This is a genomic window from Microcoleus sp. MOSTC5 (genome assembly GCF_036701825.1).
Classification (GTDB): domain Bacteria; phylum Cyanobacteriota; class Cyanobacteriia; order Cyanobacteriales; family Microcoleaceae; genus Microcoleus; species Microcoleus asticus.
This window is the reverse complement of sequence record NZ_JAUBRK010000026.1, coordinates 57,672-104,198: the sequence shown is the minus strand read 5'-3', so window position 1 is coordinate 104,198 and position 46,527 is coordinate 57,672. Positions and strand designations below refer to the sequence as shown.

The 46,527-nt window shown below is 45.5% G+C and carries 45 protein-coding genes, 1 tRNA gene and 2 riboswitches (1 of these 48 cut by a window edge); of the genes, 26 read left to right on the top strand and 20 right to left on the bottom strand.

Annotated features, from left to right (window positions below; all coding sequences use genetic code 11):
- Positions 1–204: 204 nt before the first annotated feature.
- The 3 genes from QUA54_RS16395 to QUA54_RS16385 form a co-directional block, all read right to left on the bottom strand.
- The gene (locus QUA54_RS16395; protein WP_333415455.1) at positions 205–537 is read right to left on the bottom strand and encodes a hypothetical protein; all 333 of its coding nucleotides are present in this window, start codon (positions 535–537) and stop codon (positions 205–207) included.
- A gap of 420 nt (positions 538–957) precedes the next feature.
- On the bottom strand, positions 958–2,436 hold the full coding sequence (locus QUA54_RS16390; RefSeq protein WP_333415454.1) for a hemolysin family protein: 1,479 nt from the start codon (positions 2,434–2,436) through the stop codon (positions 958–960).
- Between the two features lie 68 nt (positions 2,437–2,504).
- The gene (locus QUA54_RS16385; RefSeq protein ID WP_333194097.1) at positions 2,505–3,197 is read right to left on the bottom strand and encodes a hypothetical protein; all 693 of its coding nucleotides are present in this window, start codon (positions 3,195–3,197) and stop codon (positions 2,505–2,507) included.
- Between the two features lie 184 nt (positions 3,198–3,381).
- Between QUA54_RS16385 and QUA54_RS16380 the strand changes: the two genes are divergently transcribed.
- Positions 3,382–3,454 (top strand) — tRNA-Ile (locus tag QUA54_RS16380).
- A 262-nt stretch (positions 3,455–3,716) separates the two neighbouring features.
- Here the strand turns inward: QUA54_RS16380 and pyrR are convergent.
- From pyrR to QUA54_RS16360, 4 genes are all read right to left on the bottom strand, one after another.
- Positions 3,717–4,250, bottom strand: a complete 534-nt coding sequence (gene pyrR / locus QUA54_RS16375; RefSeq protein ID WP_172191320.1) for a bifunctional pyr operon transcriptional regulator/uracil phosphoribosyltransferase PyrR — start codon at positions 4,248–4,250, stop codon at positions 3,717–3,719.
- Between the two features lie 270 nt (positions 4,251–4,520).
- Positions 4,521–5,600 carry an adenosylcobinamide-phosphate synthase CbiB gene (cbiB, locus tag QUA54_RS16370; protein ID WP_333415457.1) on the bottom strand — a complete coding sequence of 360 codons (1,080 nt, stop codon included), beginning with the start codon at positions 5,598–5,600 and terminating at the stop codon, positions 4,521–4,523.
- 261 nt (positions 5,601–5,861) lie between these two features.
- On the bottom strand, positions 5,862–6,263 hold the full coding sequence (locus tag QUA54_RS16365; RefSeq protein WP_333415453.1) for a GFA family protein: 402 nt from the start codon (positions 6,261–6,263) through the stop codon (positions 5,862–5,864).
- A gap of 37 nt (positions 6,264–6,300) precedes the next feature.
- Positions 6,301–6,744 carry an Rrf2 family transcriptional regulator gene (locus QUA54_RS16360; RefSeq protein WP_006635345.1) on the bottom strand — a complete coding sequence of 148 codons (444 nt, stop codon included), beginning with the start codon at positions 6,742–6,744 and terminating at the stop codon, positions 6,301–6,303.
- A 265-nt stretch (positions 6,745–7,009) separates the two neighbouring features.
- Here QUA54_RS16360 and QUA54_RS16355 point away from each other — a divergent pair, with 265 nt between their 5' ends.
- From QUA54_RS16355 to QUA54_RS16345, 3 genes are all read left to right on the top strand, one after another.
- On the top strand, positions 7,010–7,399 hold the full coding sequence (locus QUA54_RS16355) for an AbrB family transcriptional regulator (RefSeq protein WP_172191324.1): 390 nt from the start codon (positions 7,010–7,012) through the stop codon (positions 7,397–7,399).
- Positions 7,400–7,520: 121 nt separating this feature from the next.
- Positions 7,521–7,736 carry a hypothetical protein gene (locus QUA54_RS16350; RefSeq protein WP_333415452.1) on the top strand — a complete coding sequence of 72 codons (216 nt, stop codon included), beginning with the start codon at positions 7,521–7,523 and terminating at the stop codon, positions 7,734–7,736.
- A 346-nt stretch (positions 7,737–8,082) separates the two neighbouring features.
- Positions 8,083–11,745, top strand: coding sequence for a PAS domain S-box protein (locus tag QUA54_RS16345; RefSeq protein WP_333415451.1), 3,663 nt, complete (start codon positions 8,083–8,085; stop codon positions 11,743–11,745).
- A gap of 281 nt (positions 11,746–12,026) precedes the next feature.
- Here the strand turns inward: QUA54_RS16345 and QUA54_RS16340 are convergent, their stop codons facing one another.
- Complete coding sequence (locus QUA54_RS16340) at positions 12,027–13,130, bottom strand: site-2 protease family protein (protein ID WP_333415450.1); 1,104 nt, start codon at positions 13,128–13,130, stop codon at positions 12,027–12,029.
- A gap of 517 nt (positions 13,131–13,647) precedes the next feature.
- Here QUA54_RS16340 and QUA54_RS16335 point away from each other — a divergent pair.
- Entirely contained in the window at positions 13,648–14,721 is a 1,074-nt protein-coding gene (locus tag QUA54_RS16335; protein WP_333415449.1) for a DUF3616 domain-containing protein, read from the top strand.
- Between the two features lie 79 nt (positions 14,722–14,800).
- Here the strand turns inward: QUA54_RS16335 and QUA54_RS16330 are convergent, their stop codons facing one another.
- The 3 genes from QUA54_RS16330 to QUA54_RS16320 all read right to left on the bottom strand — a co-directional run bounded on the left by QUA54_RS16330 (position 14,801) and on the right by QUA54_RS16320 (position 17,847).
- Entirely contained in the window at positions 14,801–15,445 is a 645-nt protein-coding gene (locus QUA54_RS16330; protein WP_333415448.1) for a hypothetical protein, read from the bottom strand.
- A 291-nt stretch (positions 15,446–15,736) separates the two neighbouring features.
- Complete coding sequence (locus QUA54_RS16325; RefSeq protein WP_333415447.1) at positions 15,737–17,374, bottom strand: AAA family ATPase; 1,638 nt, start codon at positions 17,372–17,374, stop codon at positions 15,737–15,739.
- Positions 17,375–17,562: 188 nt separating this feature from the next.
- On the bottom strand, positions 17,563–17,847 hold the full coding sequence (locus tag QUA54_RS16320; protein WP_333136317.1) for a DUF2470 domain-containing protein: 285 nt from the start codon (positions 17,845–17,847) through the stop codon (positions 17,563–17,565).
- Positions 17,848–17,990: 143 nt separating this feature from the next.
- Here QUA54_RS16320 and QUA54_RS16315 point away from each other — a divergent pair, with 143 nt between their 5' ends.
- Both QUA54_RS16315 and QUA54_RS16310 read left to right on the top strand, forming a co-directional pair.
- Complete coding sequence (locus tag QUA54_RS16315; protein WP_333415446.1) at positions 17,991–18,299, top strand: type II toxin-antitoxin system HigB family toxin; 309 nt, start codon at positions 17,991–17,993, stop codon at positions 18,297–18,299.
- A 134-nt stretch (positions 18,300–18,433) separates the two neighbouring features.
- The gene (locus QUA54_RS16310) at positions 18,434–18,853 is read left to right on the top strand and encodes a transcriptional regulator (protein WP_333415445.1); all 420 of its coding nucleotides are present in this window, start codon (positions 18,434–18,436) and stop codon (positions 18,851–18,853) included.
- An 82-nt stretch (positions 18,854–18,935) separates the two neighbouring features.
- On the opposite strand, the gene QUA54_RS16305 is transcribed toward QUA54_RS16310, so the two are convergent.
- The 4 genes from QUA54_RS16305 to QUA54_RS16290 form a co-directional block, all read right to left on the bottom strand.
- The gene (locus QUA54_RS16305) at positions 18,936–21,089 is read right to left on the bottom strand and encodes a flotillin family protein (protein WP_333415444.1); all 2,154 of its coding nucleotides are present in this window, start codon (positions 21,087–21,089) and stop codon (positions 18,936–18,938) included.
- Positions 21,090–21,318: 229 nt separating this feature from the next.
- Positions 21,319–23,670: a PhoX family phosphatase gene (locus QUA54_RS16300; protein WP_333415443.1), complete on the bottom strand. Its 2,352-nt coding sequence runs from the start codon at positions 23,668–23,670 to the stop codon at positions 21,319–21,321.
- 218 nt (positions 23,671–23,888) lie between these two features.
- On the bottom strand, positions 23,889–24,356 hold the full coding sequence (locus QUA54_RS16295) for a hypothetical protein (RefSeq protein ID WP_333415442.1): 468 nt from the start codon (positions 24,354–24,356) through the stop codon (positions 23,889–23,891).
- A gap of 59 nt (positions 24,357–24,415) precedes the next feature.
- On the bottom strand, positions 24,416–24,670 hold the full coding sequence (locus tag QUA54_RS16290; RefSeq protein WP_333415441.1) for a hypothetical protein: 255 nt from the start codon (positions 24,668–24,670) through the stop codon (positions 24,416–24,418).
- Between QUA54_RS16290 and folK the strand changes: the two genes are divergently transcribed.
- The 4 genes from folK to QUA54_RS16270 all read left to right on the top strand — a co-directional run bounded on the left by folK (position 24,633) and on the right by QUA54_RS16270 (position 28,205).
- Entirely contained in the window at positions 24,633–25,121 is a 489-nt protein-coding gene (gene folK / locus QUA54_RS16285) for a 2-amino-4-hydroxy-6-hydroxymethyldihydropteridine diphosphokinase (RefSeq protein WP_333415440.1), read from the top strand. The two genes, QUA54_RS16290 and folK, sit on opposite strands and share 38 nt — an antisense overlap.
- A 181-nt stretch (positions 25,122–25,302) precedes the next feature.
- Positions 25,303–25,851, top strand: coding sequence for an NUDIX hydrolase (locus QUA54_RS16280; RefSeq protein WP_172186119.1), 549 nt, complete (start codon positions 25,303–25,305; stop codon positions 25,849–25,851).
- A 141-nt stretch (positions 25,852–25,992) separates the two neighbouring features.
- Positions 25,993–27,444 (top strand): FAD-binding domain-containing protein, encoded by a 1,452-nt coding sequence (locus QUA54_RS16275; protein WP_333415439.1) that lies wholly within the window; start codon positions 25,993–25,995, stop codon positions 27,442–27,444.
- Between the two features lie 113 nt (positions 27,445–27,557).
- Entirely contained in the window at positions 27,558–28,205 is a 648-nt protein-coding gene (locus QUA54_RS16270; protein ID WP_333415438.1) for a Uma2 family endonuclease, read from the top strand.
- Positions 28,206–28,307: 102 nt separating this feature from the next.
- On the opposite strand, the gene QUA54_RS16265 is transcribed toward QUA54_RS16270, so the two are convergent.
- A complete protein-coding gene (locus QUA54_RS16265) occupies positions 28,308–28,757 on the bottom strand; it encodes a hypothetical protein (protein ID WP_333203697.1) in 450 nt (149 codons plus the stop codon).
- Between the two features lie 97 nt (positions 28,758–28,854).
- Here QUA54_RS16265 and QUA54_RS16260 point away from each other — a divergent pair, with 97 nt between their 5' ends.
- From QUA54_RS16260 to QUA54_RS16250, 3 genes are read left to right on the top strand one after another with little or no spacing between them, the layout of a single operon-like run.
- On the top strand, positions 28,855–29,181 hold the full coding sequence (locus tag QUA54_RS16260) for a hypothetical protein (RefSeq protein ID WP_333203698.1): 327 nt from the start codon (positions 28,855–28,857) through the stop codon (positions 29,179–29,181).
- A gap of 15 nt (positions 29,182–29,196) precedes the next feature.
- Positions 29,197–31,329: a pentapeptide repeat-containing protein gene (locus QUA54_RS16255; RefSeq protein ID WP_333415437.1), complete on the top strand. Its 2,133-nt coding sequence runs from the start codon at positions 29,197–29,199 to the stop codon at positions 31,327–31,329.
- A 57-nt stretch (positions 31,330–31,386) separates the two neighbouring features.
- A complete protein-coding gene (locus tag QUA54_RS16250) occupies positions 31,387–31,719 on the top strand; it encodes a DUF2834 domain-containing protein (RefSeq protein WP_333415436.1) in 333 nt (110 codons plus the stop codon).
- A gap of 282 nt (positions 31,720–32,001) precedes the next feature.
- On the opposite strand, the gene QUA54_RS16245 is transcribed toward QUA54_RS16250, so the two are convergent.
- Both QUA54_RS16245 and QUA54_RS16240 read right to left on the bottom strand, forming a co-directional pair.
- Positions 32,002–33,576, bottom strand: a complete 1,575-nt coding sequence (locus QUA54_RS16245; protein WP_333415435.1) for an FAD-dependent oxidoreductase — start codon at positions 33,574–33,576, stop codon at positions 32,002–32,004.
- A 248-nt stretch (positions 33,577–33,824) separates the two neighbouring features.
- Positions 33,825–34,502 carry a Uma2 family endonuclease gene (locus QUA54_RS16240; RefSeq protein WP_333415434.1) on the bottom strand — a complete coding sequence of 226 codons (678 nt, stop codon included), beginning with the start codon at positions 34,500–34,502 and terminating at the stop codon, positions 33,825–33,827.
- A 174-nt stretch (positions 34,503–34,676) separates the two neighbouring features.
- Positions 34,677–34,823, top strand: a riboswitch (cobalamin riboswitch).
- A gap of 61 nt (positions 34,824–34,884) precedes the next feature.
- Between QUA54_RS16240 and QUA54_RS16235 the strand changes: the two genes are divergently transcribed.
- The 11 genes from QUA54_RS16235 (at position 34,885) to QUA54_RS16185 (ending at position 42,726) form a co-directional block, all read left to right on the top strand.
- Positions 34,885–35,604, top strand: a complete 720-nt coding sequence (locus QUA54_RS16235; protein ID WP_333189938.1) for an energy-coupling factor ABC transporter permease — start codon at positions 34,885–34,887, stop codon at positions 35,602–35,604.
- 3 nt (positions 35,605–35,607) lie between these two features.
- The gene (locus tag QUA54_RS16230; protein ID WP_333415433.1) at positions 35,608–35,928 is read left to right on the top strand and encodes an energy-coupling factor ABC transporter substrate-binding protein; all 321 of its coding nucleotides are present in this window, start codon (positions 35,608–35,610) and stop codon (positions 35,926–35,928) included.
- Between the two features lie 8 nt (positions 35,929–35,936).
- Positions 35,937–36,737 carry a cobalt ECF transporter T component CbiQ gene (gene cbiQ / locus QUA54_RS16225; RefSeq protein ID WP_333415432.1) on the top strand — a complete coding sequence of 267 codons (801 nt, stop codon included), beginning with the start codon at positions 35,937–35,939 and terminating at the stop codon, positions 36,735–36,737.
- A 298-nt stretch (positions 36,738–37,035) separates the two neighbouring features.
- On the top strand, positions 37,036–38,448 hold the full coding sequence (locus QUA54_RS16220; RefSeq protein WP_333415431.1) for an ABC transporter substrate-binding protein: 1,413 nt from the start codon (positions 37,036–37,038) through the stop codon (positions 38,446–38,448).
- Positions 38,449–38,655: 207 nt separating this feature from the next.
- The gene (locus QUA54_RS16215) at positions 38,656–39,234 is read left to right on the top strand and encodes a Uma2 family endonuclease (RefSeq protein WP_333189904.1); all 579 of its coding nucleotides are present in this window, start codon (positions 38,656–38,658) and stop codon (positions 39,232–39,234) included.
- A gap of 38 nt (positions 39,235–39,272) precedes the next feature.
- Positions 39,273–39,417: riboswitch (cobalamin riboswitch) on the top strand.
- Between the two features lie 118 nt (positions 39,418–39,535).
- Complete coding sequence (locus tag QUA54_RS16210) at positions 39,536–39,976, top strand: hypothetical protein (protein WP_333415430.1); 441 nt, start codon at positions 39,536–39,538, stop codon at positions 39,974–39,976.
- A gap of 19 nt (positions 39,977–39,995) precedes the next feature.
- A complete protein-coding gene (locus QUA54_RS16205; RefSeq protein WP_333415429.1) occupies positions 39,996–40,862 on the top strand; it encodes a methyltransferase domain-containing protein in 867 nt (288 codons plus the stop codon).
- 115 nt (positions 40,863–40,977) lie between these two features.
- Positions 40,978–41,826 carry an ABC transporter ATP-binding protein gene (locus QUA54_RS16200; RefSeq protein WP_333415428.1) on the top strand — a complete coding sequence of 283 codons (849 nt, stop codon included), beginning with the start codon at positions 40,978–40,980 and terminating at the stop codon, positions 41,824–41,826.
- Between the two features lie 128 nt (positions 41,827–41,954).
- Positions 41,955–42,110: a hypothetical protein gene (locus QUA54_RS16195; protein WP_333415427.1), complete on the top strand. Its 156-nt coding sequence runs from the start codon at positions 41,955–41,957 to the stop codon at positions 42,108–42,110.
- Positions 42,111–42,185: 75 nt separating this feature from the next.
- Positions 42,186–42,404, top strand: coding sequence for a DUF433 domain-containing protein (locus tag QUA54_RS16190; protein ID WP_333415426.1), 219 nt, complete (start codon positions 42,186–42,188; stop codon positions 42,402–42,404).
- 1 nt (position 42,405) lies between these two features.
- Positions 42,406–42,726: a DUF5615 family PIN-like protein gene (locus tag QUA54_RS16185; RefSeq protein WP_333415425.1), complete on the top strand. Its 321-nt coding sequence runs from the start codon at positions 42,406–42,408 to the stop codon at positions 42,724–42,726.
- Between the two features lie 705 nt (positions 42,727–43,431).
- Here QUA54_RS16185 and QUA54_RS16180 read toward each other — a convergent pair.
- Both QUA54_RS16180 and QUA54_RS16175 read right to left on the bottom strand, forming a co-directional pair.
- Positions 43,432–44,235 (bottom strand): hypothetical protein, encoded by an 804-nt coding sequence (locus QUA54_RS16180; protein ID WP_333415424.1) that lies wholly within the window; start codon positions 44,233–44,235, stop codon positions 43,432–43,434.
- Positions 44,236–44,291: 56 nt separating this feature from the next.
- The gene (locus tag QUA54_RS16175) at positions 44,292–45,011 is read right to left on the bottom strand and encodes a hypothetical protein (RefSeq protein ID WP_333415423.1); all 720 of its coding nucleotides are present in this window, start codon (positions 45,009–45,011) and stop codon (positions 44,292–44,294) included.
- Positions 45,012–45,583: 572 nt separating this feature from the next.
- Between QUA54_RS16175 and QUA54_RS16170 the strand changes: the two genes are divergently transcribed.
- Positions 45,584–46,527, top strand: partial view of an NB-ARC domain-containing protein gene (locus QUA54_RS16170; RefSeq protein WP_333415422.1) — the 5' portion only. Its footprint extends 403 nt past the window's final position; the window shows 944 of its 1,347 coding nt (coding positions 1–944); its start codon is at positions 45,584–45,586; its stop codon lies beyond the right edge, outside the window.

The following is a 46,527-nucleotide window of genomic DNA, read 5'->3' as shown; positions in this document are numbered from 1 at the left end:
CTCAACGCAGCTCATTTGTCTGTCTTACATGATTGAGCGGCTTGGGTGCGTGAAGCACCGTTTAGTCTAAACTCCAACTCTTACTCTTGTCCCCAACGGAGAACGGGCATGACTTCTCGCCAAACGAGCGCCTAATCCCTGTTTCGTCTATAAATACTAGGTTCTTAGCCTCGAACTCTCTGATTTTTTCCCAAAACTCAACTCTTAATTTTTGCACTCTTTCTGTTCCGGCTTGGCTACTGTACCAGGTTTTTTTTTACGATTGAGTCCTAATTTTTGTAAATATCGACACAGGGCTGTCCGACTCACCCATTTTCCGGTCTGCTGTCCCCATAATTCACACAATTCGTCTAAAGTAGCATCGGGATGGCCGGCGACTAATGCTCTGACTTCTGTTTCTGCATCAGTCAAATGGCTGAATCGGGGTTTCCCCCTCTGTTTGGGAAGTAAGCTTCCCCAGGCTTGTTGTTGCTTAACCAGTTTTTGAACTAGACTTTTAGTAACGCCAAACCGGGTGGCTACTTTTCTTATGGACATTTTTTCTGCCAAGTGCGCTGCCACTATTTTTGAGCGGAGGTCGACGGAGTACAATTTCATTAGCTTTCACTATTAGATGCTTTTCACGTTAATTCTTAATTGTACCTCATAACATCGGAAAGTGCTGTATCACCCTATTCTCCGGATTTTCATCCCATAGAATTATGGTGGTCACAACTGAAAGCTTTTTTACGTCAGTTCTCACCAACAACTACCACTCCGGGTTGATGTTTTACTTGCTACGGCACGCTTATGTGGTCAATACCAAGCACTTCAAAAACTGGTTTACAAGCTGCTGCTACTGTACTTTATAAACCTGGAATACGCTGTAAGTTATTATCAAGATGAATCAAGTATGTTGACTCATTCATTCTCTACACTTTGTCCTTAATCTCGATACTCTGCCTTTAAATCAAAATCTCAACTAGAAAATTTCGCCACACCACTCAACCCGCTATTCTTGCGCCCTTTTCCCACAAATTCCCCATCCGCTGCTGCAATTCCATCTAAAGCTCGATCGCCCGCCGCCCCTGACAGCAAATGAATTTGAATTTGCTCCAACCGCGGCCCGGACACAGAAACAACCGTAAGCTCCACATTTCCGCACCGCCAAACTTCCCCAACAGCCGGCATTCTTTGCAACTGATAGCTCAGAAAACCTCCGATTGTCTGATATTCGTCAGTTACTGGCAAGTCCACATTCAATATTTGATTCACATCATCTACATTTAACTGCGCTTGCACCAAAAAAGTGCGATCGTCCAATACTTGCAAAGCAATTTCTTTACTGTCGGGCGACTCGTAGCTGCGACCGATAATTTCCGCAATCAAATCACTCAGCGTCACTAACCCGGAAATGCCGCCAAATTCATCGACAACGATCGCAATTTCTTCCGACGAACTCTGCATCAAAGGCAGCAGTTCTCCCAGCAGCATCATCTCCGGCACAAACCTCACCGCAGACATCCAAGTTACAATTGGCGTGTCGGGAGATAGCAAACCTTCAGCTAGGGGTTTCGCAAGTTGTTTGAAGCCAATAATGCCGATAATGTCGTCTAAAGAATCTCCCGTCACCGGATAGCGGGAATGGTTAGAAATCGCCATTTCGTCGAGCAAAGTTTGAAACGTTGCCGTCTTCGGAAGTGCGACAATGCTAGGCCTGGGCACCATTACTTCTTGTACCCAAACTTCGCCAAATTCAAACACGTTGTTGAGCAATTCTCGCTTTTCTGCTTGCAAGCCGCTTGATTCGCTGGAAGTAGCTATAATTAATTGCAGCTCTTCGGGAGTAACCGGTCGGTGCCTTAGGTCGTATTCGATCCCTGCAAACCGCAAGAGCGATCGAGTGGATTGATTGAGAAACGACACAAAGGGATTGAACAAACGGGCAATCAATAAACTCGGAGGCCCTAAAGTTCTCGCTAGCTGTTCGGAATACAGTAACGCTACAGATTTGGGAAAGAGTTCGCCGAGTACGATTTGCAGATAAGCTAACAGGAAAAAAGTTACTATTGATATGCCCAAAGAATGGGCGATCGCAGACTTGATGTAAATTGGCAGTGGCAAACAGCCGATCGCAGCTTGGACTAGCACGGCGATCGTATCTTCCCCAATCCAGCCGAGAGCTAAACTAGAAAGAGTGATTCCCAACTGCATTGTCGAGAGCAATCGCTCGATACTGTGCTGTAAAGATTGAACAGTTAGAGCTGCAACGTCGCCGGCATCCACTAACTGATTGATGCGCGATCGGCGTACCGTCACCATCGAAAACTCAGCCGCCACAAAAAAAGCATTAATCGCAATCAGCAACAGCACTGACAGCAACCGCGACAGCACCTCTGTCAAACTCATCGCGGGTAAATCAGATATCTCCTGCACTCTCGCCCCTAAAAGTGACACAATGCTCCCTAAAAAAACTTTCTCGATCGAACCTGAGAATCTGTCTGCAGGTTTGGTCTTCTTTTATTTTACTTCGCCACTGGAATGCCAGATATTTGCAACTGAAGTTTTTGACCTGGATAATCTGTCAGCGTCAGCGAAACTTCTTTAGCATTTTCCAGCAAAGCTGTGGGAATACTCACAGTACCGTAAAACACCTGCCCGTTGGGGGGCAGTTCCGACGGCAAATCCTCGGCAGTCGCGCTCAGGGCCCGGCCGCGATCGTCAGTGACGTTCAAGAAACTGTAGAGAAACCTCACAGCTTGGGAGCCTTCATTTTTCATGCTCACGTCTAGCAGCATGGAATTGCTGCGCTGACTGGCGGCGCTCACTTCCAACGTTATTCCCCCATCGCGACTGTTCAGAGGGAACTTGGCGCTGGCATTTGGCGCGGCAGGTTTTTTGGCCGTGGCTGGTTTAGAGCTTGCCTTGTCTGTTTTAGTATTTGCTTGAGCCGTTGTTTTTTCTGGATCGCGACCTTCTACCCGCGCTTTGACGGTTGTGAGAATGTCTTTTTCTTTCAAAATGCTCACTTGGTCTTTGCTAGCCTGAGTTCCCTGCTTGCCGCTGCCAGCATTGTTGCTGGGGCGAATATCGGGTTGAGTCGTTCCTTTCAAGGCTTCGCGACCTATAGTAAATCCCCAAACAGAACTCGTCACGCCTGCTCCAAACATCAGAGCTAGCAGAATTAGAGTCAGCACTACCGTCGAATTCACTGCCATTGCCTATAAGTTTATGCCGAGTCGTAGAAACTGCTTTGTCGGGTCGATCGGCTTCAGCACAGCGGCTAACAGGCGATCGGGACTCAGCAGATCTAAAGATTTTGATTTTTGTTCTCTAGTTCTAGCACGGACTGGGAAATTATGTTATAATTCATTTTGAGTTAGATCGAACAAATCGATTTAACGGCAGTTGGCCGAGCGGTTTAGGCAGCGAACTCATAATTCGCCCCAGGCAGGTTCAACTCCTGCACTGCCGATTTTTAAGAACATATGACGCTCCGCGCGCGAAAAACCCGGTTTCTTCCTAGAGGCTTGTTTACCCAAAAGCCCCTATTCTGGTAGAAACCGGGTTTTTTACGTTGTCAGCGGGCGGAAACGAAGTATTTTGCTCAGTGATGGACGCAAAAAGTGGTTTGACGCGCTACTTACAGCGCACGCTACTTAGTTTATTTAGCTGGACTTTGTTTAACAGTCATTTGTGCCCAATCTAAAATCTAAAATCTAAAATCTAAAATCGTATTATCCCTTAATTAACTCCACTCCGTCGCGCCCGTCGAGCTCTTGAACGTAAACCTTAACTTGTTCTTCCTTTGCAGTCGGCAACTTTTTACCTGTAAAATCCGGCTGAATCGGTACTTCTCGGTGGCCGCGATCGACTAATACCGCCAACCAAATTTTCTCCGGCCGGCCGTAATCGTTTACCGCATTCAAAGCCGCTCTAGTCGTTCTGCCTTTATATATAACGTCATCTACCAACACCACGGTTTTGCCCGTCAAATCGAAAGGAATTTCTGTTTTAGCCGGTGTCCGCATCGCAACTCGATCCAAGTCATCTCGGTAAAAGGTAATATCCAAAGCGCCCACGCATACTTTGACTTGTTCGAGGACTTCAATTTGATCGGCCAAAATTTGAGCTAAAGGCACTCCTCTACTATGAATCCCCAACAGCACTAACTCCGAGGGGTTCCCTGATTTTTCGACAATCTGGGAAGCGACGCGGGTGAGAGTGCGCCTCACTTCATCTGGCGATAAAATTTGGATAATTTTAGTCATTGCTTGCTGCGAGCTAATTGTTGGCTATTGGCATATCGAACAATTTGAGATTTGAGATTTGAGATTGTAGATAGACTTGACAGATGAATCTGGGGGTTTGAACTCAGGTCAAAACTTTTTTTTGCTCCAGTCGGTGGGTTATATCTCTCTTTTGCTGGGCTTACCCAGAACGGATGAAAAGCAGATGCTGCGATTGCAATGCTTGGAGCGCGAACAATGACATAAATACGTTATTTTATGCCTTTTGGACTGTTCGGGTGAGGTCATCAGTTAGCGGCTCAAACATAATAAGGTATAAAAAAGCAATGATAGTCCCAACCAAATCAGAAAGCAATACCGAGTTAATTGCAATGCTTGGCAAATTAGCTGGCCTGTAATCGGGTGAATCGGCTCGCCTAACAGCGGTTTGTGTTTGAGAACTCCACGATAGGAATTTGTACCTCCTAGTTGCACTCCCAAGATGGCGGCGTAGGCGCACTCGCTCCAACCGGAATTGGGACTGGCATCTTTAACAGCATCTCTCTGACAAATCTGCCAAATGTAAATCGGTTTGCCAGATATAAGCGCTAAAGTAATCACTGTTAGGCGGCAAGGAATCCACGTCAGCACGTCTTCTAGTTTGGCACTAAACCATCCTAAATCAGTGTATGGCGCTTCTTTGTAGCCGACGGTAGAATCTAATGTGCTAGCTGCTTTGTAAGCCATTGCCAAGGGGACTATAGCATTCACCCACATCGAGTTAGGATCGATCGGGCGATCGGTAAAACTTAATAATAGATGCGGCAGAGCGAACCCAAGTAACGCATAAAATAGCGGTGCTGTCACGCCATCGACTGCATTCTCTGTTACAGTTTCTAACAATGCTCGCAGAATTTCTGGCTCGGATAAGTTTTCGGTATCCCGGCCGACGTAAAGGCTCAACCTTTCTCGTGCCTTGACTAAATCTCCAACATTTAAAGGTGCTAGCACATCCTCTGCTGCGGCCCTCAAACTGCGACCTGCAAAACAGCTTGCCAGCAAAATGGTCTGTAGGGCTATACCTAAAAGAGGATGCACCCAACTAGCAGCTTGGACGATCGACCAACTGACAGTATAACTGCCTAGAATCAGCCCGATCGCTAGTATTGTACCAGCACATCGTAGCAGCAGTTTGTGCCGGTCGCCAGCGGGACGATCCTCTGCTTCAGGCATTTTGCCTGCGGGATTATTCCATATATTAAAGACAAATCGAGTATAGCGGTCGATCGCCCAACCCATCGCCTGCACGGGATGCGGCCAACCCCAAGGATCGCCGATCGAATAATCTAATACCGCAGCTAAAATCAAAACAGGAAATTCATCCGGCATCATTATATATTTTGTCAAACTTGATAGTCCGTCAATCGATTTTAGATTTTAGATTTTAGATTTTAGATTTTAGGATTGAAGAAAGAGACCCCACCGATCGATCCGGGGGCTTGCGATGGGGAGCGAGGAGCTTTTTTCTCGATCCACGGATGAATCCGGAGGCCCGAACCATCTTCGTTGATTGTCAGAGCAGGAGCGCTCGCAATGGTAGCGCAGGTTTTAACTACTCCTATCCTTGCGGACTTTAATTTTTTAGCTGCAATTTTAACTGCTGAGATTACTTTCGTCGCGGAGCAAGTGTACGTTCTCCTCCCAATTAACACCGTCAAAGGGTAGGATCTGAAAGTGTTTGATGGCATCTGAGTCAAGACAGCGGACGTTGACATCGAAATGATCGGGATGCGATCGGGGGCGATAGAACGAGTGAATACCGCAAATCCGACAGAAAATATGTTTAGCAGTTCCTGTATTAAACGTATAGGTGGTCAACACATCTTCGCCACTGAGCAATGTAAAACGTTCCGGCGGCACAATGAGGTGCAAAAATCCCTTCTTTTTACAGATAGAGCAGTTGCAATCAGATGCTTCGTGTTTGTCAACGGCGACACTGAAGCGGACAGCACCGCAGTGACAGCCGCCAAAGTAGGTAACAAGTGTTGTGTCCATGTGTGCTTGCTGCCGATCGAATAAATGAACTTACCATTTAAATGATAAAGCTAGTTTCTTCCCCAAGAGCCGCTTGCCAACTGCGGACATCATAGTATAAGTCTTCGAGGGAAATACTGTACAGCGCTTCGGCAAGTTTTTTGTGCAATCGGTTCCACAAACTGAATGTTACCCAGTCCTCTGCTTGCGTCGCATCGGGAAAATGTCGAGGTAAAGGTTCAATAGTTTCACCTACAGCCTCTAAGATTTGTCCTAAAGAGATTTGAGCGGGCTGGCGGGCTAATTGATATCCTCCTTGGGAACCCCGAACAGATTGGACTAAACCGGCTCGTCGCATTTCAATCAGCAATTTTTCTAGATACGGAGCCGGTAACTCCTGTCGCTTCGCTATCGATTTCACCGATGTCGGGCCGAAGCGAGGTTGCAAACTTAGATCCAGTAATGCTTTGACACTGTAGTGTCCGCGTGTGGTTAACTTCATGGGATTTTAAGAGGGGGGCAAATATTCAGCTAGCTGATAGGTGATAGCTTATGCTACCGAGTTTAGAGATTGCTCGCAGCGACTGCAGCTACTCCTCAAGAAAGACTGCAGGTTGTTAAAAATATTTAGATAATAGTGGTTAACAATTGAGCCGATCGGTGTAATATGGTTTTACGACCAGCTATAAAGCTAAAGTTTCTTGGTCAAACCAAAAACCAACCGAGAAAAAATCCGTACACCAGTTGAATATTTCAGGACTCAGTAAATGGCTAAAAAGAAAAATATCGAACCCCTTGAAGGCGAAGATCTGATCAAAAAGGTCAAAGACCTAGAGAACCTTACCAAGGAAGAGAAAGCTAGAGCCTGTGGCTACTACACCGTTACCAAGAACGGCGTAGAACGGGTAAACATGATGAAATTCCTGAATGCGCTGATTGATGCAGAAGGCATTCAGCTAGACGGGAAGCAAAACGGCAACGGACGCGGCGGACGCTCAGCCAGCTATCGGATTAGCGTTCAATCTAACGGCAACTTACTGATTGGAGCCGCCTACACCAAACAAATGGAACTCCAGCCGGGAGATGAATTTGAAATCTCTCTGGGACGCAAGCACATTCACCTGCGCCAAATCGATCGAGAAGAAGAAGTATCCTAGGCCTTTACGACTTGCTTTGACTTCTTGCTTGAACTGGTTGGTTTGACTTCAAGCATTGACTTCAAGCATTGACTTCCAGCAGAGAGTTGGCTCTGAAATCTTTCTGTGAGCCTAAAACAGTATGGCTTCTATAGATGGCAATGGCTCGACAAAAGCCACTGCCACTGCTTTATATTTTCCGGGAATACCTATTCTCGACCCTCGCTATATCCGTTTGGACAAGCGGGGGATTTTCCGCGTAGCTGTTGAAGAGAAGTTCGGCAACGGATTGTGTAGCGGAGGTAACGGATTTAAGGGATCGATGTTCAGCAGCAGATTTTATAACGCATTTAACTGATGGATGTTGAGTTTCGATGGTTGAGGTTCCAGCCAAAAAGCTGGTTCGGTTGAGCTGCGAAACCGAACAAAGCAAGAAAATAGCGGAAGTATTCTCAGCAAGAGTGCGTAATACCAGTAAAAAAAATAATGTAACTGTCGGCAAACTCCAAAGCACGAGCTTCATCATTTCTCCCCAATTATTTAATCTAAAATCTTAAATCTAAAATTTTATAAGTCTCGTGCTCGCTCCTGATTTGTGCGTGTGGGGGACTTGTTTTTACGGGAAACCAACAGCCTCGATCGCCCGTAAGGGAAATTAGGAGCTGGAACAGTTAAAGTGTTAGGGAGCAATTAGTCACCAGCCTATGCCGTTGCCCCGATTCGCGAGCAAAACTTCTCAAAACCACATAAAAATCCCCCTGCGTCGCGTTATAGTGGCCTCTTTTGTGCTGCAAATCGCCGCCGCAGTTGGGATTGTCGGCTATCTGTCCTTTCGCAACGGACAAATAGTAGTCGAAGAGTTCGCCCAGAAATTGAGCGCGGAGACGGGGAAGAGAGTTGAAGAAAAGTTAACTGCTGTTCTCGAAAATGCCCAGTCGGTAAATCAACTTAACGCTGAAGCGATCGACCGCGCTGAATTAAACTTACAGTTAGAAAGGCCCCAGCCTCGGGGAGAGAAGTTCCTCTGGCAGCAAATGCGATCGTTTAAAAGCATTCAGTGGATTTCCCTCGGTGCTGAAAAATCAGGAGAATATCTCGGCATTTGGCGCAACCCTCACGACAACAGCTTGCAAATTGTCGCAGCGTCGAAGTCTACCAACTTTCACAGAATTTACTACGCTACAGACGGCAGAGGCACTCGCACTGCTAAATTAAAGGCAGAACCGGCAACCTACGATGCCCGCCGACGCCCCTGGTACAAAGAAGCTGTCGCAGCTAACAAACCGATTTGGACGAGCATTTATCCGGGTATTACTCCCGGGACTGTTTTTATTGCTGCCAGCCAACCGATTCGCGATCGAAAGGGTAAATTGCTGGGAGTTTGTGCAGTAAACTTTTCGCTCTCGGAGTTTCAGCAATATCTCCATCGCATCAAGCTTAGCAAAACGGGACAAATTTTCGCGATCGAACGATCGGGCTTGCTGGTTGCCAGTTCGAGTCAAGAATCACCCTTTAGAAAGATGTCGGGAAAGCAGGAACTGCAGCGGGTGAATGTTTTAGACAGTCAAACTCCTGTCATTCGCACCGCAGCTAAATATTTGTACGAACACTTCGGGGGCTTTGGCGACATTAAGCAGCGGCAGCAACTGAAATTTAGCCGAGACGGGCAGGAATATTTTTTGGAAGTGCTGCCCTTTTCTGATAGTTACGGTTTGAACTGGCTGATTGCGATCGCAGTTCCCAAATCCGATTTCCTGGGGGAAATTAACAGAAATACCCAGACTACAATTTTACTTTGTTTGGTGGCGCTGCTGCTATCGACAATTGCCGGAGTGCATACAGCTAGGTGGGTAACGCTGCCGCTGCGGCGACTTAACGAAGCAGCTAAAGATATCGCCGCCAGAGAGTTCGATCGCGCTGTTGCTGTCAGTAGGCTTGAGGAAGTCGGCGAATTAGCGCAGTCTTTCAACGAGATGGCAGCTCAACTGAAAAAGTCTTTTCAAGCTTTGGCAGAAAGTGAAGAAAAATTTGCCCAACTGGTAGAAAATTTGCCCGTTGGAGTTTCGGCGATCGATCCGGGCGGCGCAGTTATTTTCATGAATTCGGCGGGAGAGCAAATATTAGGCAGGGGAGAAATGCCGGATGCTACCGCACAAGAGCTAGCACAAGCTTATCAAATTTATATAGCAGGCACTAATCAACTGTACCCGGCCGAGCAAATGCCGTTTGTGCGGGCGTTGAGTGGCTTCGAGGTGATTGCTGAAGATATGGAAATTCGCCGAGACGGGCAAAATATTCGTTTGGATGTGCGAGCGCTGCCGGTGTTTGACGGTGCGGGCAATATCCTTTATGTTCTGACTGTTTTTAAAGATATTACGGCTCGCAAACAGGCAGAGCAAATATTGGCTGACTACAACCGAACCCTCGAAATTGAAGTAGTCGATCGCACGATCGAGCTAGCCTCGATCAATGCCCGCTTGCAAGTTGAAATTGAGGAGCGCCAGCAAGCTGAAAAAATTATCCGTCAAGAGCGGGACTTTAACTTAAAGATTATCGAAAATTCTCCTATTTTTTTTGTGGCGATCGACTCTGAGGGTAAAATCCTGCAGGTGAATGACTGTATGCTGCAAGCTGTGGGCTATACTGCCGCAGAAGTTACGGGGAAAGATTACTTAGCTACATTTGTACCCCCAAGCGATCGAGCCGGATTGCATTCGATTTTTGAGCGCGTCACAGCGAGCCAGCAAACGGTTAACGAACATCCCGTTCTCACAAAGTGCGAGCGGACTTTATTAGTCGAGTGGCACGGCATACCGGTGCTCGACGAAAGTGGCAGCCTGGATTTCTTGTTTGGATTTGGGATTGATATTGGCGAGCGCAAACAAGCACAATTAGTCTTGCAAAAAAGCGAAGCTCTGTTTCACAAATTAGCTAACACTGTTCCCGGAGAACTTTACATATTAGTGCAGCATCCCGACGGCTCAGCCAATATAGAGTATATCAGTCCTCTGTGCCGAGAAATTCAAGAATTAGAGCCAGAGGAAATCCAGAACAACTCTGCTTTATTCTACGAACAAATGCACCCGGACGATCGCTCCAGTCACTTCGAGGCAATTGTCAAAAGTGCGACCTATCTCGAACCATTTTCCCACGAGTGGCGGATTGTGACAGCATCGGGAAAACTCAAATGGCTGCAAGGTTATTCTCGACCCGAATTGCGCGAAAATGGAGATATTGTCTGGCACGGCATAATTATTGATACGAGCGATCGCAAACAAGCAGAACAAGAACTCAAACAAGCCAAAGAAGCCGCAGAAGCTGCCAACAAAACTAAAAGCATCTTTCTCGCCAACATGAGCCACGAATTGCGAACCCCCCTCAACGCCATTCTCGGCTTCGCTGAATTAATGGAACCCAGCGCTAATTTAAGTCTGCCGGAAAAAGAAAATATCAAAATTATTCGCCGCAGCGGAGAACACCTGCTCCAACTGATCAATCAAGTCTTAGACTTATCTAAAATCGAAGCTGGGCGCATGACACTCAACGCCAAAAACTTTGACTTGTACCGCTTGCTGGGCGACCTGCAAAATATGTTCCAAATTCGCGCGCAAAATAAAGGATTGCAATTAATTATTGACTGCTCATTCGATGTTCCGCAATACGTGAAAAGTGATGAGGTTAAGTTGCGACAAGTGCTGATCAATCTATTAGATAATGCGGTTAAGTTTACCGAAAAGGGTTCGGTTTCAGTCACAGTAAGGCACGATCGAGAAGGAATAACTCAGCCTACAGGCGAAACATTCAACAAAATTAAAAATCAAAAAACGCTTGTTATTTACTTTGAAATTGTGGATACAGGATTTGGCATTTCCCCCGAAGAATTAGAGAGCATATTTGAATTGTTCGTGCAAAGTTCATCTGGAAAAAAAGTTCAAAAAGGTACGGGATTAGGATTAAATATCAGCCGCGAGTTCATAAAATTAATGGGCGGCGACATTACCGTCGAGAGCGAAGTAGGGCGCGGCACAGTCTTCAAGTTTGACATTCAAGTTGTTACCGCAGCCGCCCCTGTGGAAGTCATCAATAAATATCTTGAAGTCAATGATTTATCGGAGAGTTCAAGTATGGTAACAGAACAAATATCTGAGAGTGCAGCAATATTTACGCTTGACTCGATGCCGAAAGTTTCCCCAGAATGGACAAACAATCTAAAACAGGCAGTCCGTCAGGCTGACTTCAACTTGATTGCTACAATAATTGAGCAAATCCGCAGCGATAATGATGTTGTTGCCGAAGTTATGATGAATCATCTATATAATTTTGATTATCAGAAAATACTCGATTTGATTGCTGAAATAGAGCTGTAGGGTGCGCCGAAGCTCGCCTTACCTATAAAGTTGCTGTAGCGAGCATCTCAGCAGAGATGCTTCTCGAACAGTTATTTTAGCTGCTGCGACAAGAGTCCTGAGATGGCATAAATCCTCGCTCAGATCCTCAATAAATTATGATAATTATCATGCTTGATTTGCTCTTAATAATTTAGTGTTTGACTTTACTTTTTTTGAAGCTATAGTTAACCCCCCCGATCGCCCTTTTGGTCAAGGGAAATCGAGGGGGCTAACTGTTATTTGTCAAGTATCTGAGGATATCAAGCAGGGTTAGCTTGAGCTCGTCTTTGTAGCAGGCGGGCAATTTCAGCTTTTTCTACAAGTCCGACGAGGACACCGTTTTCACGAATGACGGGGAGTTCTTGTACTTTTAACTGTTCCAGAAGGGTGACGACTTCGAGGAGGGATAATTCTGGTTTGACTGTTGTGGAAAATTCGATCGGCTTGACGAGTTCTTTCACTAAAACTTCGGGCCAGCGTCCGGTAGTAATGGTTTTGAGGTCGTCAAGGTCGATCGCTCCTACCAATTGTCCCGCATCATCAGTAACTAGGAACCGACGCCAGGTATGAGCGCTACCGATAACGTAGTTGTTGGCAAATTCTCTGAGCGATAAGTGTTCTGGGACGATCGGGCTTTCGGGGGTCAAAGCATCTGCGGCTGTCAAGCCTGCCAGTTCATTTTGGACTGTGGCATATTGGGCAGATTGACCGGCATTTTGCAGTAAGAACCAACCGATTACTAAATTCCAAATATTGCCGAATATCCCTGTAGCAATGGCAATCCAACCAATTATTTGACCGACGCGGCTAGCAAAAATTACACCTTTGTAAGGGTTGCCGGTAATTTTCCAGACGATCGCTTTGAGGATGTTGCCGCCGTCGAGGGGCAAACCGGGAATTAAGTTAAATAAGGCTAAAGCTAAGTTGATGGAAGCTAAAAGTCCGACGATCGCGGCTGCGGGGCCTGTGAGACCAGCACCGATGCCGATCGCTGCTAACAAACCGGATAACAATAAGCTGACCAACGGGCCTGCAATGGCTACCCAAAATGCTTCGGCTGGGGTTTTGGATTCTCTTTCTAAATTAGCCAGTCCCCCAAACAGAAATAGCGAAATCGATTTCACGCCAATTCCCTGTTTGATGGCTACCCAACTGTGTCCTAATTCGTGGGCTAAGACGGAAGCAAATAACAGCAACGCTGTGAATAATCCCAACATCCAGGGCGCTACGGGGCCCAATGTGGGAAACAGGGCAGCTAGTGCACCGCCGTATTGCCAGGTTACTAAACCCAGAACTAGGAACCAAGATGCGTTGACAAAGAAGGGAATCCCAAACAGGTTGCCGACGCGAAATGTACCGTTCATAATGGCTACCTCTGATTTTACGAAGGAGAGGTTTTTCTCTCTGTCTCCTTATCGTAACGAAACGTAACGGCAATGTTAATGATTCAATTAGGGTGTTATCCGTCTGTGGAGGTTCGGTTTGCTGAATAATTACCGCCGACTGCGGTTTGGCCCGCTAGGGGTTAAAATCCTTATCTCAAAACGGAAGTTCTTGCTATGAGGCTTGAGGAGGATATCTGTTTTAGTTTTCTGTTTTAGTTTTCAGTCGGTTTTAACTCAAATCTTGCACCTCTGTCATGAACAGGCAAGAGGCCTGTTCCACAAAAATTAAATTTTCTTGTGGGGAGTAGGAGTTGGGCATCCTGGCCGTCATAAACAGGCAAGATGCCTGTTGTTCCACAACAGATAAATTTTATTTCTTGTGGGGTGGGCTTCTAGCCCGCCCATAAAAGCCTGATTGAGAATGGTGCAACCTATGAGTTTCAAGCAGATTTAGCTATAATTACTGACCATAACAATACTTTTGCTGCTAATAATTATGCCAGAATCCTTTTTGCTCGGCCGGCTGATGCTGCAATTAAACAGCGAAGTCGCTGATATTATTACAGACTTATCCGCTGTTGCTTTAACTCCCGATGGCCATTTGTGGCTGGGTTCCGATGAAACGACTTCGATCGAGCGTTTGTCGCCTGTCGGGTCTCATATTTTTGGAGAACATCAAAGATTTGCGATCGCAGATTTTCTCGAACTTTCGGGAGAATCCGAAATCGATATCGAAGGAATTGATTTCAGCAGCGATTATCTTTGGCTGGTAGGTTCTCACAGCACAAAACGCAAAAAAGCTAAAGGCAAAAGCCCCGAAAAAGACATTCAAAGATTAGCACAAATCGAGACAGAATTCAACCGCTATTTGCTGGCGCGCATTCCTATGAAAGACGGGATTTTGTGCGAGTCAATTTCTCATCCAGACAATCAAAGGGAACAGAAAGTTGGATGCCTTAAGCGGACAGAAACTGGCAATTTGCTGACAGACGCGCTCAAAGATGACAGCCACCTCGGTCTATATTTATCTGTACCGATTCCGAGTAAAGAAAATGGCTTTGATATTGAAGGGTTAGCGGTGCGGGGCGATCGCATTTTGCTCGGTTTGCGGGGGCCGGTACTGCGGGGTTGGGCGATAATTTTAGAGATAGAAGTTGAAGAAGCAGAACCGGGAGTTTTAAGGCTTAAGGCGATTGGGGAAGGAGGGAAATTGTACAACAAACATTTTGTCGATCTGAACGGTTTGGGCGTGCGAGAATTGTGCTGGAACGGGGAAGATTTGATTGTTTTAGCCGGGCCGACGATGACTTTATCTGGAGAGATGACGATTTTTCGGTTAAAGGGAATTTTAGGGCGATCGGGCGACAGTATTACTGGGCAAGATGGGGGAGATTTGGAGGTATTGTTTGATTTGCCTTTTAAGGTGGGTGCGGACAATGCTGAGGGATTGAGCCTGTTTCCCTATTTAGGGGGGCAGAATTCGCTGTTGGTGGTTTACGATTCGCCGGATGCGGAGAGAATGGTGGAGGGAAATTCGATTTATGCGGATATTTTTAGGTTGGGTTTGTAGTGAGGACTTCAATTCTCAGAATTCAGGACTTTAGTCCTTACTACAAACCGAAATTAGGTGGGGTTGGTAGTACCCCATTTTATGAGCCACAAGTCTTGACAGCATCATGTGAAAACATTGAACTAGACTGTGCAACACATTTAGCAGTGTCTACCTTGGCGTTTTGACAGACCGTGACTGCATCATGAGAAAACATCCATGTAGCAGATTGCAAACATTCAGATGTGTAAGGCGTTGGATTTTTACAAACATTGACTGCATCATGAGAAAACATCCACTTAGCAGATTTTAAGCATTCACTTTTCGTATTACTGGTATTTGATGATGAGGTGTTTTGTTGATTGCTAGAGGCGACTTGAACTTCTGGAGGATTTTTCCAATCGCTAAACTCCCAATCGCTAGAAGAGGTCGCGATCGCCAAAATTCCACTGCCGATCAAAACAAGTAGGACGGTTAATGATGCAATGGCACTAAAAGTCGTTGACTTTCTTAGAGTATTAGATTTTGTCCCTACATAGCTATAAAGCACAGACCCTAAAGTCCAGGTAAACACAATTACTATGATCCAAAGAACTCTTGATTCTGAGGCAATTAGATCTGAAGCTACCGCATCTATCATGCTCCAGATCGGATGAATTAAAGTCCAGTAAAAAAATAGTCCAATAATGAAAATCCCGGCTACGATTAGCAAAAAGCAAGAAAAATAGAACAAAACAAGCTTCATATGATTCTATTTAGTTAAGAATGAACATTGCCCTGAACAAGCATACATAGTGTTTTCAAATGTTCGCGAACAGCAATCTGCTCAGAAGACCCTCGAGCAAGGGGATAGCTTTTACATCCCAGATTAAAACACCATTTATTTAAGTACACCTACACATTGTTATGTTAGATTTCCCAAAAAGTCTTGTTTGTCGGGGAAAAATTACTTCGAGTCATGAAACGACTCCTCTTAAGGTAAGCTAACGTACTAGAGAATCAAGGATTGATACCCAATTACTCGCGCGAAAGTGACTTAATTGTCGATCGCATCCCTTCGCCGCTGGCTGTAGCGTTTCAATTCATCAATTAAGTGAGTATCGTTAGAAGCTGTTCTCGCTCCCGCTTCCGCCGCCCAGCGCTTCAAATCTTCAATTTGCGATCGCGCGATCGCAGCTAAAGGTACTGTATCCTCGATCGACCTCAAAATATCCTCCGTCATCAAATCCCGGCGCTGTCCGTTGACAAACGTTCCAAAGGCCCGATACAACCCATCTATTACGACTTGTTCAATTTCTGCACCGCTAAAATTCTCAGCGCACTTCGCCAAAACCCCCAAATCAAACTCCCGCAATCTAGTCGGCCGCAGTCGCTGCAAATGCACTTTAAAAATATCTTGCCGTTCCGATTCAGAGGGCAAATTCAAAAAGAAAATTTCATCAAACCTGCCTTTTCTCAGCAACTCAGCCGGCAAAATCCGCACGTTATTTGCAGTTGCGACGATAAACACCGGACTGGTTTTTTCCTGCATCCAAGTGATCAAACTGCCGAATACCCGGCGCGAAGTTCCCGAGTCGCCGTCGCCACCGCTGATAATATTGCCGAAGGCTTTATCTATTTCATCGATCCACAAAACGCAAGGTGCGATCGCCTCTGCTAATTGTATCATTTGCCTGACGCGACTTTCGCTTTCCCCGACCACGCCGCCAAACAATCTCCCAGTATCCAATCGTAGCAGCGGCAAACGCCATTCGCAAGCAATAGTTTTCGCAGATAAAGATTTGCCAGTACCTTGAATTCCTACTAACAAAACTCCTTTCGGGTTCGGTATACCGTAGCGACGCGCTTCGTCAGTAAAAGCATCTTGCCGCATCTTTACCCACTGCTTCAAATTCTCCAATCCGCCCACACTTTTTAGGGAGTCTCTGGAGTTGAAAAACTCCAAAATTCCCGTTTGGCGAATTGCTTGCTGTTTCTCCTCCAAAACTCCGTCAATATCCGACTCGTTAATTTGCTGTTTGGCAGCCAAAGCTTTAGCCAAAACCCGCCCGATTCTAGCGCGACTCAAACCCTGACAAGCTTTAACCAACTGTTCCCTTGCTAAACCGCTAACTTGCAACTGTTGCGGCTTTTCCACAACGTGGGAAATTAAACTGTCGATTTCTTGCACGTTGGGCAAAGGAAAATCAATTACTGTGACTTCTTCTTTCAATTCCTCCGGCAATTCCAGCGTGTGAGAAGTAAGAACTATAGTTTTTTTGCTGCGCTTCAATTCCCGCGTTAAATTCCGCAATTCTCGCACTACTGCCGCGCTTTTTTCGCTGTATGGATATTTCAAAACAGGGTGCAAATCCCGCAGTACAAATATGGTATATTCTTCAACAGCAGTTTTGCTGACGCGATCGAGCGCCGCCATTACCGAACCTTTCCCAGAACCGTTATCCTCCCAGCCACGCACAAGATCCCAGAACAACACCCGGCGCGCGGGAGTTACTTGCAGCGCTACTTGGGCAATTACAGCTTCGACCGGTTCCTCCTCCGCGCCGACAATGTACAGCAGCGAATAGCGGGCGCGAATCATCAAATCTAGTCGTTTTACGAGTGCCTCGAAATGGTTACTTTTACGGCCCTTGACGGCATCTAATTCTTTGGGGTTTGGGTAATTTTCTGTCATTTTATTGAATCTTGTAGAGAAAAATTAAACTTTATTAAATATTTTGTTCGCAGTCAGGATTTTAGTCTTTAAGATGATTTAAACCAACTAAGGGTTTGTAGTAAGGAGGTTAGTCCTTAACAACTATTTAAGCGGACTAAATTCCGTACTGCAAACGTTAAAATTATAACAGCCTAGTACGCAATTGACTACTTAGCAACTTTTCGAGCTTGTTTCACCATTTCAATGAGAGTGTGGTGAGCATCTTCGGCGTCTTTTAAAGTGCGATCGAAATTTACTCTGACAGGCACTGTTTCGTCATTAACTTTAGCGGTTAAATCCATGCCGTTGGCATCAATAGCGAGCATTTGAGCTTCCGTTGCCTGCGGTTGGTCGCCAAATGCTTGAGCATATAGCACGACAGCACTAGCGTGGTCTTCGTTCATGTGAGTGCAGATGCGATCGCTAATCTCAGTGGAAAACGGTTCTGACATGGGAGATTCCTCAGATGCAATATCGATCGATTGTACTGCAAATCGGAGTTGACAAAATACTTCGCAATTTGCTAAGATGAAATTAAAATGATTCTAGCGAGAGTCCAATCGATGCGTAAATTAGTTTGTTATCCAGGAACTATATGCACGTTATCTCTGCATCAGCACTCAGGAAATTCTGGGAAAAGTATCCTGATGCCGAAAAAAGTCTGCGCTCTTGGTACAAACTAGCAACTACAGCAGAGTGGTCAAATTTAGCTGAAGTGAAAGCAGTTTTTTCCTCAGCCGATAGAGTTGGCAACTTTACTGTTTTTAACATCAGAGGTAATAATTACAGACTGATTACGTTCATAGATTATGAATATCGACCTAAAAAAATTTTTATTCGCTCTGTACTTACTCATGAAGAATATGACGAAGATAAATGGAAAAAAGACCCGTGGTATGAATGATAATTTTCTCCTTTTAAAACTTACCAAATAATCCTAGGGATAGGGGCAACCACGGGGAATTGCCCCTACACTCACACCATACATATATTGAGGAGCTGCGTAATTCCTGTCCTTTCTTAATATAGGATACTCACATGAACAACTCTAGCGCTTATATCGAACTACTCAAAACATTTCCTCCCCGACCTATAACGGCTGAGGAGGAATTAATGGCAACTCAAAAAGCGATCGATTCTCTGTTGGACAAAGGCGAACTGACTTCAGACGAACGCGACTATCTAAACGTACTTGGAACTCTGGTTTATGAATACGAGCAAACTTTAGAACCCATACCTGACATTTATGGGATAGAACTGTTAAAAGCTTTAATCGAAGAATTTGACCTGAGACAAAAAGACCTAGTTCCTATTTTTAAAACCGAGTCTATTGTCTCAGATATCCTCCATGAAAAGCGTCAACTTACAACTGAACACATACAAAAACTTGCAGAGTTTTTCAGTGTCTCGCCGGCTGTTTTCTTTCCACTGCATCAAGTTGTTGGTAATGCTGTCTAAAATTGTTTGTAGTAAGGAATTTAGTCCATGTTGACTAAAAGCTTTAATAGAGGACGATCGTTCTCACTACAAACTGCACAGCCTAACTAAAAGATCGATCGTCAAACGGCAATTCATCAAACAGCGGAGCCATATCAGACTCTGCAACACTATCAGACTTCGCAACGGTTGGCTTAACAGAATTCACCTTGGCTACCGATAACTTGGCCGCTGGTTCCGATTTCTGTAAATTAACTAACGGTAACTCCCCGCCGTTTTCTCCATTCTTGCTCGTTTGATTCCACATCATCATTCCCAGCAAACCATCAACCAAACCGCCACCGCTACCGTTGCCTGTTACCGCCACATCCGGCACAACTCGCACGTTGCGATCGCCTATAATTTGCATTAACTGCAAAGCCGTATAACCGGAACCTCCCAAAGCCACAACACCCGCGCGATAAGCTTCAGCTTGAGCATTTCCCTTCACCCGAATCGACTCAGCTTCCCCTTGAGCTTGTTTCACCTGAGAATTCGCTTTCAACTCAGAAATCTTCACGCCTTGTTCCGATTTCACCATCTCTTGTTGAATCTCGGCCAGCGCCGTTTCTCGCACCAATTGTTGCCGCTGAGTTTGTGCTACTTGCTGCACCTCATAAGTCTTGCACTGTTCCTCAGCAATTTTGCGATCTGTTTGAGTTTGCATCAACTCTGCGGGTGGCAAAATATCCCCGATTAAAGTATCAATTGCCTGCACGTCGTAGGTGCGCAAAGCTGCTTTGATATACTCGGCGGCTTCCGCTTGCCTGCCGCTTCTTGCGGAGAGAAAATCTAATACAGAATAAGCTTGAGCCGAATTGCGGAAATAATTGCCGATTGTCGGCTGCAAAACGTGGTCAACTAAATTCTGCATCGAACCGACGCGAGAGATGACTTTCGGAGCATCCAAGGCTCCAACGTGAATAATCTGAGCTACTTCTAAATCAAAGGCAAACCCGTCTTGAGAACGCACGGTTAAAGACGAAAGTTTAGAATCGTAACTGTGCCTTTCTGTTTTGCCAGACCAATTCAATACTATATTAGTAGTCGGCACTAACTCTACTTTTAAAATGCGAGTATTCAGGGGATGTTTCCCGGGATAAAGAGGTGTCACCCAAACTCCTTTATTGCCGACATTTACTAAATTTCCGTGAGTGAAAGCAGCACCGCTCACATCTTCCGAGGTTTTGCCGACATAGGAAATAACCGCGCCGACATAGCCGATCGGGATTTCGGTCATCGCTACTTGGTCAACCCCGACAAACCAAGGATTTAAGTTCCACGAACCGGAAAGCAAAACCTGTTCCTGCAAACCGCGCCGCCCGCCAGCGGTGATAAACTTTTGCGCGTTTTGGAAGTTGTCGTGATTCGGAATAATCGGGCCGGCAATTTCGCCATCTTGAATCGGAACGCCGTCAAAAGTTGTGACAATTCCCACTCTATCTGGGGCAATTGTGTACAGCTTCAACTGTTCGGCTGTCATCCCGTGTTTGGCAGCATTAGCCGCTGTAATTACTGTAAATAATGCTGTATTAATTCTATAGCTACCGCCAGTCACGATGCCGAGTTGCCTACCTTTTTCGCCGCCGCCAAGGAGGAATTTGCGAGCATCTTGAAAATTGTCGCATTCTGTGATTTTGCCGAGGATGCGCTGCGGTGGAATTGACTGACCACCTGCTGCGATAATGAGAGCAATTTCACCTTGGGGAACTACAGTTAGAGACTCTTTGCGAACGTTGTACTGCAAAGGCCAATAACCCCAGTGCCAACCGGGGGGCAAAGTATCAGCTTGATATCCCGCTTCTCCGTTTAAGGCAATTAAATCTCCGGGCGGTAAAGACTTGCCGTCAAAGCTAAACTTTTTACTGACAATGCCAACTTCGCGATCGCCAATTACTACCAATCCGCCAAAAAATAGCGGCAGCACCAGAATAATTATCATACCGCCGATCGCGATCGGAATAAATCCGCCCGGATCGAGCTGCATTGTCTGCACGGGAACAGTGCTGCGTAACTGCCCTAACTGCAAGCTAGAATCAGGTTTTGCGACTAACTGAGTCGAGGTTTCATTTGCGAGGGGGATATTGCTAGCGGCTAATACTGGCGAGGGTTTCAAACTGCTAATTGCACTAAAAGCTAAAGACGCCGAAACAGCGGCTGCAAACTGTTTTAAAACGCGGACTTTGACTTGAGATTTGGACAAAAATGAATAAAGCATTTTTTTGAGCAGGGCTAATTTGTCCTAGGAGTTCCAGCTTAGCCTTACTAAAAAGTTTTTACCTAAAGCTTAAGGTCTTATTTATCATTATTTGCCGTCATAATAGTCATATTTTTCTGTAAAAATACTTAATATAAAACTCAAAAACCATCAGTCATCAATCAAGGCGTAAGGCTCGCAGTGTACACCCTAGCGATGACTAATGACTAATGACTAATAACTAAGCGCTTTAAACAAACTGACCCGTTGTGGTCGATCGCACGCGGCGAATTCCAATCACCGACGGCATCGGCGATCGGCGCCGATCGTTCTCAATATTGCTCGGCCACAAACTGCCGCGAGAAACACTACGAGTCTGATTAAAAACAGCACCGTTCAAATCCAACATTTCAATTTGCCGACTGAGAACAGTACCATCATCGATCGGGCAATCTTCCCCAGGATGCTGCACCGAAAGCAACAGCGTATCTCCGACAAAAGTCGGCCCCGTCATTTCGCACCGATTCGGCCCTTGAGCAAACGGAATTACACTTCCTGCATTCGGGCCGGAAGTCGGAATGTAAAACAGCCAATTGTTGCCGAAAACACCCGTAAAATCCGATATATTTCCTGTCTTTTTATGGTCGATCGCCGTCGGCTTTCCAGCCGCACCGATATCAAAACCGTTGTGCGTGGGAGTAGAGATATCAGTGACACCCCAAACATTACCTTGAGTGTCAAAAACCAAATTATCTACACTAGCAAATCCCGCCCCAGCTACCGAACCCGCTTCTCCACCTTGAGCAAAACGCTGCCAGCGGAAAGTCAAACCCGCACCGTCGGAACTATCTTCAATTATTTTATAAATTCCTCCAGACTGCTGAGTGCTGTTGAGGGCGGCAGTGTATTTAGCAACAGTAAAAATCCGAGAATCTGGATAACCGTCGCTACCCGGTGCGCCGTCAGTATAGGAAATGAAAACTTCCTTAGTAGTAGGATTAATTTCCAAATCTTCAGGCCGCGCCGTCGGAGTACCGCCAATCAAATTAGCGGCATGAAAAGCATCAACTAAAACCGCACCTTGGCTGGTGTAGAAATTAGCAAGACTTTTATTTTTGTAGCCCGGAAGTGCTGTTGCTTCATTAGTTGTATCCATCACAAAAGAACCGCCATCTTCGGTTTGACCTGCAATTCCGGCGCGTTTGGGCAAGCGAGTATTTGCATCTCTTTGAGCTTTGCCAAAACTTGCCAATTCGGCCTCGCCCACTTTTTGGGGGCTCACCGGATTGGTTTGCGTATTTAATGTCAGGGGCAGCCATCTTCCCACACCGTTGCGGTTGTATTGGGCAACGTACAAAACGCCGTCTTCAAATAATCGGCTGTTGGTTTTATCTGCGGGATTTGTGACAGTACCGCTGCTGACAAATTTCCAGGTGTGTCCGCCGCGCCGATCGTCCCCCATGTACACTACTAATTTGCGACCTGCTTCGGCGCGAATCGCGACGTTTTCGTGGCGGAAACGGCCTAAAGCCGTGTGCTTCCGGGGGCGGAAATTCGGATCTTGGGGATCGACTTCTACCATCCAGCCGTATTTTTCGCCGACTAAGCCGAATTCCTCACCCGTAGTGCCCTTGGCGTAGCCGGTTTGGCCGCCGTTGGGTTTGACGTTTTCTTGAACTCCCACGAAGAATAGTTCGCTACCCTGGAAATTTTCTTCGGCGGAGAGGATTGTGCCCCAAGGGGTTGTGCCGCCGGAACAGTTGTAGGCTGTGCCGATGATGCGGTTTCCGAGTCCGTCGCTGTTGACTTGCGCGAAGACTTGGGTGGCTGCGGGGCCCGTGCCTGTGAGATAGTTATCGTCGCCTTGTCTGGTGCCCCAGGAAGTCACATCTTTGTATTTGTCGGTACGCTGGCTGTTGATTGCGAGGCCGGAAAGTCCGTGGATACGGCGGTTGAGGGAGTCGCGGGCGATCGCCCCAAAGCGTCCATCAGCTTGTTTGGTAATGCGGACGATCGAACCACCGAGATTGTACAGAAATTCGCCGAGGGTAGCCCGATTTTTTACGGATAAGTCTATACCGAGGACGGCGCGATCCGTTGCTGGAAATGATGCCACATCAGACGGCGCTTCCGGTGCCATTTTCGACATCGGGAAGGATACGTACTCGTGGTTAACCCAGAGATAACCGTCGTCACTGCTGCCGCCAAGACCTACAAACCCGGTGTAGTCGTTGTTGTAGCCGAAATAGTCTGCCGGATCTGGGAAAACTCGATCGCCCCAGCGGAGAATCACGTACCGTTCGTATTCCGGCGGCACAACCACATCGTCAACAACGCTGTAGCTGGTTAATTTAGTATTCTGGGAGGCGGCCATCACGGTGCCCTGTCCGTTTAGGCCCGTCGGTATGAAGCTGGACAATTCTTGATAAACTGGCAGCGGGTGAGGAAGTCTTAACGGAGTGAAAGATAGCGGTCTGACAACAGCTTCTGCCGAGGTGGAATTGATGCCGAATAGTGTTTTAGTTAGTTGAGGGGCAAGCACAGTAGTAGCTGCACTGCTACCGAAGAAAATTAACAGTTGTCGGCGAGTTATTTTAGACATAAATTCCTTATTCAACCCAACTTCCCTAATCAAATGATTCCGTATGCAACTTTATCACTGTTAAATTAAGGGGAGTTAACCTTCAGGTTAATTAAAATCACATTTTATTTGGGTTAATAATAAGTTAAATAGATTTGTTAGTGGTTATTTTTTAGCGGTTATTGGTTGTTTGTTGTTTGTTACCAATGCCCCATGCCGCCTGCCCGATTACCACTATTTCAATCATCTCGAAAACCCGGATCGTTTTGTCGGGATGCCGATCGGCTGGGCGCAGGTACATCGATCGCTTGCGAAAACCCAGAATTTGCGGGCGAAGTATTGCCGTCTCTGAATCCCAGCAGCAATTGAGCATCGGCAAAATATCTAGTCCACTGTTCAATTCTCGCATCTTTGTGCCAGTCGCGGCGGGATACTCTCGATCGCAAAACCGGAACTCTTTGTCGGCTGCGATCGGCTGTAATGATGATTGTAACTTCTGTTAATGCCGGATTTTCTTGAAACTGGCGGGCGATCGACTCTTTCGCTAAATCTTCCGCCTGCTGCATTAAACTCCCAAAAGATTGACTGCCGTTCGACTCTAGGGTAAGATAGCTTTCCTTAGTTTCTGCTAAAGATACTGATATACTTGCGGTAAAAATGACCGTTGCCAAAATCCAGGCTGAAAATAAGCGTCGGTGCAAACTCATTATTTTTTTAACTAAATGCTGACATCTGTCAATCATAATCAATAAAAATTAACACCCAATTAAGCTAGGATTAAAATAATATTTTGTATAATTAGATTTTGCCGAAAATAAGGTTTATAGGCTAGATAAATAAATCTTTCTTTATTCTTCCTTCTTCCCTCTCCCCTCTTCCTTCTTCCCTCTTCTCTCTTCCTTCTTCCTTCTTCCTTCTTCCTTCTTCCTTCTTCCTTCTTCCTTCTTCCTTCTTCTTTCTTCCTTCCTTCTTCCTTCTTTTTTATGAAATTAACAAAATGTGCGATCGCCCTCGGTAGCAATTTAGGCGACTCCCTCGCCACACTCAAAAGCGCGATCGCAACCCTCAACAACACCCCAGAAATCGCAGTAAAATCCCATTCAAGCTGGTATCAAACTGCCCCCGTGGGGCCGCCGCAACCCGATTACATCAACGGCTGTGCAATCCTAGAAGTTGCACTAGAACCAGAACAATTGCTAGCAAATTTATTAGAAATTGAGAGAAAATTTAATCGAATTCGCCGAGAAAAATGGGGGCCGAGAACCCTCGACCTAGATTTGCTGCTGTACAACAATTTAATCCTAGAAACTCCGACACTGACTCTACCTCATCCCCGGATGACCGAAAGAGCTTTTGTATTAGTACCTTTAGCAGAAATTGCCCCGAATTGGGTGCATCCGGTGACGAAAAGTGCGATCGCCCAACTCCTGCAAACCGCAGACTGTTCCGGAGTGCAAAAATTACCACTGTAAAAATTTAGCACAGTTCAGGGATCGTACCAGTTTTCCAAAAAATGCAACCGTAGGTAAGCTCCAAACTGTGATAGTTATCAGTCATTCCCAATCTAAAATCTAAAATCTAAAATCTAAAATCCTATGAGATCGCCTATGATGTCTTAAATCAGTGCTCTCTAACATTATTCGCTTCTTGCTTATGTCGATCGGTCAAGAACTACCCCAACTCCTCAAACAGCGCCTATTTTACCAAGGGCGGAAATTTAACTTTGACGTAGCCACCCTCCGCCTTCCCAACGGTTCCGAAGGCGAGTGGGAATGTATTCGCCACCCGGGCGGAGCACTTGCAGTTCCCGTCACACCCGAAGGTAAACTCGTCTTGGTGCGACAATACCGCTTTGCCACAAAAGGGCGAATTTTAGAATTTCCCGCTGGTACGGTAGAAATCAATGAAAATCCCGCCGAAACTATTAAACGCGAAATCGAAGAAGAAACCGGATATCGCGCGGGAAAATGGCAGAACTTAGGGCAATTTTTTCTCGCCCCCGGTTATTCCGACGAAATCATTTATGCTTTTTTAGCCCAAGATTTGGAAAAACTGGAAAAGCCACCAGCACATGACGATGATGAAGACATGGAGACAGTTTTATTCACCCCGGAAGAATTAGAAAAAGCTATCTTAGCTGGGGAACCAATTGACGCGAAATCAATTTCTAGCTTTTTCTTGGCGCGTCCATTTTTGACTTAAATAGGACTGACGAAAAAAACCCGGTTTCTTATAATAATCGTGCATCAAACCGATAAATCTTAACTTAGAAACCGGGTTTTTTACCCCGCGTGTGTCCGGGACTGTAAAATCTAAAATCTAAAATCTAAAATCTAAAATCGAATGTCCGATCTAATTTTATTTTGGCACCGCCGCGACTTGCGTATTTCTGACAACATCGGACTAGCAGCAGCGCGCCAGCAAAGCCCTAAAGTAGTCGGGATTTTTTGTCTCGATCGCAATATCCTAAATCGCGATGACGTAGCGCCAGCCAGAGTCACCTACATGATCGGCTGCTTGCAAAAACTTCAGCAGCGTTACAGCGAAGCAGGCAGCCAATTGCTGATAATTCAAGATGACCCGAGTCTAGGAATACCGAAATTAGCAACAGCGATAAATGCTCAAGCAGTATTTTGGAACTGGGATGTCGAACCCTACGCAAAACAGCGCGATCTTTCCGTATCAAGCGCCCTCCAACAAGCAGGAATTCAAGTTCAAAATTTCTGGGATCAAGTCCTGCACGCCCCAGATGAAATTCGCAGCGGTACAGGGACTCCCTACACAGTTTATACACCATTTTGGAAAAAATGGAACAGTAAACCCAAAGCCCAACCAGTAGAGACACTGCCGATAACTTATCTGGAATTAATGACCGGATTAACCGCAGAAGAACAAGAAATCGCCAACCAAGCAGGTGCAATTGAAACACTGCCAACTGCCTCTAGTTTAGGATTTATTTGGGAAAACCCATTAGTCATAGAACCTGGAGAAGATGCAGCGAAAAAAAAATTAGAAGAATTTTGCGAGATCGCAATTTACGAATATCAAGAACAGCGCAATTTCCCCGCAACTAACGGCACATCCCAACTCAGCGCCGCCCTCAAATTTGGTGCAATTGGCATCCGCACGGTTTGGCAAGCTACCCAGATAGTAATGGAAACTTGCCGCAACGAAGAAGCGTGTACAAGCATCGGGACTTGGCAACAGGAAATAGCGTGGCGGGAATTTTACCAACACGCCATGTATAACTTCCCAGAACTAGCAGACGGCCCCTACCGTCCAGCATTCAAAGACTTTCCGTGGGAGAACGATGAAAAGCTTTTTCAAGCTTGGTGTCGGGGCAAAACTGGCTATCCTATTATTGACGCGGCAATGCGACAGTTAAATCAGACAGGTTGGATGCACAATCGCTGCCGCATGATAGTCGCTAGCTTCCTCACCAAAGATTTAATTATTAACTGGCAGTGGGGTGAAAAATACTTCATGCAAAAATTGATAGACGGCGATCTTTCTGCTAACAACGGCGGCTGGCAGTGGAGCGCATCCAGCGGCATGGACTCGAAACCTTTGCGAATATTCAATCCCGCCAGTCAAGCTCAAAAATTTGACCCGGAAGGGGAATATATTCGGCACTGGGTTCCAGAATTGCGCCGAGTTGATACTAAACTTTTGCTAACAGGAAATCTTTCGCCTTTAGAACGCCGACTTCTTCCTTATCCCTCTCCAATCGTAGACCACAACGAGCAGCAGCGCAAGTTTAAGGAACTTTACAAGCAGCAAAAAAACGCAGATTAGACAGCTCGATTTTTGGCGAGAGTTACCAGTAAATTAAGTTGAGGGGGTGCTGTACACAATCAACTTAAAAGATGGTATCAGTTATAATAAACTTAAATAAATCGGAGGTTGAAATGGTAACGGTGCAATTAAGGCAAATCAGTGTACCCCCAGGACATAGAGTGCTGTTCAATGATGTCAACTGGCAGGAATTTGAAGCAATTTTAGAAGAGTTGGGAGAACACCGTGGCTCTAGAATAGCTTACAGTCAAGGAACTTTGGAGATTAGGATTGCTATACCAGAACATGAATTCAATAAGGAAATCATTGGCGATATGGTGAAAATATTACTTGAAGAACTTGAAATTGATCGAGAATGTTTTGGTTCGACGACTTTTAAGCGAAAAAATATGTTACAAGGAATTGAACCTGACAACTGCTTTTACATTCAAAATTATGCTCTAATGATTGGTAAAAAGCGGATAGATTTAACTGTCGATCCGCCGCCTGACTTAGCAATTGAAGTCGATATAACTTCCAAAACTCAACTCGATGCTTACGAAGCTTTGGGAGTACCTGAAATATGGCGCTATGAAAATAAGAAGCTTCAGATTAATGTGCTTCAAGATGGGAAATATGTTGAATCTGAAATTAGTCCGACTTTTCCCAATCTGCCAATTATTGAAGCTATTTCTCAATATTGCGAACAAAGCCAAACAGCGGGCACGAGTCAAACTCTCAGATTGTTTCGCCAGTGGGCTAAAAACCAAATACAAAATTGATAGGAAATCTCTAGTTAACGCACTTGCTGTTAAAAAGCAGGCTTCTTGACGATCGCAAAAAAGCCATTTTCTCACAGCAAGCGTCCTAATCTGGTTGTATGGTTAATTTCGCTTTTGGGAAATAGAAAGAGAGTAAGGGTGTTGACCTTGAGATCGATCGCCCACAAAAATAACATAAGTCCCCTTGTCCCCATAACCGGAAAATTCTACATTCCCCGCAGCAGAATTCGCCGGCAGGACGCAGAAACGCCCCCTCGGCCCCTGAATCATCAAACTCGGAGCTCCAGCGGTTTGTACTGCAATCCGCCAGTAAGGCAAATCCTGCGTTACTTCGATGACGTGGTTGGGTGCTTGGGACACAAAACCGCAGTCGCCACTATTGTTCGGGCCGCCGGAAACTCCAGAAACTCCCAGCGGTTCGGGAAATCCCGGAGCAATTTGTAGCGGTTGGCTCCGAAGGGCACCGGCATCCGCTAAAATCATTGCCAAGGCTAGGGTGACGATCGGACTAAACCACAGTTTGCCGCGATCGCCCGGATAATGGATCTTCATGTTTCCTCACACAATGGCATTTGGTTCTAGTTCTTTGACGGTAGGGGATAATGGCGGTTCCAAACACATTAATCTAAAATAACTTCCGAATTTTTTTATGAATCCTCAAAATAACTTCAATTGGCAGCAAGCGTTCGGAGAACTAAAAGCTAAAGTAGAACGATCGCCGCTGATCGCACAAAATTCTGACAGCTATCAAGCCCTCGGAACCTTATACAATCAATTACTGGATAAGTTTCAAAGACTCCCCAAACCGGGACAGGTGGCAGCCTTTGCCGTCGGAGCGATAATTGTCCTGACAGTCTTCAATAGCGTCGTACAGCTAATTTCAGCGCTGATGACTCTTGCCGTTCTCGGAGTGCTAATCTACATAGCGTATAAATTGGCAATTTCCCCCCAGTCCTCAAATACTAACGACAAATAATAGGAATTTCTAAATATGGCTAGCCCCACCGCGCCCAGCGGCATCAATCAACCCGATCCGTCTTGGCAAAGACAATCCAAGCAAATGCCACTGCTGGTTCGCAGGTGCGGCGCTTGGGCCGTGGAAATTTCGTTAATTGCGGCCAGCGCCCTCGTTCCCTTCAGTATCGGGGCATTGGTCAACAATGAATCTCAAAGTGTGCCGCTCAATCCCTCAGTAGCAGCAGCATCCGAAACAGTCGCCCGTACTTTGGGCATACCGGTGCGCGATCGCAACCCCAGAGTCGCACCCCTAACTAATCTATTCTGGTCAGGGGCGCTGCTGGCACCGGCAGTTTTAGCGGGGTGGCAACTGTTTTTGCTCGCCAGAACCGGTCAAACTCTCCCCAAACGCTGGTTCGGCGTCAAAGTTGTCACAGCGTCTGGTACTCCTCCGGGTTTTGGGCAAGTGCTAATTCGCGAAACTTTAGGGCGCTGGGGAGTGCCTCTGGGCGTCGCTTACGGCATTTGGCGCTTGACGGGTGCGTTTCCAGATTTGCTGATTTTAGGGGGGCTGAGCAGCTTGGCAGTGCTCGCAGACGGCGCGGTTGCGTGGCGTTACAAACGGCAAGCGGGACACGATCGCCTCGCGAATACTTTGGTGGTCAACGCTCGATCGAATGAACAGTCTGCCAATCCTGTCAATAGTCCAGATTGGACTGAGGAAGACGCGCAGATTGCGGCTTTGGTTGTGACTCCGCAAACCGGCTTGAAAGCAAATGCCAGTTTGTGGAATTGGATGCGCCAACACCCAGGCACAACTTTAGTGATAGTTACCATCGGCAGCGCCGGATTGATTTTAACTTTGTTTGTCGGCACTCTCATCTACACTCAAAGTCAAGCAAATATGCGGGATTCGCGGCAGCGGAACGACGAATTATTTGTAGCTTTAGTCAGCAAACTGTCTCCCACATCGGCTAGCGGGGCATCCGGCAGGCGATCGGCTATTTTGGCTTTGGGGGCGGTGGAAGACTCCCGCGCCGTACCCCTGCTAGCGGATTTGCTAGCTCAAGAAGACAACCGCGCCATGTTGGACGCGATCCAGCAAGCTTTAGTCAGTAGCGGGCCGAAAGCTTTGCCTGACTTGCAGCGGTTGAACCAAGCTCTCAGCAACGACCTCGATTCCCTGCGCTTTGGCGGCAAGGCCCCAGAACGGGAGTTAGCGGCGGCCCGCCAGCGAACAGTACAAAGGGCGATCGGCAAAATTCTCACAGTGTATAGCAGCCAGCTCAACGGCGCGGATCTGAGCCGCACGGATTTAGCTCAAAGTCCCGCAGGCCCGTCTCAGTTTACTTTAGTTTTAAACAAAGTTGACTTGTCGGGAATTAAGTTGAGAAATACCAATTTAACCAATGCCAGCTTTCAGGGAGCTCGCTTTTACGGCACAGGCGAAGACAGGCGTCCGGCTACATTTGACGATTGGGTTTCTGACTTGAGCGGCGCTAATTTGGAAGGAGTAAATTTGACCGGGGCGTCTTTGAACAGTGCTGTAATGAACCGGACTACTTTTGTGCGCGCTGTCCTGAACAAAGCTAATTTGTCAAGCGGCAATTTGAACTCAGCTAATTTCAGCAGTGCTATTTTAATTGGAGCAAATTTGCAGCAAGCACAGTTAAAAAATGCAATTTTTACTGGTGCAGATATAGGAAGCGCGAATTTGTCTGGAGCGGATTTGTCAGGTGCACGTTTGGGCAAAGTGAAGGCTCAAGGTGCTCAGTTGTCCTTGACAAACTTGTCTAAATCGGAATGGCAAGGTGCTGATTTGTCCGGTGCTGATTTGAGTGGCGCGAACTTACAAAATGCCGATTTGAGTTCGACTAAACTCGCCAACGTGAATTTAAGAGATGCTCGGTTGCAAGATGCGAATTTTCGGAATGCGGAGGTGAGTTCGGTTGATTTTAGGGGCGCGAATTTAGCGGGAGCGAATTTTAAAGGCGCTGTGTTTCTGGGGAAAGCAGCTTCAGAGCAATTTATTCAAAGTCCGACCGGGAGTAAATCGGGTCGATTCCTAGGAGTTGATTTTGCAGAGGCTAAGAATTTAGATAAAAGTCAAATTGCTTACATTTGTTTCCAGGGGGGGATTCATCCGAAGTGCCCGCAGAAGAAGTAAGGATTGGTTGTTAGCGAGTAGGGTAATACAGTTGCTCGAAGAACAGGTCGGGTAATTATGATCGTTAAGCGAATCATTTATCTCATCCTATCACTTCTGGGACTTGTGCTGCCTTGGTACTATAATTTGCAGTTTTTTAGCAATGCTGGCTTGCTTGACTTTGTAAACGAGAGTTCGGCTAATCTTGCTGCGAAATCGGTAAGTTTAGATTTGTCGATCGCAACTGTAGCAGGAAGCACTTGGATGTACGCTGAGTCAAAACGATTGGATATAAGTTTTGTAGGGCTGTACGTACTTCTGGGTGTGCTTGTTTCGTTTTCATGTGCTTTCCCGCTTTTCTTGTTTGTGCGGGAAAGCAAGCTGGAAAAATCAAGCGAAGTCTCAAGTTGAAAAGTTGTTTAACAGGTTAGTGCCGCGCAGCACAATAATTCAGTGCAGGCGATCGAGGTATTGTACAATTTCCGGTAAAATCACCGTTATAGGTTTTTAGTGACGACAGAAGTGCTCAGAATTTGCTCGGGATTAAAGTCGTCATTACAAACCAACGTGATTGTTGTCGTTTTAAAGAACATAATATTAATAGCAATTTTACTCATTTCTTGCTAAAAACGGTTGTGTTGAGTTTCGTTCCCCGGGCCAAACCTACTATTGCATTGTTTATTGAAATTGATATTACGCAATAGCATCCGAACTGGCAAGAGTCTCGAATTGCGCCAATAGCATTGCATCACCATTATTTGGAGTTCCAAAAATTTTAGGTAACTGACCTGTTTCAGCGAGAACTTGTCTCACTTCTCGGTTAGATACATCGGCTAGATTTTTGTTATTTAGAATGGCATTAACCGCAGCGATACCAACACCTTGACCAACTGCGGCGTTGAATTCCACAATTCTGCCGACAGAGCAGGCAAACCCTTCAAATCCAGAACACGGACTAACCACTGCCAGGTTAGGAACGTTTTTAATTAATGCGTGGCGGATGCCAATATTAAAGATAGGGTGTTGAAAACTCAGACTTTTAAACCATCCTAGACGAGTTGCTTTGTCGCGAATACCCTGGATGCCTCCGCGTACATCAAAATGATAGCTAAATGTTGCCAGCGCTTCATTAGCAGGTACGCCACCTAACAGCATTTGTGCCCCAGTTAAAGGTTCTACAACTCCCGTCACATTGCCCGCGTGTCGGATATAAAGTTCTGAGGCATAAGTAACAGAAGTAGCCCCCAAACTCTTCAGCCAAGTTGTAATAAATAACATCTCTCTTTGCATATTAGCCGTGGGTTTGCTCCCGCTTCTAGCTAAGGCTTCCGCTTCGCTGGCGGTGACTGCGAATAAAAGCGCATTCCACGAAAGTCTGTCATTGGGAAGTATTGCTATATTTCCCTCATCTAAAATTATGCCTGTTTCAGAAAAAGATAGTTTTCTTCCTCTAAAGGAGTGGTAAGCTACAGATAGAGCCGGCGAGCGAACATCGATGTAATCGTTACCCGCCCACAAAGTTTTGAGATTGCCTTTAGTGTCCCTCATTTCCCGCCGGAGTTCTTCTGCTAGTTTGGCATCCTTGTCCGCAGCGTACAGCAAAAATTTTTGACTCTCTGCATCGGCCAGGTTGGTAAAGCGTTTTAGATAAATATAATCGAATTCTTTCAGTGCTCTTGCACTGAGTCCTTGAGTTTCAAAAACGAGGGTGACTGGAAGTTCTGAATTAGGCAGACCAAATGTTTCAAATCCCTTCAGCTTTTTCACACCAGCAGCTTGAGCTAATTCGGCATTGACAGTGGCATCAATAAATTGCTTGCCGGCATAAACTACGCCTTGAGAGGTGGTTATACTGGCAATTTTTTGGCCTGCTTTAGTGACTGATTTAATTTCTACTTTGCTGAGGAGATCTGCCCCAGCTTGTACCAGCATTTCTTTCAGCGCTGCACTGGCTTTGCGGGGGTCAAGTGCAATTGCCTTAACGCCGGATTTTTGTAAGAATTCTTTATAGATTGTCGCCGGTGAACCAAAGATATCTAACTTTAAAGATTGTTGAAGTTCTTCACTAATCTGACTTCTATCTAAATAAGCAAGACCGCCTCTTACCAAATGTCCGCCAATTCCTTCTTGCAAGCTTGCTTTCGACATCAGTAGAATTCGCGGATAACGCTTTGTTCGGCGAAGATATTCTCTGGAGGCAGAGATAACAGCTAGAACTCCTGGAACTTCATCACCAAAACAGATGACATCGTAAGAACGCAGATCCATGACCATTATTTAATAACCTCTCCTGATTTTCATCTTTTCGAGCTGCATCTCAATGTTTCGCGTCAAACTCTCTGTTTTTTCCAAATCTAGCTGCATCTTTCCTGATTTTTGCGATAAAAATTCACACATTTCTGGACGCAGAAACCGGGTTTTTTCCAGAAAATCCTCCGTTGAGGACGATCGATCTCGATTGAAAAACCCGGTTTCTGAGCGTCTAAAGTCTGTCAGTCTGGTACTCTTGATTGCCATCAGGTCTGATTATCAGGATCTATCCCCAACTCCCGCAATCGCTGAGCTAGTCGATCGGCGCGCTGGGCTGATTCTTTCACCTGTTCTTCAGGAGTCAGATAACGTTTTCCATCGGCATCATACCAATACAACCACTCTCTTGTCACCCCAGAATAATTTCCCCTTTCACAACCAATCCCCAAACCAATTTCTGACATCCAAACTGGATGTCCTGGCTGTAACTCGTACTTCCCATTGACTAACTTATGTACTTCCAAACGGGGTTTACGGCGGCGGCGGGAAGAATAAATGACGTAATAAAGTACGCCTAAAGCTTGATATTCCTCCAACTTTGTGCTGTATTCCTTGCGATAAGTTGGGGAAACTACTTCCAGTACAAAAGTCGGCAAAACATTTTCGTCCCACAGCACGTAACTGGGACGCAATTCTTCATCATAAAACCTTTCTACACCTAAACTCAAGAAAGCATCTGGCACAATGGCAGGTTTATCGGGGTGATAATAGATACCCATATCTATGCCAAAAAACCAATCCATGCGCTCTGACCAAAGTATCAGCAAGATTGCTTTTAGCAATCCCGGTATTAGTTCTTGCAGTTCGTTATCCACAGGTGTTTCATCTGAGTCTGGTAGTTCATCGGCGGAGGGCAAGTTCCTCGGCAAGTTGTACTGTAACATTGCGGCTTTCCTCAAAAATTACTAATATTATACCGTTGATTTGTTTGGCGATAGTATTTATTGAACGAACCGCAAAGACGCGAAGGAAGAGAAGAGAAGATGATAGGTAATTTTGATTTAGTTAATCTGATGTAATTTTTGTAAAATATTTGCTGAGACTTACGCGATCGACTATACTAAGGCTAACGATTCGGTTCTAATGGGGAGCAGCCGTTAGAGGAAACGGGGAAAGTTCGGTGCAAGTCCGGCGCTGTCCCGCAACTGTAATGAAAGTGATGTCGCTTTCTGAGTCAGGATGCCCGCCGATGTGTTAATTTACATTGTCTCATCTGCGAGGTTCAGCGTGAAGACCGGAAATCGGAAATTGGTCAGCTTGGGATTGATGGCTGGCTTGAGTTGTTATATTGTCCTGGCCTCGGCAACGCCCGCCGCAGCTATGCACATTTCGGAAGGTTTTTTACCGGTGCAATGGGCGGCATTTTGGTGGATGGTGGCGTTGCCTTTTTTTGCAGTAGGTTTGCGCTCAATTACTCGCATTACAAAAGAACACCCAGAACTTAAACTATTGCTAGCTTTAGCTGGTGCGTTTACTTTTGTACTTTCTGCTTTAAAAATTCCATCGGTAACGGGCAGTTGTTCTCACCCAACAGGTACGGGTTTGGGTGCGATTTTATTCGGCCCTTCGGTGATGGCGGTACTCGGTGCTTTAGTGCTGCTTTTTCAAACGTTACTGTTAGCGCATGGTGGGTTGACAACGCTGGGAGCGAATATGTTTTCGATGGCGATTGTCGGCCCTTTCGCTGCCTATTTTATCTATCAATTGCTGTTGCGAACTGGTAGCCAGCGGGCGGCAATTTTTTGTGCGGCGGCTTTGGCAGATTTGCTGACTTATGTGACGACTTCGATTCAATTAGCATTAGCTTTCCCCGCAGCAAGCGGCGGTTTTATGGCTTCGTTTATCAAGTTTGCTGGCATCTTTGCTATCACTCAAGTACCCCTGGCTATTAGTGAGGGATTGCTGACTGTATTAGTGTGGAATTGGCTGCATTCTTACGGGAAGCCGGAGTTGGAAACTTTGAAATTATTGAGACAGGAGTCATAAGCAGTGAATCAAAAACCTACAAAAAATCACCAATCCATTTCGCGGCAAAATTGGCTGTTGGCTGGCGCGGTGATGGTTTTGGCAGCGTTTCCTCTCGTTTTTGTGCGAGGTGAATATGGCGGTGCCGATGACCAAGCTAAGAAAGCAATTACGGAAATTCAACCGGATTATAAACCTTGGTTTAATCACTTGTTTGAGCCGGCTAGCGGAGAAATTTCAACTCTATTGTTTGCGTCTCAAGCGGCAATCGGGGCTGGCGTAGTTGGGTACGTCATTGGGTTGTATAAGGGGCGATCGCAGCGACAAAAATCTGATGATGAATAGCCGTCAGAATGAACCATCAGATTGACAGTCTGGCTTATACAAATCGCTTGCGCGGGTTGCCGCCAATCCACAAATTATCCTTTGCGATCGCCCTGTTAATTCTTTCTCTGGTTTCTGGGGCGATCGTCCAGTTGTCGATCGCCCTTTGGTTGGCTGTCTGGATCGTCGTCTATGCGGGTATTCCGGGGAAACTGTATTTGCGGTTGCTGTCGCTACCGTTGATATTTTTGCTGACAAGTTTGCCTGCTTTGGCGATGAGTGCGGTTGCGGGCGATCGTATCCCCGCAATTCAGTGGGATATCTGGCGAGGTTGGGGTATTAGCATCGGCACTTTTTATCTCTATGTGAGCCGCACTGGGATATACCAAGTGAGCTTGCTATTTGCCCGCGCCTTCGCATCGACAAGCTGTATGTATTTCATCCTCTTGACGGTTCCATTTACCGAAATTTTGCAGATTCTCAGACAATTACGCTGTCCAGAGTTAGTCACAGAACTGCTATTACTAATGTATCGGTTTATTTTTAGCTTATTGGCGATCGCCGATGAACTTTGGATAGCCCAAAACTCGCGCTGTGGCTACCGCACTTGGAAGCGGGGAATGCAGAGTTTAGGCATTTTAATCGGGCAATTGCTTCAGCGAACTTTGGAAAACTACCGTCAAGTTTCCTTGAGTTTAGCGTCGCGCGGCTTTAATGGAGAACTGCGCGTTTGGCATTCTTCCCCTTATAAACCTTCGCGAAGATATACATTGGAAGCCGTGTTTGGTTGCACGGTTTTAACCATTTTAAGCGCAGTATTTCAACGCTAAATTTATTCTTGGGACTTAGCATGGGGGCCCAAAAACCGGGTTTTTTACGAAAATACTTCGTTAGAGCATCGCAGATGCAGTAGAAAACCCGGTTTCCGATCGTCGGTGGGTAAGTCCTATTGTTGATAATTCTCGTATTATCGTTAGTTTAGCGGGCTAGATTTGAATAAGGGCGATCGCACTTCCTCCAACAGCTATTACAAATATGACTTTTATGAACTTAATTAATGAATTATATGAATTGACACGAACAGTAATTGAATGAATAATTACAGTATCAAAATACAGAGAGAAAATCATGTATCAAGATACTAACAAAAAAAATACCCCACCGCCCATTGTTTTTATTATTGCCATCGGCTTAATTGGGTTTGGCGCATACAAGTTCCTTCCCGGTTTATTGAATGCCAAAACTTCAAATACACCTATATCTACATCTACATCGGCAACGAGCGCATCGGGAGCGATCGCAAATCGCATCAGTTTAGGAAATCGGATATTGGTGACATCCCAAACAACAGCAGCAAAACAAGCAGGAGTTCAAGCTTTTGCTGAGGGAAATTACCAATCTGCCGCCGAATATTTTCAGAAATCGCTGCAACAAAATCGCAACGACCCGGAAACCATAATCTATTTCAATAATGCCCGAGCCAGCAATGGTTCTTCCTTAAAAATTGCTGTCAGCGTCCCCATTGGTAGCAACCCCAATGTCGCCCAAGAAATCCTTCGAGGTGTTGCCCAAGCTCAGGATGAAATTAATACTAGCGGTGGCATCAACGGCGCAGAACTGCAAGTAGAAATAGTCAACGATGACAACAGTCCAGAAGTGGTCAGAGAAGTTGCAAAGACATTGACAAAAGATCAGAATATACTAGCAGTAGTTGGACACAATGCTAGCAACGCATCTCTCGAAGCTGCTCCGATATATCAGCAAGAAAAACTGGTAATGGTGACACCCACGAGCTTGGCCAATAATTTATCAGGATTTGGCAGCTACATCTTTCGGACAGTACCCAATATTAGCTTAATGGCCGCTCCTTTAGCAGAATATGCAGTCAAAACAGCAGGCAAAACTAATATTGCCATTTGTTACGACTCCCAAGCACCCGATAACATCTCCTTTAAAGATGAATTTGTGGCCTCTCTTACTGCTGCTGGAGGCAAATTAGTTCCGACTGTTTGCGACTTTTCAATCCCTTCTTTTAATCCCGAAAGTGCGATCGCCGATGCTGTCAGCAAAGGTGCACAAGGATTGATGGTAGCACCCCACGTCGATCGCATTGACCGTGCGATTTCTCTGGCTCGCATTAATCGAGGCAAATTGCCACTCTACGGCAGCACCACAATGTACACCATTCAAACATTAAAAGACGGACAAAGCGACGTTAACGGCTTAGTATTGCCCGTTCCCTGGCATCCTGAAACTAATCCCGGTAGCCGTTTCCCAGAAAATTCCCGCCAGCGTTGGGGAGGAATTGTGAATTGGCGAACAGCAACGAGTTTTGATGCGACTCAAGCTGTCATCGCTGGCTTGCGGCAAAGCAATACGCGGGAAGGATTGCAACAAGCACTCCGAAATGCGAGTTTTTCAACACTAGGAGCCAGCGAGGATGTGAAGTTTTTGCCCACGGGCGATCGGGCGGGTAAGCCGATTTTAGTGCAAGTTAAACAAGGAGGAAGCACTGGTTATAACTTTGTCCCGCTGCGGTAAGTTGGTTAAGTGCGATCGCACTCCCATCTTGCACATTCTCAACAGCCTTTCAGGGGTGGGATCTCCTGCCCACCCCACCTGAAAATTCCCTCTTTGTGGAACAGGCATCTTGCCTGTTTATTAGCATGATTAAAATCTACTTTTCTGTTGAATTAGCAAAATTTTTAATATAAACTAAAATGAGTAGATTAAAGGAGAGCGTTGTATATGATCGCGCCAGTTGAAACCAAAACCTACACGGCTGAGGAATATCTAGAATTGGAAATCAATTCTCAGGAGCGGCATGAATTTATCAATGGGGAGATTGTTCTGATGGCTGGCGGCACACCGGATCACAATGAAATTACCACTAATTTAGTTGTTGCGCTGAAACTGGCGTTAAAAGGGAAACCATATCGGACTTTTAGTTCGGATCAGCGGCTGTGGATTCCCCAGCTTAATAATTATACTTACCCGGATGTGATGGTGGTTGCGAAACCGATCGAGCTGCAATCTGGACGGACGGATACAATTACCAATCCTCTGCTGATTGCTGAGGTGCTGTCTAAAGGTACTAAAGCTTATGACCGCGATGAAAAGTTTGCTGCCTATCGCAGTATTCCTAGTTTTCAGGAGTATTTATTAATCGATCAATATCGGCTACGGGTGGAGCAATATTCTAAAACTGATGCGAATAAGTGGATTTTTTCGGAATATAGCTGTATGGGCGATCGGCTCAGTTTAACATCTGTTGCTGTGGAAATTTCGCTGGCCGATTTGTATGAAAATATTGAGTTTGGTGAATAGGCGGACAGTTTTTTGTCAAATATCCCAAATAGTGGTAATATTCCGGTATATCGATCGGCTCTGATGAAAAACAGCCATCAGACGCAAGGGGGAAAGTTCGGTGCGAATCCGGCGCTGTCCCGCAACTGTAATGAGATCATTGCATCTCTGAGTCAGGATGCCCGCCGATTTGTTTACCTGTTGTTTTTCATCTGCGAGGTATAGATGATGGTGAGTTCAATATTTTTACAAATAATCTGCTGTTGTGCTCCGTTTCCCGATCGACAATAACGAAATTTTAGGCAGCGGGAAACTAAAAAAAATGCGAATCGAAGATAGTGTTTGGCAGGGTAGTTTTGGCTACTGGCAAAACTTGTTTATTCACCAGAATATTTTGTCGATCGGACATACTGCTTGGAATGGCTTTTTGCATCGAGGACGAGGCTTGGTTGCTTGCAAAATCAATACTCCCATTAACGGTTCTGTGAATTGGAGCGTAGATACTATCAAGTACGATCTGCACTTTATTTCCCAATTGTATGCAACTGCTTATTTGCAACAACTAGAAGTAGAGGAAAATACTGTTTCAAATCTGCTCCAAATCATTGCTAGCTACGAGCCCAAGGAAGCAATTATATTTTTGTCGATCGCCAACGGTCAGATTGATATCAATTTGTTGCAAAATTTGGCAATTTCTCCTGTTGAGTGCTATGAACAGGTATGCAAGCGCTGGGAAGAATTTCAACTCTGCCCGAAATCTTAAAACTTACTAAATTTTCCGAATGTCGAAGCCAAAATCAATCGAAATTTCCAAGGTAACTCGCTACCAAAATGCAGCGCTTAATTACTATTTGGGCCTGACAGATTCGCCCTACCTTCACTACGGCTATTGGGAAACCCTACCTGTGCCCGCTGACGAACTAACGATCGCCCGATTGCGCATCGCTCAGCAAGCTTATACTGTAAAACTGTTGGATGCGATCCCCAAAGGCACTCATACGATACTGGATGTGGGCTGCGGGATTGGCGGAAATGCGGCTTATTTGCTCGATCGAGGTTTTGCAGTGGAAGGGCTCGCACCCGATCCGTTCCAACAACAGCGCTTTCTTAAGTGTACGGGCGATCGGGCAATCTTCCACCTCACGAGGTTTGAAGACTTCAAAGCAACCCATTTCTACGATCTTATTCTCTTTAGCGAAAGTAGCCAGTATATGTCGGCTGTTGATATTGCTAACGGTGCCGCCAAAATCCTCAATCAGGGTGGCTACGTGCTGCTTGCCGATATGCTGCGTTCTGATGCTAATTATAAAGAGGGAATGTTCTCTAATTGTCATGTTGTTACGGAACTTCATGCAGCATTAAAGCAGGCTGGATTCACTTTAGTGAAAACTGAGGATATTTCCGCTCATATTGTACCGACAATCGATTTGTATGTCGATACTTTCCGCAGGTATGGACTGAATACGATGATCTATGTTGCAGATTTAATTGCGATCGCAGTTCCCCCCGTCCACACATTCCTGCGCTGGATATTTCGTCGCTGGTTCAAAAAGCTGGTTATTGAAGGATTGGAGGCGAGCCAACTTTTTGAGCAACATCTCTGTTATGAAATTCAACTTTGGCAGTTGTCAAAAACAGATGAAAACTGACACAAATACAAGGGAAATTGGGAATCTGTAATCGGTAATTGGAGGCAGAGCCTCCCGGTATTTATTCCCAGGCAGAGCCTGGGAACAAGGCTATAAAAAATAAAAAATAACGAATATGTCTGAATGGATTCTCGAATTCGATCGCACTTCCTACTCATATCCCTGCGGTTCGCGAGTGGCAATTCAGCGTTTAAACCTCAAAGTCCCCGCCGGGAAACGCTGCGGGCTGATCGGTCAAAACGGCTGTGGCAAAACTACCTTTTTCCTGTTAGCAAATGGCTTATATCAACCGCAACATGGCTTCATTCGCTGGCAAGGTGAACCATTCCGCTACGATCGCAAATCTTTGATGCAACTGCGCCAACAAATCGGACTCGTCTTTCAAAATCCCGAACATCAATTAGTAGCTTCGACGGTAGAAGAAGATATTTCCTATGGATTGTACAATTTAGGCTTGACAGAATCCGAAATTGCTCAACAGGTACAGCAGGCGATCGACCAATTCGATCTAAGCGAACTCGCCCGCGAACCAATTCACAATCTCAGTTTGGGGCAGAAAAAGCGGGTGTCGATCGCCGATATCATGGTTCTCAAGCCCAAACTGCTGCTGCTAGATGAACCTACCGCCTATCTCGACCCGCGTCACATCCGACAACTGATCGGTTTACTCCAACAAATTCACAGCGCCGGAACCACGATCCTTTTAGCAAGTCACGACCTCGATTTCATCTACCGCTGGGCTGATTGGGTGTTTGTAATGGATCGAGGACAACTGATTTTAGAAGGAACACCGGAAACCGTTTTTGCTCAACGGGAGGTTTTGGAGCAATTGCAGCTTGGCGTACCGCTGGCGATCGAGCTTATGGAGCAAATAAGGGCGATCGTTGAAAGAGATGGTAGCTCAAATATACAGAATTTCGAGCTGTGGCAAAAACAGATTTTACAAGCACGTCGGCTGCTTTAAAGGTTTAGTAGTCTAACTACTCCGTTCACCCGCCGAAGAAGTGAACTCTCGGACTCAACCAACCTTATTCGCGTTGACGATTCCGGATATCATACGGGTCTCTTCGTGCGTCCGCCGAATCGATGTACATGACGGGAACCAATACGGACAATCCAGATTTGAGCGTCAGGGTGAGTGGCTTCAAGGCGATCGCAAGCAGCAATTTCACTCGCATCAACCTCAAAGTCGCCGGTTTCGAGGTCGATCGCCACAATTTTCCCGTGATTGCCTTCTTCGACAAATAATGGGCGTGCAGTATCAATGCTAAACCCTCAAGAATTGATAAACTGTTAAGTATGAAACCAGGAGGTCGAAGACTTATGATTACTGACTTCTCAATTATTAGCGCATCCCCTGAGATTATGGGTGGCACCCCAGTTTTTGCTGGAACTAGGGTTCCCGTGCAGACGCTTCTGGACTATCTCAAAGCGGGAGAATCCATAGACGATTTCTTGGATGGATTTCCCACTGTGACAAGAGAGCAAGTCATCGCCTTGCTTGAAGAGGCTGGAAAACAGCTTGTTGGTATGGTGGCATAGCATGAAACTCCTGTTGGATGAGTGTATAGATCGCAAGCTGACAAGGGAGTTTGTTGGCTGCGAGGTGAAAACGATTCCTCAGATGGGGTGGGCAGGGGTAAAAAATGGTCAACTTCTTGCCCTTGCAGAAGCGGAGTTTGATGTGTTTATCACAGTCGATCACAATCTATCGTTTCAGCAAAATCTACAACAGTTCAACATTGCTGTGGTTGTTTTGCAAGCACCCTCTAATCGACTGGCAGACTTAAAGCCTTTAGCACCCAAAGTCCTCGCTATCTTACCTACAGTGGTGATAGGACAAGCTGTAGGTGTTAGTAAGTAGACTATCTAGATTCAATTACGGTGAAGCGATTACCACCCACATTAGAGTATAAATTAGCTTGCCAAAGAATAAACTACCCCGATCGCCCTGTCGGTGAGAAAGACTGACAGACTTTTGTAAAGGTTTGTAAGTTAGTAAATTGTTGATTTAGAAGAAAGAGCGATCGCACTTGAACCTCATCTACGATTGCCCGATTTTACAAGCACGTCGGCTGCTTTAAAGGAGAAAAGTTGTTAGGTTTCCTGCGTCAAGCCAACCTACGGGCGATCGATCGCACTTGAAGTCTAACGGCTAAAGTGAGCGGCGGCAGATAACCTTGAACTCAGCACCAAGATCCTTCGTCCCTCCGCTCTACTGCGTTGTTAGCCAGCTTCGTTCGACAATCACCCTAACTGCACTCTTTGAAACGCTGAACTCTCACTAATACCGTGGATGAACTCAACTTCTCATTTGTGCGAGAGATCTTATGTATAGCCTTTCTCAGGTACATGAGGTATGTAATAAGGCTTGAAAGTCCCGATCTTCAGAGAATCTTGTCTACCTCATCTTTGTGAGAAAGGCTATAAGCTATCACTTTAGGTGCTAACTTTAATACACCCAATCTCTCACTTTAAAGACGCTCGCCTCTCCTACAGGTTCGTTAGTGACTCAAAGATCCTTCACAAGCCTCTATATGAAAGCTAGATACCTCTATATAAATGTCTACTACTCGAATGCCTGATTGAGCATTAATTGCTGTCTTAAAGTTTCAGAGGCTTCTAAGAAACTCTTCTCAACCAGTTCGCGCGCAGCGTAAACTTCTTCAAACTGATTCTCAAGTCGTAAGGCGAAGGCAAAAGGAGTTTTTCCAGGTGACCCATTATCTAGATTACGCAAATGTTTTGGTTGTTGGTTATCTACAACATATGCAGCTCCAGTATCTCCTGGAGAATATTCAATGAAGAAGTAAACATGTGCTGGAAATCCTGGAAAGTCCGGATCATCCTTACTAAAGCAGATGTCTCCAGGTCTTAACTTGGTTGCATCATTTATTCTTCTTGGCTTTACTTTTTGTTCTAGCCATATCTTGTAAGGTTTAGTCACCAAAGAAATGTTTAGGATTTCACCGTCAATCTCAACATCCTCAATTGGTACAGGAATGCCCATCCTGCGAAGAGTTTCACTTGAAAATGCAACACAGGTATTGTCCGTACCATTTCTAATTTGCTCCGCAGTCCTCAAAATATCCCAGTATTCATTATTTGACAACACTTTTCTGACTAAGCGGTTTGCAAAGCCACTTACCTCCAATTGAATGTGAGGACTGTAAAAGTAGCCAGTTGTGCCCCAAGGAGCAATTTGCTCAAGCAGTTCTACTAAGTAATGTTCTCCTACAACCTTCAAAGAATCGGGGTTATACTTGAGGGTTTCTCCGGCATTTACAGCAACCTTCTCATTCGCCGGTAAACGGCTTGACTGTACAGTTGTTTTCTTGAAGAATGTAGTTCCAATAACATGAAGTTGTGACATAATTCTACTCCTGAGAAAAATTGAAAATACGTTAATGGTAAAGTGAGAGATTCACTTCAGTTGAGTAAGAATTTCTCGAACTCGGCTACCGCATCAAGCTTTAGCCAGCGATGAATCTCTTTACGCTTTACAGGACCATGATGATTGACAGTAAATCGTAATAAACGCGCACAATACTCAATTGCAAACATATGATTACTTTTGGAGAAAACCCGAAAAGTATCACAGTCTACATTTCCTGACACTGATTGCAGAAGGTTTTTAAGGCTTTTGTCAAAGTTCATCGAATCGCCAGAACATTGAAATATACCAGCTTCTTCAGTACAGGAAGTATTTGAGTTCGGATTTGTTGTGTCTCTACCTGCGTTCCAGTCCCATGAGCTTTCAAATCCCGCGATCACTCGGAGAACTTCCAGCATTACAGCCTTTCTATGAAGGAGATTATCCCAGGGACCTAACTCGTTAAATACATGAGAATAGATATCATAATTATCATTGCTTATGAATATCTCATCTGAAGCCTGCTTGCACCAGTTTACAAGCTCGTTTAAAAAATCATCTGGAGCTACGTCTCTGTTGTAAACATGTGTTTTACACGCAACAAAAACTCTATTTGTGCTAATGTTTTCTTTGGCAGGCTCAGAATCAGTCAGAGCTTCACGGTGAGAATCGTTCGATTCATTAATTGTCTCATCATCAGCACGATTAGAGTTAGATTCAGAAATAAAATCAATCTCTAAATTCAGTGGTTTTCCAAGCTCTACCCTATCTACCATTGATTAAGTTCCTCCTCAAATTTAAATCACTAGGTTGACCTGGCGAAGTCTACACGCACAATTCTGGTGAATCCGGAAGAATTCAAAATTCCCTATTTATTGTGGATTTGTAGCTTTTTGAGTCTCACAATACACAAATAACTCGAACTGTAGACCCCAACAGGTAACTCTGCTGGCTAACTTATAATTGTGTCGCAGATGCGGTACAACACTCTTCCTAGTCGGCTTATCCCGCACATCTGCGGTTTAACCATGAACAGTCTGAACAGCTTGTGCTCTGCCTTAACTATCAAAGAATAACGAACTCCGATCGCCCTGCCGGTGACAAAAAGTGACTAGCTTTTGTAAACTTACGTAAATTCCCTTAAAGGCTGCTAGCAGTCAATCGATTTTAGATGTTAAATTTTAGATAATGGAATTGACTTCACAGCCTGTACCGGGGCTTGTAACCATATTGCTTTCGATCAATTGTGTGCTTTCGATCAATTGTGTAAATTTGTTTTCTTTCCTGAACAGCAACTCGCACTCATGAAACATCAGTAAATTTACTGAATAGGTCAAATTGGCAAGCTATGAAAGGACAAGAGGCGATCGCCCTAGTTGATAGTCTGTTACAATCCGCAAACAAAAAGCAAAAACTCAATGACATTCAATCCCGCGTCTTTCTGCAAACTTGGGAGGGACACTCTTATCAAGAGATAGCCGATCGCTTACTTTACGAACATGACTATATCAAAAAAGTCGGTTCGCATTTGTGGCGCAATCTCTCTCAAATCATCGGCGAAAAAATCTCAAAGCAAAATCTGCAAGCAGTCTTGCGCCGCTACCAGCATTGCAGTGCGGGCATCTTGCACGCTAGCGAAGCAGATAACTGCATCCAAGATTGGGGAGAAGCGATCGATGTTTCCCAATTTTACAACCGGCAACAGGAACTGGAAACATTAGAAACTTGGATTAGCGGAAATTCTACTCGTCTGATCGGTATTTTTGGACTTGGCGGTATCGGCAAAACTTCTCTGTCTGTCAAACTCGCTCAGCAAATTCAATCTCAGTTTGAATTCGCAATCTGGCGGAGTTTGCAGCAAGCACCGCAATTAGATGTTATCCTCAGCAATATTTTACCGATTTTAACTGGTTCAGAAGCGACAACAAATAACTCTATTCCTGCTCTCATGGAACTGTTGCGGCAAAAACGCTGTTTGTTAATTTTCGACAATCTGGAGTCGATTTTGCAAGGGGGAAATCGCAGCGGACAATATCAACAAGGCTATGAAGATTACCGACAGTTATTGGCGCGCATTGCGGACGAACCCCACCAAAGTTGTCTGATTTTAACCGGACGAGAAAAACCGGGCGGGTTTGCTGTGCGATCGGGCGAAAATTTACCCGTGCGATCGCTCAACCTCTTCGGAGTTTCACCGCCAGTATGCCAGCAAATCCTCGCATCCAAAGGATTAAAGGCAACGCTATTGCAGTGTCAAGATATTGTCAACTACTTTGGCGGCAATCCCCTCGC

What these genes read in the sequence shown, in the direction of transcription:
- QUA54_RS16395 (WP_333415455.1), bottom strand. Translation starts at nt 537, where the DNA reads ATGTCCATAAGAAAAGTAGCCACCCGGTTTGGCGTTACTAAAAGTCTA.
- QUA54_RS16385 (WP_333194097.1), bottom strand. Translation starts at nt 3,197, where the DNA reads ATGGCAGTGAATTCGACGGTAGTGCTGACTCTAATTCTGCTAGCTCTG.
- pyrR (WP_172191320.1), bottom strand. Translation starts at nt 4,250, where the DNA reads ATGACTAAAATTATCCAAATTTTATCGCCAGATGAAGTGAGGCGCACT.
- cbiB (WP_333415457.1), bottom strand. Translation starts at nt 5,600, where the DNA reads ATGATGCCGGATGAATTTCCTGTTTTGATTTTAGCTGCGGTATTAGAT.
- QUA54_RS16365 (WP_333415453.1), bottom strand. Translation starts at nt 6,263, where the DNA reads ATGGACACAACACTTGTTACCTACTTTGGCGGCTGTCACTGCGGTGCT.
- QUA54_RS16360 (WP_006635345.1), bottom strand. Translation starts at nt 6,744, where the DNA reads ATGAAGTTAACCACACGCGGACACTACAGTGTCAAAGCATTACTGGAT.
- QUA54_RS16355 (WP_172191324.1), top strand. Translation starts at nt 7,010, where the DNA reads ATGGCTAAAAAGAAAAATATCGAACCCCTTGAAGGCGAAGATCTGATC.
- QUA54_RS16350 (WP_333415452.1), top strand. Translation starts at nt 7,521, where the DNA reads ATGGCTTCTATAGATGGCAATGGCTCGACAAAAGCCACTGCCACTGCT.
- QUA54_RS16345 (WP_333415451.1), top strand. Translation starts at nt 8,083, where the DNA reads ATGCCGTTGCCCCGATTCGCGAGCAAAACTTCTCAAAACCACATAAAA.
- QUA54_RS16340 (WP_333415450.1), bottom strand. Translation starts at nt 13,130, where the DNA reads ATGAACGGTACATTTCGCGTCGGCAACCTGTTTGGGATTCCCTTCTTT.
- QUA54_RS16335 (WP_333415449.1), top strand. Translation starts at nt 13,648, where the DNA reads ATGCCAGAATCCTTTTTGCTCGGCCGGCTGATGCTGCAATTAAACAGC.
- QUA54_RS16330 (WP_333415448.1), bottom strand. Translation starts at nt 15,445, where the DNA reads ATGAAGCTTGTTTTGTTCTATTTTTCTTGCTTTTTGCTAATCGTAGCC.
- QUA54_RS16325 (WP_333415447.1), bottom strand. Translation starts at nt 17,374, where the DNA reads ATGACAGAAAATTACCCAAACCCCAAAGAATTAGATGCCGTCAAGGGC.
- QUA54_RS16320 (WP_333136317.1), bottom strand. Translation starts at nt 17,847, where the DNA reads ATGTCAGAACCGTTTTCCACTGAGATTAGCGATCGCATCTGCACTCAC.
- QUA54_RS16315 (WP_333415446.1), top strand. Translation starts at nt 17,991, where the DNA reads ATGCACGTTATCTCTGCATCAGCACTCAGGAAATTCTGGGAAAAGTAT.
- QUA54_RS16310 (WP_333415445.1), top strand. Translation starts at nt 18,434, where the DNA reads ATGAACAACTCTAGCGCTTATATCGAACTACTCAAAACATTTCCTCCC.
- QUA54_RS16305 (WP_333415444.1), bottom strand. Translation starts at nt 21,089, where the DNA reads ATGCTTTATTCATTTTTGTCCAAATCTCAAGTCAAAGTCCGCGTTTTA.
- QUA54_RS16300 (WP_333415443.1), bottom strand. Translation starts at nt 23,670, where the DNA reads ATGTCTAAAATAACTCGCCGACAACTGTTAATTTTCTTCGGTAGCAGT.
- QUA54_RS16295 (WP_333415442.1), bottom strand. Translation starts at nt 24,356, where the DNA reads ATGAGTTTGCACCGACGCTTATTTTCAGCCTGGATTTTGGCAACGGTC.
- folK (WP_333415440.1), top strand. Translation starts at nt 24,633, where the DNA reads ATGAAATTAACAAAATGTGCGATCGCCCTCGGTAGCAATTTAGGCGAC.
- QUA54_RS16280 (WP_172186119.1), top strand. Translation starts at nt 25,303, where the DNA reads ATGTCGATCGGTCAAGAACTACCCCAACTCCTCAAACAGCGCCTATTT.
- QUA54_RS16275 (WP_333415439.1), top strand. Translation starts at nt 25,993, where the DNA reads ATGTCCGATCTAATTTTATTTTGGCACCGCCGCGACTTGCGTATTTCT.
- QUA54_RS16270 (WP_333415438.1), top strand. Translation starts at nt 27,558, where the DNA reads ATGGTAACGGTGCAATTAAGGCAAATCAGTGTACCCCCAGGACATAGA.
- QUA54_RS16265 (WP_333203697.1), bottom strand. Translation starts at nt 28,757, where the DNA reads ATGAAGATCCATTATCCGGGCGATCGCGGCAAACTGTGGTTTAGTCCG.
- QUA54_RS16260 (WP_333203698.1), top strand. Translation starts at nt 28,855, where the DNA reads ATGAATCCTCAAAATAACTTCAATTGGCAGCAAGCGTTCGGAGAACTA.
- QUA54_RS16255 (WP_333415437.1), top strand. Translation starts at nt 29,197, where the DNA reads ATGGCTAGCCCCACCGCGCCCAGCGGCATCAATCAACCCGATCCGTCT.
- QUA54_RS16250 (WP_333415436.1), top strand. Translation starts at nt 31,387, where the DNA reads ATGATCGTTAAGCGAATCATTTATCTCATCCTATCACTTCTGGGACTT.
- QUA54_RS16245 (WP_333415435.1), bottom strand. Translation starts at nt 33,576, where the DNA reads ATGGATCTGCGTTCTTACGATGTCATCTGTTTTGGTGATGAAGTTCCA.
- QUA54_RS16240 (WP_333415434.1), bottom strand. Translation starts at nt 34,502, where the DNA reads ATGTTACAGTACAACTTGCCGAGGAACTTGCCCTCCGCCGATGAACTA.
- QUA54_RS16235 (WP_333189938.1), top strand. Translation starts at nt 34,885, where the DNA reads ATGGCTGGCTTGAGTTGTTATATTGTCCTGGCCTCGGCAACGCCCGCC.
- cbiQ (WP_333415432.1), top strand. Translation starts at nt 35,937, where the DNA reads ATGAACCATCAGATTGACAGTCTGGCTTATACAAATCGCTTGCGCGGG.
- QUA54_RS16220 (WP_333415431.1), top strand. Translation starts at nt 37,036, where the DNA reads ATGTATCAAGATACTAACAAAAAAAATACCCCACCGCCCATTGTTTTT.
- QUA54_RS16215 (WP_333189904.1), top strand. Translation starts at nt 38,656, where the DNA reads ATGATCGCGCCAGTTGAAACCAAAACCTACACGGCTGAGGAATATCTA.
- QUA54_RS16210 (WP_333415430.1), top strand. Translation starts at nt 39,536, where the DNA reads ATGCGAATCGAAGATAGTGTTTGGCAGGGTAGTTTTGGCTACTGGCAA.
- QUA54_RS16205 (WP_333415429.1), top strand. Translation starts at nt 39,996, where the DNA reads ATGTCGAAGCCAAAATCAATCGAAATTTCCAAGGTAACTCGCTACCAA.
- QUA54_RS16200 (WP_333415428.1), top strand. Translation starts at nt 40,978, where the DNA reads ATGTCTGAATGGATTCTCGAATTCGATCGCACTTCCTACTCATATCCC.
- QUA54_RS16195 (WP_333415427.1), top strand. Translation starts at nt 41,955, where the DNA reads ATGACGGGAACCAATACGGACAATCCAGATTTGAGCGTCAGGGTGAGT.
- QUA54_RS16190 (WP_333415426.1), top strand. Translation starts at nt 42,186, where the DNA reads ATGATTACTGACTTCTCAATTATTAGCGCATCCCCTGAGATTATGGGT.
- QUA54_RS16185 (WP_333415425.1), top strand. Translation starts at nt 42,406, where the DNA reads ATGAAACTCCTGTTGGATGAGTGTATAGATCGCAAGCTGACAAGGGAG.
- QUA54_RS16180 (WP_333415424.1), bottom strand. Translation starts at nt 44,235, where the DNA reads ATGTCACAACTTCATGTTATTGGAACTACATTCTTCAAGAAAACAACT.
- QUA54_RS16175 (WP_333415423.1), bottom strand. Translation starts at nt 45,011, where the DNA reads ATGGTAGATAGGGTAGAGCTTGGAAAACCACTGAATTTAGAGATTGAT.